The sequence below is a fragment of the Streptomyces sp. VRA16 Mangrove soil genome (assembly GCF_017377775.1).
Classification (GTDB): Bacteria; Actinomycetota; Actinomycetes; order Streptomycetales; family Streptomycetaceae; genus Streptomyces.
This window is the reverse complement of record NZ_JAFVLN010000011.1, coordinates 111433-167093: the sequence shown is the minus strand read 5'-3', so window position 1 is coordinate 167093 and position 55661 is coordinate 111433. Positions and strand designations below refer to the sequence as shown.

General features: G+C 67.8%; 64 protein-coding genes and 1 tRNA gene (2 of these 65 only partly in view). 7 read left to right on the top strand and 58 right to left on the bottom strand.

Going from position 1 to position 55661, the window contains the following annotated elements; translation table 11 throughout:
• The 3 genes from glmM to rplM all read right to left on the bottom strand — a co-directional run.
• Positions 1–436: the start of a phosphoglucosamine mutase gene (gene glmM, locus J3486_RS27850; RefSeq protein WP_207825003.1), read on the bottom strand. 923 nt of this gene lie to the left of the window's left edge; only the first 436 of its 1359 coding nucleotides appear in the window; its start codon is at positions 434–436; its stop codon lies off the left edge, out of view.
• Positions 437–538: 102 nt separating this feature from the next.
• Positions 539–1060 carry a 30S ribosomal protein S9 gene (gene rpsI, locus J3486_RS27845; RefSeq protein WP_018528376.1) on the bottom strand — a complete coding sequence of 174 codons (522 nt, stop codon included), beginning with the start codon at positions 1058–1060 and terminating at the stop codon, positions 539–541.
• A 43-nt stretch (positions 1061–1103) separates the two neighbouring features.
• Positions 1104–1547 (bottom strand): 50S ribosomal protein L13, encoded by a 444-nt coding sequence (gene rplM / locus J3486_RS27840; RefSeq protein WP_207825001.1) that lies wholly within the window; start codon positions 1545–1547, stop codon positions 1104–1106.
• Positions 1548–1791: 244 nt separating this feature from the next.
• On the opposite strand from rplM, the gene J3486_RS27835 reads away from it, so the two are divergent.
• Entirely contained in the window at positions 1792–2646 is an 855-nt protein-coding gene (locus tag J3486_RS27835; protein ID WP_207824999.1) for a hypothetical protein, read from the top strand.
• On the opposite strand, the gene J3486_RS27830 is transcribed toward J3486_RS27835, so the two are convergent.
• The 37 genes from J3486_RS27830 to rpsJ all read right to left on the bottom strand — a co-directional run bounded on the left by J3486_RS27830 (position 2597) and on the right by rpsJ (position 27543).
• A complete protein-coding gene (locus J3486_RS27830) occupies positions 2597–3166 on the bottom strand; it encodes a GtrA family protein (RefSeq protein ID WP_207824989.1) in 570 nt (189 codons plus the stop codon). The genes J3486_RS27835 and J3486_RS27830 overlap by 50 nt on opposite strands.
• Positions 3163–3939 (bottom strand): polyprenol monophosphomannose synthase, encoded by a 777-nt coding sequence (locus tag J3486_RS27825; RefSeq protein WP_207824987.1) that lies wholly within the window; start codon positions 3937–3939, stop codon positions 3163–3165. Before J3486_RS27825 ends, J3486_RS27830 begins: the two co-directional genes overlap by 4 nt.
• A gap of 70 nt (positions 3940–4009) precedes the next feature.
• Complete coding sequence (locus tag J3486_RS27820; RefSeq protein WP_307804961.1) at positions 4010–5602, bottom strand: glycosyltransferase family 39 protein; 1593 nt, start codon at positions 5600–5602, stop codon at positions 4010–4012.
• A gap of 8 nt (positions 5603–5610) precedes the next feature.
• Positions 5611–7428 carry a glycosyltransferase family 39 protein gene (locus J3486_RS27815; RefSeq protein ID WP_307804960.1) on the bottom strand — a complete coding sequence of 606 codons (1818 nt, stop codon included), beginning with the start codon at positions 7426–7428 and terminating at the stop codon, positions 5611–5613.
• Positions 7425–8441: a glycoside hydrolase family 26 protein gene (locus J3486_RS27810; RefSeq protein WP_207824983.1), complete on the bottom strand. Its 1017-nt coding sequence runs from the start codon at positions 8439–8441 to the stop codon at positions 7425–7427. Before J3486_RS27810 ends, J3486_RS27815 begins: the two co-directional genes overlap by 4 nt.
• Positions 8438–10027 (bottom strand): glycosyltransferase family 2 protein, encoded by a 1590-nt coding sequence (locus J3486_RS27805; protein WP_207824981.1) that lies wholly within the window; start codon positions 10025–10027, stop codon positions 8438–8440. The genes J3486_RS27810 and J3486_RS27805 overlap by 4 nt, the downstream gene beginning before the upstream one ends.
• 188 nt (positions 10028–10215) lie before the next feature.
• Positions 10216–11070 carry a tRNA pseudouridine(38-40) synthase TruA gene (truA, locus tag J3486_RS27800; RefSeq protein WP_207824979.1) on the bottom strand — a complete coding sequence of 285 codons (855 nt, stop codon included), beginning with the start codon at positions 11068–11070 and terminating at the stop codon, positions 10216–10218.
• 104 nt (positions 11071–11174) lie between these two features.
• The gene (gene rplQ, locus J3486_RS27795) at positions 11175–11675 is read right to left on the bottom strand and encodes a 50S ribosomal protein L17 (protein ID WP_207824977.1); all 501 of its coding nucleotides are present in this window, start codon (positions 11673–11675) and stop codon (positions 11175–11177) included.
• A 165-nt stretch (positions 11676–11840) separates the two neighbouring features.
• On the bottom strand, positions 11841–12863 hold the full coding sequence (locus J3486_RS27790) for a DNA-directed RNA polymerase subunit alpha (protein WP_161182732.1): 1023 nt from the start codon (positions 12861–12863) through the stop codon (positions 11841–11843).
• A gap of 130 nt (positions 12864–12993) precedes the next feature.
• Positions 12994–13398 carry a 30S ribosomal protein S11 gene (gene rpsK / locus J3486_RS27785; protein WP_003948617.1) on the bottom strand — a complete coding sequence of 135 codons (405 nt, stop codon included), beginning with the start codon at positions 13396–13398 and terminating at the stop codon, positions 12994–12996.
• Between the two features lie 65 nt (positions 13399–13463).
• Positions 13464–13844, bottom strand: a complete 381-nt coding sequence (gene rpsM, locus J3486_RS27780; RefSeq protein ID WP_207824975.1) for a 30S ribosomal protein S13 — start codon at positions 13842–13844, stop codon at positions 13464–13466.
• Positions 13845–14056: 212 nt separating this feature from the next.
• Positions 14057–14170: a 50S ribosomal protein L36 gene (gene rpmJ / locus J3486_RS27775; protein ID WP_003974245.1), complete on the bottom strand. Its 114-nt coding sequence runs from the start codon at positions 14168–14170 to the stop codon at positions 14057–14059.
• 59 nt (positions 14171–14229) lie between these two features.
• Complete coding sequence (gene infA / locus J3486_RS27770; RefSeq protein WP_003948620.1) at positions 14230–14451, bottom strand: translation initiation factor IF-1; 222 nt, start codon at positions 14449–14451, stop codon at positions 14230–14232.
• Positions 14452–14643: 192 nt separating this feature from the next.
• Complete coding sequence (map, locus tag J3486_RS27765; protein WP_207824972.1) at positions 14644–15480, bottom strand: type I methionyl aminopeptidase; 837 nt, start codon at positions 15478–15480, stop codon at positions 14644–14646.
• Between the two features lie 108 nt (positions 15481–15588).
• Positions 15589–16236 (bottom strand): adenylate kinase, encoded by a 648-nt coding sequence (locus J3486_RS27760; RefSeq protein ID WP_207824970.1) that lies wholly within the window; start codon positions 16234–16236, stop codon positions 15589–15591.
• Positions 16236–17549: a preprotein translocase subunit SecY gene (gene secY, locus J3486_RS27755; RefSeq protein WP_207824968.1), complete on the bottom strand. Its 1314-nt coding sequence runs from the start codon at positions 17547–17549 to the stop codon at positions 16236–16238. The genes J3486_RS27760 and secY overlap by 1 nt, the downstream gene beginning before the upstream one ends.
• 222 nt (positions 17550–17771) lie before the next feature.
• A complete protein-coding gene (gene rplO / locus J3486_RS27750; RefSeq protein WP_111663854.1) occupies positions 17772–18227 on the bottom strand; it encodes a 50S ribosomal protein L15 in 456 nt (151 codons plus the stop codon).
• A gap of 2 nt (positions 18228–18229) precedes the next feature.
• Positions 18230–18409 (bottom strand): 50S ribosomal protein L30, encoded by a 180-nt coding sequence (gene rpmD / locus J3486_RS27745; protein WP_052580766.1) that lies wholly within the window; start codon positions 18407–18409, stop codon positions 18230–18232.
• A complete protein-coding gene (rpsE, locus tag J3486_RS27740) occupies positions 18409–19014 on the bottom strand; it encodes a 30S ribosomal protein S5 (protein ID WP_207824967.1) in 606 nt (201 codons plus the stop codon). The genes rpmD and rpsE overlap by 1 nt, the downstream gene beginning before the upstream one ends.
• Positions 19015–19055: 41 nt before the next feature.
• Positions 19056–19439: a 50S ribosomal protein L18 gene (rplR, locus tag J3486_RS27735; RefSeq protein ID WP_207824965.1), complete on the bottom strand. Its 384-nt coding sequence runs from the start codon at positions 19437–19439 to the stop codon at positions 19056–19058.
• 3 nt (positions 19440–19442) lie between these two features.
• A complete protein-coding gene (rplF, locus tag J3486_RS27730) occupies positions 19443–19982 on the bottom strand; it encodes a 50S ribosomal protein L6 (RefSeq protein ID WP_207824963.1) in 540 nt (179 codons plus the stop codon).
• 25 nt (positions 19983–20007) lie between these two features.
• Entirely contained in the window at positions 20008–20406 is a 399-nt protein-coding gene (gene rpsH, locus J3486_RS27725) for a 30S ribosomal protein S8 (RefSeq protein WP_018528360.1), read from the bottom strand.
• A 211-nt stretch (positions 20407–20617) separates the two neighbouring features.
• Positions 20618–20803: a type Z 30S ribosomal protein S14 gene (locus J3486_RS27720; protein ID WP_003956452.1), complete on the bottom strand. Its 186-nt coding sequence runs from the start codon at positions 20801–20803 to the stop codon at positions 20618–20620.
• Positions 20804–20808: 5 nt separating this feature from the next.
• Positions 20809–21366 (bottom strand): 50S ribosomal protein L5, encoded by a 558-nt coding sequence (gene rplE / locus J3486_RS27715; protein WP_207824962.1) that lies wholly within the window; start codon positions 21364–21366, stop codon positions 20809–20811.
• A complete protein-coding gene (gene rplX / locus J3486_RS27710) occupies positions 21366–21689 on the bottom strand; it encodes a 50S ribosomal protein L24 (RefSeq protein WP_030685463.1) in 324 nt (107 codons plus the stop codon). The genes rplE and rplX overlap by 1 nt, the downstream gene beginning before the upstream one ends.
• 2 nt (positions 21690–21691) lie before the next feature.
• The gene (gene rplN / locus J3486_RS27705; protein WP_003998823.1) at positions 21692–22060 is read right to left on the bottom strand and encodes a 50S ribosomal protein L14; all 369 of its coding nucleotides are present in this window, start codon (positions 22058–22060) and stop codon (positions 21692–21694) included.
• Between the two features lie 99 nt (positions 22061–22159).
• Positions 22160–22444: a 30S ribosomal protein S17 gene (gene rpsQ / locus J3486_RS27700; protein WP_111663851.1), complete on the bottom strand. Its 285-nt coding sequence runs from the start codon at positions 22442–22444 to the stop codon at positions 22160–22162.
• The gene (gene rpmC / locus J3486_RS27695; RefSeq protein WP_207824961.1) at positions 22444–22668 is read right to left on the bottom strand and encodes a 50S ribosomal protein L29; all 225 of its coding nucleotides are present in this window, start codon (positions 22666–22668) and stop codon (positions 22444–22446) included. Before rpmC ends, rpsQ begins: the two co-directional genes overlap by 1 nt.
• On the bottom strand, positions 22668–23087 hold the full coding sequence (gene rplP / locus J3486_RS27690) for a 50S ribosomal protein L16 (protein ID WP_059424836.1): 420 nt from the start codon (positions 23085–23087) through the stop codon (positions 22668–22670). The genes rpmC and rplP overlap by 1 nt, the downstream gene beginning before the upstream one ends.
• A 5-nt stretch (positions 23088–23092) precedes the next feature.
• Complete coding sequence (gene rpsC, locus J3486_RS27685; RefSeq protein WP_207824960.1) at positions 23093–23932, bottom strand: 30S ribosomal protein S3; 840 nt, start codon at positions 23930–23932, stop codon at positions 23093–23095.
• Complete coding sequence (gene rplV, locus J3486_RS27680; RefSeq protein WP_030359020.1) at positions 23932–24279, bottom strand: 50S ribosomal protein L22; 348 nt, start codon at positions 24277–24279, stop codon at positions 23932–23934. The genes rpsC and rplV overlap by 1 nt, the downstream gene beginning before the upstream one ends.
• Before the next feature lie 42 nt (positions 24280–24321).
• Positions 24322–24603, bottom strand: a complete 282-nt coding sequence (gene rpsS, locus J3486_RS27675) for a 30S ribosomal protein S19 (RefSeq protein WP_030788278.1) — start codon at positions 24601–24603, stop codon at positions 24322–24324.
• 12 nt (positions 24604–24615) lie between these two features.
• Positions 24616–25452, bottom strand: a complete 837-nt coding sequence (gene rplB / locus J3486_RS27670) for a 50S ribosomal protein L2 (protein WP_111663847.1) — start codon at positions 25450–25452, stop codon at positions 24616–24618.
• A 38-nt stretch (positions 25453–25490) separates the two neighbouring features.
• The gene (rplW, locus tag J3486_RS27665) at positions 25491–25910 is read right to left on the bottom strand and encodes a 50S ribosomal protein L23 (protein ID WP_055564827.1); all 420 of its coding nucleotides are present in this window, start codon (positions 25908–25910) and stop codon (positions 25491–25493) included.
• A complete protein-coding gene (gene rplD / locus J3486_RS27660; protein ID WP_207824959.1) occupies positions 25910–26563 on the bottom strand; it encodes a 50S ribosomal protein L4 in 654 nt (217 codons plus the stop codon). The genes rplW and rplD overlap by 1 nt, the downstream gene beginning before the upstream one ends.
• 8 nt (positions 26564–26571) lie before the next feature.
• Positions 26572–27216: a 50S ribosomal protein L3 gene (rplC, locus tag J3486_RS27655; RefSeq protein ID WP_207824956.1), complete on the bottom strand. Its 645-nt coding sequence runs from the start codon at positions 27214–27216 to the stop codon at positions 26572–26574.
• Positions 27217–27234: 18 nt separating this feature from the next.
• Positions 27235–27543: a 30S ribosomal protein S10 gene (rpsJ, locus tag J3486_RS27650; RefSeq protein ID WP_003948644.1), complete on the bottom strand. Its 309-nt coding sequence runs from the start codon at positions 27541–27543 to the stop codon at positions 27235–27237.
• Between the two features lie 494 nt (positions 27544–28037).
• Here rpsJ and J3486_RS27645 point away from each other — a divergent pair, with 494 nt between their 5' ends.
• Complete coding sequence (locus J3486_RS27645) at positions 28038–28586, top strand: hypothetical protein (RefSeq protein WP_207824954.1); 549 nt, start codon at positions 28038–28040, stop codon at positions 28584–28586.
• 10 nt (positions 28587–28596) lie between these two features.
• On the opposite strand, the gene J3486_RS27640 is transcribed toward J3486_RS27645, so the two are convergent.
• Positions 28597–28806, bottom strand: coding sequence for a DUF397 domain-containing protein (locus J3486_RS27640; protein WP_207824952.1), 210 nt, complete (start codon positions 28804–28806; stop codon positions 28597–28599).
• Positions 28803–29675 (bottom strand): helix-turn-helix transcriptional regulator, encoded by an 873-nt coding sequence (locus tag J3486_RS27635; RefSeq protein WP_307804959.1) that lies wholly within the window; start codon positions 29673–29675, stop codon positions 28803–28805. Before J3486_RS27635 ends, J3486_RS27640 begins: the two co-directional genes overlap by 4 nt.
• 375 nt (positions 29676–30050) lie before the next feature.
• On the opposite strand from J3486_RS27635, the gene J3486_RS27630 reads away from it, so the two are divergent.
• From J3486_RS27630 to J3486_RS27615, 4 genes are all read left to right on the top strand, one after another.
• Positions 30051–30968 (top strand): helix-turn-helix domain-containing protein, encoded by a 918-nt coding sequence (locus J3486_RS27630; RefSeq protein ID WP_207824950.1) that lies wholly within the window; start codon positions 30051–30053, stop codon positions 30966–30968.
• Between the two features lie 90 nt (positions 30969–31058).
• The gene (locus tag J3486_RS27625; RefSeq protein WP_307804958.1) at positions 31059–32558 is read left to right on the top strand and encodes an ADP-ribosylglycohydrolase family protein; all 1500 of its coding nucleotides are present in this window, start codon (positions 31059–31061) and stop codon (positions 32556–32558) included.
• 174 nt (positions 32559–32732) lie between these two features.
• Positions 32733–34772, top strand: coding sequence for a PIG-L family deacetylase (locus tag J3486_RS27620; protein WP_207824948.1), 2040 nt, complete (start codon positions 32733–32735; stop codon positions 34770–34772).
• Positions 34773–34804: 32 nt separating this feature from the next.
• Complete coding sequence (locus J3486_RS27615; RefSeq protein WP_207824946.1) at positions 34805–35125, top strand: hypothetical protein; 321 nt, start codon at positions 34805–34807, stop codon at positions 35123–35125.
• Positions 35126–35232: 107 nt separating this feature from the next.
• Here the strand turns inward: J3486_RS27615 and tuf are convergent, their stop codons facing one another.
• From tuf to J3486_RS27535, 16 genes are all read right to left on the bottom strand, one after another.
• A complete protein-coding gene (tuf, locus tag J3486_RS27610; RefSeq protein WP_207824944.1) occupies positions 35233–36426 on the bottom strand; it encodes an elongation factor Tu in 1194 nt (397 codons plus the stop codon).
• 153 nt (positions 36427–36579) lie between these two features.
• Entirely contained in the window at positions 36580–38709 is a 2130-nt protein-coding gene (gene fusA / locus J3486_RS27605) for an elongation factor G (RefSeq protein WP_207824941.1), read from the bottom strand.
• Between the two features lie 39 nt (positions 38710–38748).
• Positions 38749–39219: a 30S ribosomal protein S7 gene (gene rpsG / locus J3486_RS27600; RefSeq protein WP_111663838.1), complete on the bottom strand. Its 471-nt coding sequence runs from the start codon at positions 39217–39219 to the stop codon at positions 38749–38751.
• A gap of 2 nt (positions 39220–39221) precedes the next feature.
• Positions 39222–39593 carry a 30S ribosomal protein S12 gene (gene rpsL, locus J3486_RS27595; protein WP_003948652.1) on the bottom strand — a complete coding sequence of 124 codons (372 nt, stop codon included), beginning with the start codon at positions 39591–39593 and terminating at the stop codon, positions 39222–39224.
• A gap of 350 nt (positions 39594–39943) precedes the next feature.
• Entirely contained in the window at positions 39944–40492 is a 549-nt protein-coding gene (locus J3486_RS27590; protein ID WP_307804957.1) for a DUF1707 and DUF4190 domain-containing protein, read from the bottom strand.
• A 121-nt stretch (positions 40493–40613) separates the two neighbouring features.
• Positions 40614–44513 carry a DNA-directed RNA polymerase subunit beta' gene (locus J3486_RS27585; protein ID WP_207824940.1) on the bottom strand — a complete coding sequence of 1300 codons (3900 nt, stop codon included), beginning with the start codon at positions 44511–44513 and terminating at the stop codon, positions 40614–40616.
• Positions 44514–44631: 118 nt separating this feature from the next.
• Entirely contained in the window at positions 44632–48117 is a 3486-nt protein-coding gene (gene rpoB, locus J3486_RS27580; RefSeq protein ID WP_207824938.1) for a DNA-directed RNA polymerase subunit beta, read from the bottom strand.
• 570 nt (positions 48118–48687) lie between these two features.
• On the bottom strand, positions 48688–49074 hold the full coding sequence (gene rplL, locus J3486_RS27575) for a 50S ribosomal protein L7/L12 (RefSeq protein WP_207824936.1): 387 nt from the start codon (positions 49072–49074) through the stop codon (positions 48688–48690).
• A 110-nt stretch (positions 49075–49184) separates the two neighbouring features.
• Positions 49185–49715, bottom strand: a complete 531-nt coding sequence (gene rplJ, locus J3486_RS27570; protein WP_207824934.1) for a 50S ribosomal protein L10 — start codon at positions 49713–49715, stop codon at positions 49185–49187.
• Between the two features lie 262 nt (positions 49716–49977).
• A complete protein-coding gene (locus J3486_RS27565) occupies positions 49978–50919 on the bottom strand; it encodes a hypothetical protein (RefSeq protein ID WP_207824932.1) in 942 nt (313 codons plus the stop codon).
• 68 nt (positions 50920–50987) lie between these two features.
• Positions 50988–51686: a hypothetical protein gene (locus J3486_RS27560; RefSeq protein ID WP_207824930.1), complete on the bottom strand. Its 699-nt coding sequence runs from the start codon at positions 51684–51686 to the stop codon at positions 50988–50990.
• 134 nt (positions 51687–51820) lie between these two features.
• Positions 51821–52552: a 50S ribosomal protein L1 gene (gene rplA / locus J3486_RS27555; protein ID WP_207824928.1), complete on the bottom strand. Its 732-nt coding sequence runs from the start codon at positions 52550–52552 to the stop codon at positions 51821–51823.
• An 83-nt stretch (positions 52553–52635) separates the two neighbouring features.
• On the bottom strand, positions 52636–53070 hold the full coding sequence (gene rplK / locus J3486_RS27550) for a 50S ribosomal protein L11 (RefSeq protein ID WP_016645192.1): 435 nt from the start codon (positions 53068–53070) through the stop codon (positions 52636–52638).
• Between the two features lie 446 nt (positions 53071–53516).
• On the bottom strand, positions 53517–54380 hold the full coding sequence (nusG, locus tag J3486_RS27545; RefSeq protein ID WP_207824926.1) for a transcription termination/antitermination protein NusG: 864 nt from the start codon (positions 54378–54380) through the stop codon (positions 53517–53519).
• A gap of 77 nt (positions 54381–54457) precedes the next feature.
• On the bottom strand, positions 54458–54757 hold the full coding sequence (gene secE, locus J3486_RS27540) for a preprotein translocase subunit SecE (RefSeq protein WP_207824924.1): 300 nt from the start codon (positions 54755–54757) through the stop codon (positions 54458–54460).
• A gap of 107 nt (positions 54758–54864) precedes the next feature.
• A tRNA-Trp gene (locus J3486_RS27535) sits at positions 54865–54937 on the bottom strand.
• 202 nt (positions 54938–55139) lie between these two features.
• Here J3486_RS27535 and J3486_RS27530 point away from each other — a divergent pair.
• On the top strand, positions 55140–55661 hold the 5' portion of the coding sequence (locus J3486_RS27530; RefSeq protein WP_207824922.1) for a pyridoxal phosphate-dependent aminotransferase. It continues 717 nt past the right edge of the window; 522 of the gene's 1239 nt are visible here — the first part of the coding sequence; the start codon lies at positions 55140–55142; its stop codon lies beyond the right edge, outside the window.

Below are 55661 nucleotides of genomic sequence, written 5' to 3'. Positions count from 1 at the left end.
GGTCCCAGGGGGCGCCGGTGCGGTGCTCCTCGTAGACCGACTCGATGCGCTCCTCCAGCGTGTCGTCCAGCTTGTGGCCGCCGCGCGCGAGGAACTTGATGCCGTTGTCCGGCATGGCGTTGTGGCTCGCGGAGAGCATCACGCCGAGGTCGGCGTTCAACGCGCCGGTGAGATACGCCACCGCCGGGGTGGGCAGCACACCGACGCGCAGGACGTCGACGCCCGCGCTGGCCAGGCCCGCGACGACCGCGGCCTCCAGGAACTCGCCCGAGGCCCGCGGATCACGGCCGACCACGGCCACGGGACGGTGCCCCTCGAAGCTGCCCGCCTCACCGAGTACGTGCGCCGCGGCCACCGACAGGCCGAGGGCCATCTCGGCGGTGAGGTCCGCATTGGCGACACCGCGCACACCGTCCGTGCCGAAGAGTCGTCCCACTGGTGTCCTCCGAACTGAAAAAAGATGGTCCATAAGCCGAACGCCCCGGCAGCACGCAATGTGCCGCCGGGGCGAACGGGAAAAACAAGCAGGCAGCGAGATTTAGCGCTTGCTGTACTGCGGGGCCTTGCGGGCCTTCTTGAGACCGGCCTTCTTGCGCTCGACCGCACGGTCGTCACGCTTGAGGTAACCGGCCTTCTTGAGCGCCGGACGGTTGTTGTCCACGTCGGCCTCGTTCAGCGCGCGGGCGACACCGAGACGCAGGGCACCGGCCTGGCCGGAGACGCCGCCACCCGAGATGCGGGCGATGACGTCGTAGCGGCCGTCGAGCTCGAGCACCTTGAAGGGCTCGTTGACTTCCTGCTGGTGGACCTTGTTCGGGAAGTAGTCCTCGAGCGTGCGCCCGTTGACCTTCCACTTGCCCGTGCCCGGCACGATGCGGACGCGCGCGATGGCGTTCTTGCGACGGCCCAGGCCGGCGGCCGGCTGCGGGTCACCGAAGCGGGCGGGGTTGGACTCCGAGGTGTACTCGCCCTCGACAGGCGCGTCCGACTCGGTGGTGTAGCTCTCGACGTCGACGATCTCGGTCTCTTCGACCGGCGTCTCGGCAGTGGTCTCGGCCACGATGCTCCTCAGATTCTTTTCTGTCTTAGGGGTGTGGCCGGAACTACTGCGCGACCTGGGTGATCTCGAACGGCACCGGCTGCTGGGCAGCGTGCGGGTGCGTGTCGCCCGAGTAGACCTTCAGCTTCGAGAGCATCTGACGGCCCAGGGTGTTCTTGGGGATCATGCCCTTGATGGCCTTCTCGACGGCCTTCTCCGGGTTCTTCGCCAGCAGCTCGTCGTAACGGACGGAGCGCAGACCACCCGGGAAGCCGGAGTGGCGGTACGCCAGCTTCTGGGTCTTCTTGTTGCCGGACAGGTGAACCTTGTCGGCGTTGATGATGATGACGAAGTCGCCCATGTCCATGTGCGGGGCATAGGTCGGCTTGTGCTTGCCACGGAGGAGGTTCGCGGCAGTGGTGGCCAGACGGCCCAGGACGACGTCCTGCGCGTCAATGACGTGCCACTGGCGAGTCACATCGCCGGGCTTGGGGCTGTACGTACGCACTTAGCAGCCTTCTTCTTCAGTGGATGGGTGCTGAAAATGGCATCACTGAAGCGATCGTGCAGCTGGGGACGACAGTGCCGGGTTCAGCGCCCGTATGCCGCCCACTGGTAACTGCTCCAGGGAACCCGTGTACCGGCGACTCACATGAGAATGAGCGAACCAATACACATAACGACTAGGCACGATACCCGCGACGACCCGGACGGGTCAAAACGCGGTCGGCGCCCCGTCTAAGATGCGCCCCATGAGTTTCGGGCAGGGGGGACCCCAGTGGGGGCCCAGTGGCACGAGTGGCAACGGCGGCGCACCGGACTGGGCCGCGCTCGCCGAGGCCTCGGAGGCGCGGGCGCGCAAGAAGCGCTGGATGCTGATCGGCGGGGCCGTCGTGGCCACGCTCGCCGTCGGCTCGGCGGTCGCCTGGGGCATCGTCTCCGCGAACAAGAGCGGCAACGACGGCAACAAGTCGGCCGACCAGCTGCCGAGCTCCGCCGACATCCCCAGCGCGGAGAAGACGAAGGAGCCGTCCTTCGCCCCGACCTCCGCGCCGCCCCCGCTGGACCCGAACGACTTCATCGACAGCGCGGCCAAGGACACGGCGCCGCTCAGCGCGGACACCCTCTTCCCCGGCAAGACGCTCACCGTCGGCGGCACCGTCTACAAGAAGGGCGCCACGTCCAGCACCCAGGACTGCAAGTCCGTGGGGACCAAGAGCGTGGTGACGGTACTGGCGAAGAACGACTGCACGCGGGTCATCCGGGCCACGTACTTCAAGGGTGGCGACGCCGTCACCGTCGGAGTGGCGGTCTTCGGCACCAAGGCCCAGGCGGCCCGTGCGAAGAGCCAGTACTCCGACGGCGGCATCGTCGCTCTGCCCGGCTCCGGCGTCCCCGCGTTCTGCCGGACGTCGGTCTGCCGCCAGACCGTCAACTCCGTCGGCCGCTACACCTACTTCTCCACCAGCGGCAACACGGACGGCACGAACGCCACGAAGCAGGACAGCGCCCTGTTCGCCCTCGGTGACGCCGCCACGGAGTACACGTTCCAGCAGATCAAGAGGCGCGGCGAGACGCAGGCCTCGGCGGCGGCGACGGCGGGCTGAGCACCCTCAGCATCAGCGTCTCCTCCACCGACTCCACGAAGGCGGCCGTGTCGTAGCCGTGCGCCGGGGCCGCGGCCGCCCGGGGGGCCTTCTGGAAGACCCAGGTGCGGTACGACCAGAAGCGGAACAGGGTCGCGACGCCGATCCCGGTGAACTTGGAGAAGTTGCTCCACAGGGCGTCGTGCAGGCCGAGCCCGTACGTCGCCCCGTAGAGCACCCCGTTCTCGATCAGCAGGCCGACGGCGCTGAAGAAGGCGAACAGGGCCATCTCGCGCCGCCGGCTGACCGCCGACTCCCGGTCCCGGTACGTGAAGTACCGGAACCCGATGTAGTTCCCGACGATCGCGATCGCGGTGGCGGCGACACTGGCGCGCACCGTCTGCAGATCCGTGGCCCAGCGCAGCAGATTGAACGCGGCGAGGTTCACGGCGATGCCGAGCAGCCCGACCACGCCGAACTTGGCGATCTCGGCGTACAGCCTGCTCAGTGCGGACGGGGCGCCCCCGTGCCGCCCGCTCATCGGCGGTATCGGCGGCGCAGCCGCAGCGGGATCATGGCCGACTCGATCTGGGTGCCGAGGCTCATCTTGGAGACGCCCTCGGTCCGCTCCTCGAACCGGATCGGGATCTCGACGACCTGGCAGCCACCGCGTACGGCCTTGAACTTCAGCTCCACCTGGAAGCTATAGCCGGCGCTGTCCAGCGAGTGGACGTCGACGGCCGTGAGCACGTCCGCGCGCCACATCGTGAAGCCGGCGGTGATGTCGGAGATCTGGTGGGTGCCCAGGACGGTGCGCGCGTAGCCGTTGGCGAACTTCGACAGCGCCTTGCGGTGCCAGCCCCATTCCTCGTCGAGCGACCCCCCGGCCACGTACCGGCTGCCGATCACGAGCCCCGCGTCGGCCTCGATCGCGGCCTCCAGCATCCGCGGGAGCGCTTCCGCGGGATGCGAACCGTCGGCGTCCATCTGCACGACGTACGCCGCCCCCTCGGCGAGCGCCGCGCTCATCCCGGCCGCGTACGCCCGTCCGAGCCCGTCCTTCTCCACCCGGTGCAGCACGCTCATCCTGCGCCGCCCGTCGGCGTTGTACTTCTCGGCGAGCTCCTCGGCGATCCGCCCGGTGCCGTCCGGGCTGGAGTCGTCGACGACCTTGAGGTGCAGATCCGGCACCTGCTGCCCGAGCACCAGCTCGGCGGTGCGCGGCAGACTCGCGGCCTCGTTGTAGGTCGGCATCACCACGGTGACGGGGGCGGCGGGTCTCCCCCGACCCTGGCCGCCCGGTGCGTACGTCATGTCTTCCCCTCCCTGCCGGGGGCTCCCCAGCCCCCGGGTCATGCACCCCTCCCCCGCCCGTGCGGCGGCGTCAGGTGTGCACCTTGCGGTCACCCGCGCCGTCGGCGGCGCTGCCGGACGTGCCGCGGGTGCGCTCCATGAGAAGCACCTGGAGGTTCTCCAGCTTCTCGGTCCGCACGACGCGGAAGCTCCGGTCGAGCGCGGTCCTGGTCGGTTTCGGCATCCCCGCGTAGGGGTCGCCGTCGTACGTGCTGCCCACCAGCCACAGCCGCTCGGTGCGGGCCAGGCAGGAGGCCGGCTTGGGGCACTCGGCGGCGCCGAACGAGCCGAGCTGCTGCGGGGTGCGGTACATCAGGACGTCCTTCGGGCGCCCCGCGTCGTCGCGCAGCTCGTAGTCGAGGGCGCGGCGCTCGGCCATCACCCCGTTGAAGACGATGCCGTCGCCCTTCTTCTGCCCCTTGGCGATGATCCGCGCCGCGCCCCGGAAGTCCGGCTCACCGGCCGGCAGCCGGCGGGCGTCACGGATCCCGGGCAGCGCCTGCCAGGCGAGCCCCGCGACGGCCGCGCACGCCAGCACCAGGGCGAGGCCCTTGCGCGCCACCGCCCCCGCACCGGCCCGCGCCCCGGCCACCGGGCCCGCGATCCGGCAGAGCGCGACGGCGGCGAGCAGCACCCACGCGGGCAGCGTGAACAACAGATAGCGGGGCAGGAACAGGTGCAGCTTCGACGCGGTGACGTACGTGGCCAGCGGCGGCAGCACGATCCACACGACGAGCGGCAGCGCCCTGCGGCCCGCGAAGAACAGCCCGAGCGCGGCGAGCGTCATGACGGGCACCGCGACGGGCCAGGCCCCGAAGAGGTTCTTCGGGAAGTCGACGAGGTCCTGGAAAACGGGGTTGTTCCAGGCGATCTGCCCACTCTGCCCCGAACCCTGGATCGCCATCGGGATGACGAAGCACATGCCGAGCGTGGCCGCGGCCGCGTACGCCCAGCCCACGATCCGGTCCCCCGCGCGGCGCGCGATGAGGATCATCACGAGGTGCGGGGCGAGCACGGCGAGCGAGGCGAGATGGCTCCAGCCGACGAGCGGGATGGACAGGGTGTAGCCGACCCAGACCTTGAAGGTGGGCCGGTCCAGGGCCCGTGCGAGGAGCAGCGTCGACAGCAGCACGGCGGCGACCGCGAACGCGTAGGGCCTGATCTCCTGCCCGTACCGCGTCACGCTCGGCAGCACCGCGAAGGCGAGCCCGGCGACGAGCCCGACCCGCGTCGTGAAGAGCCGCCGCCCCAGCAGCCCGAGCAGTCCCGCCGAGAGCGCCATCGCGGCGGCACCCGGGATGCGCAGCGCGGTCGGTGAGTCGCCCGCGACCGCCACCCAGGCGTGCATGCACAGGTAGTACGGGGTGAAGACGACGTCGATGGTGCGGATCAGGACGCTCAGGTCGTGGACCGACAGGGTGGCCGCCCACCAGGTGGCGTGTTCGTCGCGCCACAGCTGCCGCTCGCCGATGCCGCGCAGGATCGGTACGAGCGCGACGAGCGTGGGCAGCACCAGGACGAGGGCCGCGGCGAGCGGCCCGTCGGCGCCGTCGCGGGCCCGGCGACGGTCGGCCCGCCCCCGCGCCTCGGGCTCCGACTCCTCGCCCAGAACGGGCTGTTGCACGCCGACGCTCATTGCTTCACCCAGATCCGGTAGGCCTTGTCGCCGCCCGCCGTGCTGAAGGGGATCACCGCCGCGAGCCGGTAGTGGCTGTTGCCGCGCAGCCCCTTGCGCACCGCCGCGTAGGTGTCGGGGGTGACGAGCCCGTGCAGCACGATCACATCGAACTCCCCGTCACGTACGGCGTGTTCGAAGGCGTCGGGCCCGGAGTACTGCTTTCCGTCCTTGGCCCGGTAGTCGTAGAAGTACGTGTTCTGCCACTGCCCCCAGTCGGTCCGCTCCCGCAGGTAGTAGCCCGGGACCTCCTGCTCCTCCGCGAGGTAGTGGCCCGTGCGGTCGACGAGCGGGCGCAGGGTGGCGATCATCCGCGTCGAGTCGGGCCAGCTGTAGGTCTGCTGGGCCTGCACCATGCCGAACACCAGCGTCAGGACGTAGAGCATGATGCCGAGCTGCGGATGCCGGAAGTGCGGTCCGACCAGGCGGGACAGGCCGAGCCCGGCGAGCGGCGCCGCGAACAGCAGGCCGAAGCCGATGTGCTTGTAGAGGGAGATCTGGGTCTGCAGATGGACCTGGTAGGCGGGTGCGAGCAGCGCGGTACCGGTGAGCACGATGCCGAGTCCGGTGCGCCGCCACCGGCCCGAGGTCGCGCCCGCGATCCACGGCATCTCCCCCATCCGACCGCGCAGCGCGTACGCGACGGTCCCGGCGAGCGCCGCGAGGAAGACCAGGCCGCCCCACTCCGCGCTGCGCCGGAGCAGCGTGAGCGCGGTGTCGGTGCCGTGGGCCCGGTCGGTGGTGGTGGCGCTGACGCCGCCCAGCGGACCGGAGAGCCTGTACCCGGCGGCGAGCAGCGCCCCGCAGCCGAGCGCGAGAACGACGCCGCGCACGAGGGCGCGCAGGCCGCGGTGGCGGTGCGCGGTGAGCACGGCGAGCAGCACGAGCGTGGGCAGATAGAGGCCGGAGGCGTACTTCACGCCGCAGGCGAGCGCGGCCGGGGGCGCGGCGAGCAGCACCGCCGCCGCGTTCATCCGGTCGGTGCGCACGACGAGCCACGCGGCCAGGGCCAGCAGGAACACCGCCATCGCGTCGTACGTGGCCAGGTTGCCCAGCACCGAGGTCGCCATGACGACGGAGAACAGGGCGGCCGCCCCGAGCGCGGCCCGCAGATTGAACAGGCGGCGGGTGAACGAGTAGAGCAGCCCGGTCGCGCCCAGCATGAACAGCAGGCTCATCAGCCGTACCCCGGTCAGCCCGAACCGGTCGTCGACCAGGGCCGCGAGCACCGGGTACAGCTTGGGGTGCCCGGAGAAGTAGCTCGCGAAGTCCACCGGGAGCTTCGTGCCGTGCAGCAGATTGTCCAACTCGTAGTGGCCGGAGGCGATGTACAGCGCCTCGTCCTGGAACGCGGTGCGGTGCAGGCGCAGCGAGAGCCCGGCCTGGATCAGCAGGATGCACAGCAGCACCCCGCGGCCGAGTAACTTGCTGCGCCGGGTGTCCACGGACCAGGCGGACTCGGGCACGGCGGGCAGCGTGTAGGACGGCGCGGGCTCCGGCACGGGTTCGGGCGCGGGCGCGTACGGCTCGTAGTACGGGTCGTACGTCTCGTAGGTCTCCGCGTACGGGTCGTACGTCTCGTGGTACGGGGCCTGCGCCTGCTGCGGCACGTGGACGGCGGGCGCGGGCGGGACGGCGCGGCTGTCCACGTACGCGGGCGCCCCGGGGTAGGCGTACGCGTTCCGCGCCTCGTACCCGTAGACCTCGTGGTACTCGTGGCCGCCCTCGTCGTGGTGGGCGCGGCCCCACGACGTCTGGGACTGTCGCTCGCTCACGGCTTGACCACGTCGAATCCGAAGCGGTCGTCGGCCGCCCGCTCCTTGAAGGTCCGCTGTGCCAGGGGCCCACTGGTGATCCGCCAGTCGGACTCCTTGTCGAAGTTGAACCAGACGAACCCGAGGAAGTCGTCGCGGGCTGCGACCCCCTTGAACAGGTCACGGATGTCGGCGGGCTTGCGCTGCCCGGCCTCCGCGGCGGTCTCGCCGATGAGGAACGGCCGCTTGGTCAGGGCCCGCACCTGGCTCACCGTCGGCCCGTAGAGGGTCTGGAACGTGGCCGGGCCGGCCTTCCCGTAGTAGCCGATGACACCGACCCAGTCGACGTAGCTGTCGCCCGGCCAGTACGGGGCGAGCTTCACCTGCGGCATCGGGTTGACGACGTTCGGGCTCCACACCCAGATGACCTGGGTGGCGCCGACGTCGGCGAAGACGTCGTGGACGTGCCGCCACGCGGCGACGAACTGCTTGGCCGTGGCCTTCTTGGTGCCCCACGGGTACCAGTGGCCGTTCATCTCGTGCGCGAAGCTGAGGGCGACGGGCAGGTTCAGCTCCTTGACGGAGCCGGCGTAGTCCCGCAGGTACGCGTCTTCCTTGCCGGCCGCGATGTCCTTGAGCGACGCCTTGAACGGCTCCCAGGCGATGTACGCGAGCGCGCCGTAGTCCCAGGCGTTCTGCACGAGGCGGGTCTCGTAGCGGTCGCCCCAGGCCGAGTAGAACTCGACGAGGTTCGGCTTCTTGCCCGCGGCCTTCGCGAACGACTCGATGGCACCCATCCTGGCGGGCGCGCCGTCCGCGGCGACCCCCAGGTACTTCTTCTTCGGGTGCAGCAACGGCCTTACGTCGTAGGGCGGTTCGGGCTCGGCGTCGTCGGCGCTCGCGCTCGCCGAGGCGCCCGGTGTGCGGCCCTGGTTGCGGGCGTACTCGTCGCGCCCGGTGTCGGAGAAGGTGCTGCAGGCGCTCACGACGGCGAGTAACGCCACCGCGAGCAGCATCCTGATGGCGGTTCTCATAAGGCGGCGGCTCCCTGACGGCGCGGCTGCACGAGCACCCGGCCGACGACCATGGCGTAGAAGAGGCCGGCGGACAGCATCAGCGCGAAGTCCGGCGGATACAGGGTCAGGACGCGCCAGGCGGCGACGGCGATCCAGGCGACGGCGGTGCCGCCGGTCCAGCCGATCATGCCGACCCAGTAGCGGCGCATGCCGTTCTTCTTGGCGCCCTGCGAGCCGGTCGGCTTCCAGCCCATGGGCCGCCCGCGCAGCACGTCCCACACGGCGAAGACGTGCGACCAGCCGTACATCAGCCGCACCGACCAGGCTTCGAGGCGGTAGGGCGCCCGGTGCCACAGCGGCAGCACCAGGGTCACGTACGCGACGCTCGGCAGCACCCACATCGACGCCTCGGCGCGCAGCAGGTCGGGGCGGAGGATCAGCAGGGCCAGCGGGATCACCGGCAGGAGGAAGGTGGCCAGGGCGGTCTGGAGGTAGTACAGGAACCCGGAGACGTAGCAGAGCCGGGTCTTGAACCTCATCTCCATCTCCCAGAACCGCTTGCTGGTCAGCAGCTCCAGGGACCCCATGCACCAGCGGTACTGCTGGTTGTGGAAGGCACCGGCGGTGTCCGGGCACACCCCCGCCGACAGGGCGACGGGCACATAGCGCAGCTTCCAGCCCAGCGCCCGCAGGTCGAAGCCGGTGTACATGTCCTCGGAGTGCTCGATCAGCGTGATCCCGCCGATCTGGGCGAGGGCGGCGCGCCGGTACACGGCGCACGAGCCGACGCAGATCGAGCCGTCCTTGTCCTCACGGGACGTCTGTACGGAGCGGTAGAACTGCTCCTGCACGGCTCCGGCGCCGCGCTCGATCCAGTTCTGCCGGTCGACGGCGCGGAAGAACTGCGGTGACTGCACGATGCCGACGCGCGGGTCGTCGTCCATGTGCGGCAGCAGCTCGTCGAGCAGGTCGTGGCGGGGCGCGAAGTCGGCGTCGAGGATCAGGATGTGGTCGCCGTACGTCATCTGGAAGGCATGGTGCAGATTGCCGGCCTTCTTGAACCAGCCGCGGTTGGGCCGCACCACGTAGTGGAACCCGAAGTCCCCGGCCATGGCCGCGACTTCACCGTCGTCGGCGTCGTCGAGCACATACACGTGCACGAGGCCGCGATAGGTGTGCGCGAGCCGGCCCACATGCACCCAGGTGTTGTGCAGCACCTCCAGCGGCTCGCCGCACACGGGCAGGAACACGTCGACACTCGGGTGGTGTGCGGGCTGCCAACGGCGCACGAGCCGCTTGTGCCCCTTGATGTCGAAGTCCTTGCTCAGCCCGTCCAGATAGAGCGAGATGAGGTAGTCGGCGACGACGAACGCGAGCAGGGGCATGGTCAGCCAGAACCACGGGCTGGAAGCCGTGAACAGGAACTGGCTCATGGCGAGGCACCCGAAGCTGATCAGCGAACCGAGCGTCAGCATCCACAGGTGACGGTCAGCGTACGAGTACTTCTCGGCGTCGTCCGGAGGCTGCGGCAGCAACCCCTGGTTCCGCGCGACGGGCCCACGCCTGCGACGGTTCGAGGCGTGGGCGGTACCCACAGTGCTCATGCATAACCCCCCGGGCACGGCCGAGCCCGCACGCCCCCCACGTGGTTCGGCCACCCCATGTGAACCCTTGGCCAGACCGCGGCAGCGTAGCCCAGTTACCGGGGTTAATCCCGAACAAACGTGTTACCTGAGGGTTTCGTCTCTTCTCCCCCAACTCGCACAATCATGAAGGGAGTTCGGGCGTCCCCTCAGCAGCAACCAAGCCCGGGAAGGGTCCGCTTGTTGCGCGCCTCCACATTCCGCGCGGCCAGCAACTCGTCGGCCGGATAGCCGACTTCCTCCAGCGTCAGACCGTGCGGCCGCACCACGTGCACCGCGGAGTCCCGCACCCCGGCCGCGAGGACCTTGCCCGGCCAGTCGGCCGTCCGGTGTCCGTCCCCCACGAACAACAGCGCGCCGATCAGCGACCGCACCATGTTGTGGCAGAAGGCATCGGCCCGCACGGTCGCCGTGATGATCCCGTCGTCGCCGCGCACGAGGCTCAGCTGCTGCAATGTGCGGATGGTCGTGGCACCCTCACGCCGCTTGCAGTAGGCGGCGAAGTCGTGCTCGCCGAGCAGCGCCTCGGCCGCCGCGTTCATGGCGTCGACGTCCAACGGCCAGTCGTGCCACAGCACATGACCCCGCAACAGCGGATCGACGCCGCCCGGGTGATCGGTGACGCGGTACGCGTAGCGCCGCCAGATCGCCGAGAACCGGGCGTTGAACCCGCTCGGCGCCTCCTCGGCCCGCCACACCCGCACGTCCTTGGACAGCCGACCGGCGAGCCGCTTCAGCAGCTTCTCGCGGTGCTCGGCCCAGACGCTCTCCGGCAGATCCACATGCGCCACCTGCCCGCGCGCGTGCACCCCCGAGTCGGTGCGCCCGGCCACGGTCAGCTCGTACGTCGTCGAGGACCGCGTCACCGTCCGCAGCGCGTCCTCGATCTCCCCCTGCACGGTCCGCCGGCCGCCGGCCTGCTTGGCCCACCCGGAGAAGTCCTTGCCGTCGTACGACAGATCGAGCCGCACGCGCACGAAGCCGTCGGCCACCTCATCACTCACAACAACCGTTCCTCGCTGAACTGGACGTCAGTAGAAGTCAGTAGAAAGGGAAGAGCGGGCCCACCCCGGAGGGCGGACCCGCTCAACACTCGAGGCACAGGGCCTCAGGCGTCCTTGGACTCCTCAGCAGCGGCCTCGGCCGGCTTGGCGTCCTCGACGACCTCGGCGGCCGGAGCGGCAGCCTCGGCGTCCTTGGCGGCACGCTTGGTGGCGGCCTCGGCCTCACCAGTGGCCTGCTGCGCGACCGTCAGGGCCTCGACCAGCTCGATGACAGCCATGGGCGCGTTGTCGCCACGGCGGTTACCGATCTTGGTGATACGGGTGTAACCACCCGGACGGTTCTCGTAGCGCGGGGCGATCTCGGTGAAGAGCGTGTGGACGACGCTCTTGTCCGTGATGACCTGGAGCACCTGACGGCGGTTGTGAAGGTCGCCCTTCTTCGCCTTGGTGACCAGACGCTCCGCGTACGGGCGCAGACGACGGGCCTTGGCCTCGGTCGTCGTGATCTTGCCGTGCTCGAAAAGGCTCTTCGCGAGGTTCGCGAGGAGGAGCTTCTCGTGCGCGGCGCTGCCGCCCAGACGGGCACCCTTGGCGGGCTTCGGCATGATGTTTCTCCTAGATGTCTGCCCCGGCCGTATCAGGTACCGAGGTCAGTGTCCGAGCAGACAGGATTGTCTGTCGGAGACCCCGCGCCCCGTCAGGGGCGCGGGGAACTGCGCGACCAGCCAGAGCCGGTCGGCAGCCACAATCACACAGCCGGTCCCGAGCGCTTAGTACTGCTCGGTCTCGACGAACCCGGCGTCGGCGTCGTCGTCGGCGCCGAAGGCGTCGGCGGCGGCGGTCGGGTCGAACCCGGGAGGCGAGTCCTTGAGCGCAAGGCCCATGCCGGCGAGCTTGGCCTTGACCTCGTCGATCGACTTCGCACCGAAGTTGCGGATGTCGAGCAGGTCGGCCTCGGAGCGGGCGACGAGCTCACCCACGGAGTGGATGCCCTCGCGCTTGAGGCAGTTGTACGACCGAACGGTGAGCTCGAGCTCCTCGATCGGCAGCGCCAGATCGGCGGCCAGGGCGGCGTCCGTCGGGGACGGACCCATGTCGATGCCCTCGGCGTCGATGTTCAGCTCGCGGGCGAGACCGAACAGCTCGACCAGGGTCTTACCGGCCGACGCCATGGCGTCGCGCGGACGCATGGCCTGCTTCGTCTCGACGTCGACGATCAGCTTGTCGAAGTCGGTGCGCTGCTCGACACGCGTGGCCTCGACCTTGTACGTGACCTTGAGAACCGGCGAGTAGATCGAGTCGACCGGGATACGGCCGATCTCCTGGCCCACCTGCTTGTTCTGCACGGCGGAGACGTAGCCGCGACCGCGCTCGACGGTCAGCTCCATCTCCAGCTTGCCCTTGCCGTTGAGCGTGGCGAGGACGAGGTCGGGGTTGTGCACCTCGACACCGGCCGGGGGCGCGATGTCGGCGGCGGTGACCAGACCGGGACCCTGCTTGCGCAGGTACATGACGACCGGCTCATCGTGCTCGCTGGAAACGACCAGCTGCTTGATGTTGAGGATCATGTCGGTGACGTCTTCCTTGACGCCCGGCACGGTGGTGAACTCGTGCAGGACACCGTCGACGCGGATCGACGTGACCGCCGCACCCGGGATCGACGACAGAAGAGTCCGGCGGAGGGAGTTGCCGAGGGTGTAACCGAAGCCCGGCTCCAGCGGCTCGATCACGAACCGGGAGCGGAACTCGTCGACGACCTCTTCGGTCAACGAGGGACGCTGAGCAATCAGCATTCTGCGAATCCTTCAGTCATGGGCACCCACTATTTGATGCCCGACTAGTACTACAAGGGTACGGGCGGTACGGCTCCTGAGAGCCGCACCGCCCGAAAACCTCAGACCAAACGGCCCGTACTGAAAAAGATCAGACGCGGCGGCGCTTGGGCGGACGGCAGCCGTTGTGCGGCGTGGGCGTCACGTCCTGGATCGAGCCGACCTCAAGACCGGTCGCCTGGAGCGAACGGATGGCGGTCTCACGACCGGAACCCGGGCCCTTGACGAAGACGTCGACCTTGCGCATGCCGTGCTCCTGGGCGCGACGGGCAGCCGACTCGGCGGCCATCTGCGCGGCGAACGGCGTGGACTTGCGGGAGCCCTTGAAGCCGACGTGGCCCGCGGAGGCCCACGAGATCACGTTGCCGGTCGGGTCCGTGATGGACACGATCGTGTTGTTGAACGTGCTCTTGATGTGGGCGTGCCCGTGAGCGACGTTCTTCTTTTCCTTGCGGCGCACCTTCTTGGCAGCGCCCTGACGACCCTTGGGGGGCATGTCGTTCTCCTACAGGGAGGTGGTCGGTCCTACAGCGAAGACCGCTGGTGAGCGTCCGCTGAGGACTACTTCTTGCCCGGCTTCTTCTTACCGGCGATGGCGCGACGCGGGCCCTTGCGGGTACGGGCGTTCGTGCTGGTGCGCTGACCGCGGACCGGCAGACCACGACGGTGGCGCAGACCCTGGTAGCAGCCGATCTCGACCTTGCGGCGGATGTCGGCCTGGATCTCGCGACGGAGGTCACCCTCGGTCTGGAAGTTCTGGTCCACGTACTCGCGGATCTTGACGAGGTCTTCCTCGGTCAGGTCGCGAACGCGGATGTTGCGGTCGACACCGACGGTGTCCAGCGTCTGCTGGGCGCGGGTGCGGCCGATACCGAACACGTACGTGAGGGCAACCTCAACGCGCTTGTCGCGCGGGAGGTCAACACCTTCAAGGCGTGCCATTCAAGGCTCCTGTTGATACTCGGAGGTCTGTAACAGAACCGCTCCCAGCCGCCGTCCCCTGCATTGAAAGGGTTGGTACGGACTGGGTCCCCGGCCTCCGACCGGGGGTGTCGCCACGACGAGACGGACTCATCGCCGGCGGGCCCTGCGTATGTACTCAATGTGCTGCGTCGCGCGAAATCTACGAACGAACTGCAGTGAACGGGTCTGTGTCAGCCCTGGCGCTGCTTGTGGCGCGGGTTGTCGCAGATCACCATGACCCGGCCGTGACGGCGGATCACCCTGCACTTGTCGCAGATCTTCTTGACGCTCGGCTTGACCTTCATGTGGTGAGGTTCTCCGGGTCAGTTGCCGGCGGCCCGCGGAAGCGGGACTTGGGCAAGATCTACTTGTACCGGTAGACGATCCGGCCACGCGTCAGGTCGTACGGAGACAGCTCCACCACGACCCGGTCGTCAGGGAGGATACGGATGTAGTGCATACGCATCTTGCCGCTGATGTGTGCCAGGACCTGGTGGCCGTTCTGGAGCTCGACCTTGAACATGGCGTTCGGAAGAGACTCGACGACAGTGCCCTCGATCTCGATGGCACCTTGCTTCTTGGCCACGCTTCGCCCTTCGAATCGACTACCTTGATCGACTCTTGCTTGGCATGCGGACATGCCGATACACGAGAGCCGACGAGTCAGTCTACGTCAGTACCCCCGGAAAGACGAATCCAGGGATTCTCCCCTACCACAGAGATCATTAAGCAGCACATTCAGCCACCCCGCCGCAGCGGGCGGCCCCCGGCCCCGCGATCAGGCCAGCGGGTCGGGCGCGGCGGTGACGCCCATGGAGGCCAGCTTGGCCTTGCCACCGTCGGGGGACGTGAGCACGAGCGGCCCCTCCTCCGTCAGCGCGACGGAGTGCTCCCAGTGCGAGGACCAGGACCCGTCGGTCGACACCACGGTCCACTCGTCCTCCAGCACCGCGGTCTTCGGCGTCCCCAGCGCCACCATCGGCTCGATGGCGAGGCAGAACCCGGGCACCAGCTTCGGCCCCTTGCCCCGACGCCGCTCGACGTAGTTCAGCAGGTGCGGGTCCATGTGCATCTCGGTGCCGATGCCGTGGCCGCCGTAGTCCTCGACGATCCCGTACTTGCCGCCGCCCGGCTTCGGCTGGCGGCGGATGTACGTCTCGATGGCGCGGGAGACGTCCACGAGCCGGTTACCGGCCTTCATGGCGGCGATCCCGGCCCACATGGACTCCTCGGTCACCCGCGACAGCTCGATCAGCTCGGGCGCGTGCCCGGAGCCGACGAAGCAGGTGTACGCGGCGTCACCGTGCCAGCCGTCGATGATCGCGCCGCAGTCGATCGAGATGATGTCGCCGTCTTCCAGGACGACCTCGTCGCTGGGGATGCCGTGGACCACGACCTCGTTCTTCGAGGTGCAGATGGTGGCGGGGAAGCCGCCGTACCCCAGGAAGTTCGACTTCGCCCCGTGCTCGGCGATGACCTTGCGGGCCACCTCGTCCAGATCCTTGGTGGTGGCGCCGGGCACGGCCGCCTCACGGGTCGCGGCGTGGATCGCCGCGACGACAAGCCCCGCCTCCCGCATCTTGCGAATCTGGTCGGGGGTCTTGATCTGCACCATGGGGGCCTGCGCTCTCCGTCATCCGGTACGTGGTGTACGTACACCAACACTAAGGCCGCGATCCCCCTGACGGGGAACCGCGGCCTCGGCGACGTACAGCGGGAGCGATCAGCGCCCCAGGGCCTCCATGGCCCGCGCCGTCACTTCCTCGACCTTGCCCAGGGCGGAGATCGTCACGACGAGCCCCTGCTCCCGGTAGTAGTCGATGATCGGCTCGGTCTGCGTGTGGTAGACCTCGAGCCGCTTGCGGACGGTCTCTTCCTTGTCGTCGTCGCGCTGGTACAGCTCGCCGCCGCAGACGTCGCAGACGCCCTCGGTCGCGGGCTGCTTGTACACGACATGGAAGACGTGAGCCGATTCGTTACGGCAGATGCGGCGGCCGGCGATGCGCTTGACCACCTCGTCCTCGGGGACCTCCAGGTCCAGGACCGCGTCGAGCTTCACGTCGTCGGCCTTGAGGGCGACGTCGAGCGCCTCGGCCTGCGAGACGTTGCGCGGGAAGCCGTCGAGCAGGAAGCCGTTGACGGCGTCCGGCTGCTCCATGCGGTCCTTGGCCATCCCGATGGTGACCTCGTCCGGGACGAGCTGGCCCGCGTCCATGTAGGACTTGGCCTTCTTGCCCAGCTCCGTGCCCTGGCTGATGTTGGCACGGAAGAGGTCGCCCGTGGAGATGTGCGGGATCGACAGGTTCTTGGCGAGGAACGCGGCCTGCGTTCCCTTGCCAGCACCGGGCGGCCCGACGAGGACGATTCGCATCAGCGGAGGAACCCTTCGTAATTGCGCTGCTGGAGCTGGCTCTCGATCTGCTTCACCGTCTCCAGACCAACACCCACGATGATCAGGATGCTGGTGCCGCCGAACGGGAAGTTCTGGTTTGCCCCGAAACCAACCAACGCCATCGTCGGTACGAGAGCGATCAGACCCAAGTACAGCGAACCCGGCCAGGTGATCCGGTTGAGCACGTACGAAAGGTACTCAGCGGTCGGTCGGCCAGCCCGGATGCCCGGGATGAAGCCACCATACTTCTTCATGTTGTCCGCGACTTCCTCGGGGTTGAACGAGATCGCCACGTAGAAGAAGGCGAAGAACACGATCAAAAGGAAGTACGTGACGATGTAAATCGGGTGATTTCCCTTGGTCAGGTGGTCGTCGATCCACAGCTTCCACGACGAGTCGCCACCCGCGAACTGGGCGACGAGTGCCGGGATGTAGAGCAGCGACGAGGCGAAGATGACAGGGATCACACCCGCCTGGTTCACCTTGAGCGGGATGTACGTAGACGTACCGCCGTAGGAACGGCGGCCGATCATGCGCTTCGCGTACTGCACCGGGATACGGCGCTGGGCCTGCTCGACGAAGACCACCAGGCCGACCATGACCAGGCCGACGAGGATGACGGTGCCGAACTCGATCCAGCCGTCGGCCAGCGAACCCTGCTTCTTGATGGACCACAGGGCGGACGGGAAGGTGGCGGCGATCGAGATGAACATCAGGATCGACATGCCGTTGCCGATGCCGCGGTCGGTGATGAGCTCACCGAGCCACATCATCACGCAGGTACCGGCGGTCATCGTGATCACCATCGTGATGGTGATGAAGATGGACTGGTCCGGAACGATCTGGCTGGCGGCCGAGCAGCCCTGGAAGAGGGCGCCGGTGCGGGCGGTGGCCACGAGGCCGGTGCCCTGAAGGATGGCGAGCGCCACGGTCAGGTAGCGGGTGTACTGGGTGATCTTCGCGGTACCGGCCTGACCCTCCTTCTTGAGGGCCTCCAGACGCGGGATCACCACGGTGAGCAGCTGCAGAATGATGCTCGCGGTGATGTACGGCATGATGCCGAGCGCGAAGACCGTGATCTGGAGCAGCGCGCCACCGCTGAACATGTTGACCAGACCGAACAGGCCGGTACTGGAACTGGCCTGGTCCATGCACGTCTGGACGCTCGTGTAATCCACCCCGGGGATCGGGATGTGGGCCCCGAGCCGGTAGATCACGACGATGCCCAGCGTGAAGAGCAGCTTCTTGCGCAGGTCGGGCGTCTTGAACGCCCGGGCGAACGCGGTGAGCACGGTGCCTCCTGCGACCCCCGCGCGCGTGCGTCAGAGGTGACGGTCTTGAGGATTCGACGAATACGTAACGGTCAAGACCCGGGATTGGTGCCGGGGGCACGCAGATCCCGGAAATTAACAGCGGAGGCCACCTTACCGGCGTACCTGCCCCCCTAGGAACGACCAACCGGGGATACCCCATTTGTGGGGTATCCCCGGTCGGGATCGTTCACGTCACTGCGCTCAGACGAGCTCGGTGACCGTACCGCCGGCGGCGGTGATCTTCTCCTTGGCGGAGCCGGAGACGGCGTCGACCGTCACCTGCAGCGCCACGGTGATCTCGCCCTGGCCCAGGACCTTGACGAGGCTGTTCTTGCGGACAGCGCCCTTCTCCACCAGACCCTCGACGGTGACTTCGCCACCCTCGGGGTACAGCGAGGCGAGCTTGTCCAGGTTCACGACCTGGAACTCGACCTTGAAGGGGTTCTTGAAGCCCTTGAGCTTCGGAAGACGCATGTGGAGGGGCATCTGGCCACCCTCGAAGCGCTCCGGAACCTGGTAGCGGGCCTTGGTGCCCTTGGTACCGCGACCTGCCGTCTTACCCTTCGACGCCTCACCACGACCGACACGGGTCTTGGCGGTCTTGGCGCCGGGGGCCGGACGGAGGTTGTGGATCTTGAGCGGGTTGTTCTCCGCCATGATCAGACCTCCTCAACCGTCACGAGGTGGCGGACGGTGTGCACCATGCCGCGGAACTCGGGGCGGTCCTCCTTGACGACCTGCGTGTTGATGCCCTTGAGACCAAGGGAACGCAGGGTGTCACGGTGGTTCTGCTTGCTGCCGATGTACGACTTGACCTGCGTGATCTTGAGCTGTGCCATTACGCACCAGCCCCGGCACGCGCACGCAGCAGAGCCGCGGGGGCAACGTCCTCGAGCGGCAGACCACGGCGAGCCGCGATCTCCTCGGGGCGCTGCAGGCCCTTCAGGGCCTCCACGGTCGCGTGCACGATGTTGATCGCGTTGTCGGAGCCGAGCGACTTCGACAGGATGTCGTGAACGCCGGCGCACTCGAGCACGGCGCGCACCGGACCACCGGCGATAACACCGGTACCCGGGGACGCGGGCTTGAGCAGCACGACGCCGGCAGCCTTCTCACCCTGGATCGGGTGCGGGATGGTGCCCTGGATACGGGGGACCTTGAAGAAGTGCTTCTTGGCCTCCTCAACACCCTTGGCGATGGCGGCCGGCACCTCCTTGGCCTTGCCGTAACCGACACCCACGGTGCCGTCACCGTCGCCCACCACGACCAGCGCGGTGAAGCTGAAGCGACGACCACCCTTCACAACCTTGGCGACGCGGTTGATCGCGACAACGCGCTCAACGTACGCGGTCTTCTCGGCGGCGGCGTTGCCACCGTCGCGACCCTTCCGGTCCCGCCGCTCGCCGCCACCGGCACCGCCACCGCGGCGCTGGGGTCCAGCCATTGGAATTACCTCTCTCTGTTTCCGCTAGCTACGGAACCGGCTCAGAACTTCAGGCCGGCTTCGCGGGCGGCGTCCGCCAGGGCGGCGATGCGCCCGGCGTACTGGTTACCACCACGGTCGAACACGACAGCCTCGACACCGGCAGCCTTGGCGCGCTCGGCGACCAGGGCGCCGACCGACTTGGCCTGCGCGGACTTGTCGCCCTCGCCACCGCGGATCGAGCTGTCCAGGGTCGACGCCGACGCGAGGGTGTGACCCTTAACGTCGTCGATGACCTGGGCCACGATGTTGCGGTTCGAGCGCGTCACGACCAGGCGCGGACGCTCAGCCGTACCCGAGATGTGCTTACGGATACGGATGTGACGCCGCTTGATGGCAGCACGCTTGTAAGCGTCGCCCTTAGCAATCTTCTGACCGTATGCCATGGCTTACTTACCCGCCTTTCCGACCTTGCGGCGGATGACTTCGCCTTCGTACTTGACGCCCTTGGCCTTGTACGGGTCGGGCTTGCGCAGCTTGCGGATGTTGGCCGCAACCTCGCCGACCTTCTGCTTGTCGATGCCCTCGACCGAGAACTTGGTCGCCGATTCGACCTTGAACGAGATGCCCTCGGGCGCCTCGACCAGGATCGGGTGGCTGTAGCCGAGCGAGAACTCCAGGTTGGAGCCCTTCGCCAGAACGCGGTAACCGACACCGCTGATCTCGAGCTTCTTCACGTAACCCGTGGTCACGCCGGTGATCATGTTCGCCACCAGCGTGCGGGACAGGCCGTGCAGGGCCTTGTTCTGACGCTCGTCGTTCGGGCGGGTGACGTTGAGAACGCCGTCCTCACCCTTGGCGATCTCGATCGGCGCCGCGACGGTGTGGGTCAGGGTGCCCTTAGAGCCCTTGACCGTGACCGTCTGGCCGTCGATGGTGACGTCCACGCCGGCGGGAACCGTGATGGGGAGCTTGCCAATACGCGACATAGCTGTTTCCTCCTGTTCCCTTCCGCTACCAGACGTAGGCGAGGACTTCCCCACCCACGCCCTTCTTGCCTGCCTGCTGGCCGGTCAGGAGACCGTGCGACGTGGAGATGATCGCCACGCCCAGGCCACCGAGGACCTTCGGCAGGTTGGTGGACTTCGCGTAAACGCGCAGACCCGGCTTGGAGATGCGCTTGATGCCGGCGATCGAACGCTCACGGTTCGGGCCGAACTTCAGCTCGAGGACGAGGTTCTTGCCGACCTCGGCGTCCTCGACCTTCCAGCCGGTGATGAAACCCTCCTGCTGGAGGATCTCGGCGATGTGCGACTTGATCTTGCTGTGCGGCATAGCCACGGTGTCGTGGTACGCCGAGTTCGCGTTCCGCAGACGCGTAAGCATGTCTGCGATCGGATCAGTCATGGTCATGAATTGGCCTTCGGCCTCTCTCGCCGGGGTTTCCTGTATGCGCCATCCCTCTCCCCACACAGGGGCGGGACGGGTGCGGCGCGGGGACCTACGGCGTAGTAAGTCGGTCAGGGCGGCAGAAGCGCCCAACCCTCCTAGCCTAAGCCATGAGAGCAGGGGCCACTGCCGACCCTTTACTTACCGAGAGATCCGGGCAGTCCCAACTAGGGGATTACCAGGAGCTCTTGGTCACGCCCGGCAGCTCGCCACGGTGAGCCATCTCACGAAGGCACACGCGGCAGAGGCCGAACTTGCGGTACACGGAGTGCGGGCGGCCACAGCGCTGGCAGCGGGTGTAGGCACGCACACCGAACTTGGGCTTACGAGCAGCCTTGGCAATCAGAGCCTTCTTCGCCATCTCGCTTACGCCTCCTTGAACGGGAAGCCGAGGTGACGAAGGAGGGCGCGGCCCTCGTCGTCGTTGGTCGCCGTGGTGACCACGGTGATGTCCATACCCCGGACGCGGTCGATCTTGTCCTGGTCGATCTCGTGGAACATGACCTGCTCGGTGAGACCGAAGGTGTAGTTGCCACGGCCGTCGAACTGCTTCGGCGACAGACCACGGAAGTCGCGGATGCGCGGCAGCGCGAGCGACAGGGTGCGGTCCAGGAACTCCCACATGCGGTCGCCACGCAGGGTGACGTGCGCGCCGATGGGCTGACCCTCACGCAGCTTGAACTGCGCGATGGACTTGCGGGCCTTGGTGATGGCCGGCTTCTGACCCGTGATGGTGGTCAGGTCGCGGACAGCACCGTCCATGAGCTTCGAGTCACGCGCAGCGTCACCGACACCCATGTTGACCACGATCTTGACCAGGCCGGGGATCTGCATGACGTTCTCGTACGAGAACTCCTCCTGCAGCTTGCCCTTGATCTCGTCGCGGTACTTCTGCTTCAGACGCGGGGAAGTGGTGGTCGTCATCAGATGTCCTCACCCGTCCGCTTGGCAACGCGGATCTTGTTGCCTTCGTCGTCGAAGCGGTAACCGACGCGCGTGACGACCTTGTTGCCGTCCTTCTCAACGACCAGCTGGACGTTGGAGACGTGGACGGGCGCCTCGGTCGTGACGATGCCACCGGCCTGCGAGCCGGAGGCCGTGGGGCCGGCCTTGGTGTGCTTCTTGACCCGGTTGACACCCTCGACCAGGACGCGCTCCTCGCGCGGGTAAGCGGCAATGACCTTGCCCTGCTTGCCCTTGTCCTTACCGGTGATGACCTGGACCAGGTCGCCCTTCTTGATCTTCATGCTTACAGCACCTCCGGCGCGAGCGAGATGATCTTCATGAACTTCTTCTCGCGCAGCTCACGGCCCACCGGGCCGAAGATACGGGTGCCGCGAGGGTCGCCGTCGTTCTTCAGAATGACGGCGGCGTTCTCGTCGAAGCGGATGTACGAGCCGTCCGGACGGCGGCGCTCCTTGACGGTGCGAACGATGACCGCCTTGACGACGTCACCCTTCTTCACGTTGCCACCGGGGATCGCGTCCTTGACGGTGGCGACGATGACGTCACCGATGCCCGCGTAGCGGCGACCCGAGCCACCGAGAACACGGATGCAAAGGATCTCCTTGGCACCAGTGTTGTCGGCGACGCGAAGTCGCGACTCCTGCTGGATCACGTCTATCTCCTGTTTGTCTGCCGGTTCCCGGCAGGGGTCCTGTTACGGGACCCCTGCCGAGCCTGGCGGAACGAACCCTGAGGGATACCCCTCAGAGAATTACTTGGCCTTCTCGAGGATCTCGACGACGCGCCAGCGCTTGGTCGCCGACAGCGGACGCGTCTCCATCAGGAGGACGCGGTCGCCGACGCCGGCAGCGTTCTGCTCGTCGTGGGCCTTGAGCTTGTTCGTACGGCGGATGACCTTGCCGTACAGGGCGTGCTTGACGCGGTCCTCGACGGCGACGACGACGGTCTTGTCCATCTTGTCGCTGACGACCAGACCCTCACGGGTCTTGCGGAAGCCGCGGGCGGCGGTCTCTTCAGTCACAGTCTTCTCGCTCATCAGGCGTTCTCCACCGTCTCGATGCCGAGCTCACGCTCACGCATCAGGGTGTAGATACGGGCGATGTCCTTGCGGACGGCCTTGAGCCGGCCGTGGTTCTCGAGCTGGCCCGTCGCCGCCTGGAAGCGGAGGTTGAACAGCTCTTCCTTGGCCTCGCGAAGCTTGGCGACAAGCTCCTCGTTGCCCAGCTCGCGCAGCTCGGACGCCTTGGTACCGGTCGACATCACGCTTCACCTGCCTCGCGCTTGACGATCTTGCACTTCATCGGCAGCTTGTGGGCCGCACGAGTCAGCGCCTCACGCGCGATCTTCTCGTTGGGGTACGACAGCTCGAACATCACGCGCCCGGGCTTGACGTTCGCGACCCACCACTCCGGCGAACCCTTACCGGAACCCATGCGGGTCTCGGCAGGCTTCTTCGTGAGGGGGCGGTCCGGGTAGATGTTGATCCAGACCTTGCCGCCACGCTTGATGTGACGGGTCATCGCGATACGCGCGGCCTCGATCTGACGGTTCGTCACGTAGGCCGGGGTGAGCGCCTGGATGCCGTACTCGCCGAACGCAACCTGCGTGCCACCCTTGGACATACCGCTGCGCTTCGGGTGGTGCTGCTTGCGGTGCTTGACCCTACGGGGGATCAGCATTTCGGTCAGGCCTCCGTTCCGGTGCTCTCAGCAGCCGGAGCGGCAGCGGCGGGAGCGTCGGCCTTGGGGGCCTCGGCAGCCGGCGCGGACTGCTGCTGCGGCTTGCGACCGCGGCCGCCACGCTCGCCACCACGGCCACCACGGGCCGGGCGGTCGTTGCCACCACGGGCCGGGCGGTTGCCGGCGCGGGCAGCGGCGTTCTCGGCGCGGACCTCGGCGATGTTCTTGACGTCGCCCTTGTAGATCCAGACCTTCACGCCGATGCGGCCGAAGGTCGTCTTGGCCTCGAAGAAGCCGTAGTCCACGTTGGCGCGGAGCGTGTGCAGGGGCACACGGCCCTCGCGGTAGAACTCCGAACGGGACATCTCGGCACCGCCGAGACGACCGCCACACTGGATCTTGATGCCCTTGGCGCCGGCCTTCATGGCGGACTGCATGCTCTTACGCATGGCCCGACGGAAGGAGACGCGGGAGGACAGCTGCTCCGCAACGGCCTGGGCCACGAGCTGAGCATCGGTCTCGGGGTTCTTGACCTCGAGGATGTTCAGCTGGACCTGCTTGCCCGTGAGCTTCTCGAGGTCACCGCGGATGCGGTCGGCCTCGGCGCCACGGCGGCCGATGACGATGCCGGGACGAGCGGTGTGGATGTCCACCCGCACGCGGTCACGGGTGCGCTCGATCTCAACCTTCGAGATGCCGGCGCGCTCCATGCCGGACGTCATCATCCGACGGATGGCGACGTCTTCCTTGACGTAGTCCTTGTACAGCTTGTCGGCGTACCAACGCGACTTGAAGTCGGTCGTGACACCGAGCCGGAACCCATGCGGGTTAACCTTCTGGCCCATTACCGGGTTCCTTCCTTGCTGCTGACGACCACGGTGATGTGGGAGGTCCGCTTGCGGATCCGGTAGGCACGGCCCTGGGCACGCGGACGGAACCGCTTCAGGGTCGGGCCCTCATCGACGAACGCCTCGCTGATGAACAGCGACGAAGCGTCCGTGTGGTCGTAGTTGTGCGCGGCGTTGGCAATGGCGCTGTCCAGCACCTTGCCGACCGGCACGCTCGCGGCCTGCGGGGCGAAACGCAGGACCGCCTGAGCCTCCGTGGCATCCATGCCACGGATGAGGTCCACCACGCGGCGGGCCTTCATGGGCGTGACGCGGATGTACCGCGCCTGGGCCCTGGCTTCCATGGTTGTCCCTTCGGTGTTAGTCATAGTCGATTCCACCCCGCCTTAGCGGCGCTTCGACTTCCGGTCGTCCTTGACGTGACCCCGGAAGGTGCGCGTCGGCGAGAACTCGCCGAGCTTGTGGCCGACCATCGACTCGGTGACGAACACCGGGATGTGGGTCTTGCCGTTGTGCACCGCGATCGTGTGGCCCAGCATGCTGGGGATGATCATCGAGCGACGGGACCAGGTCTTGATGACGTTCTTGGTACCGGCTTCGTTCTGAGCGTCCACCTTCTTTACGAGGTGGCCGTCAACGAAGGGTCCCTTCTTGAGACTGCGCGGCATCTAAACCCGCTCCTAGCGCTTCTTGTTCGACTTGCGGCGGCGGACGATGTACTTGTTGCTCGCCTTGTTGCGATCACGAGTACGACCCTCCTTCTTGCCCCACGGCGAGACCGGGTGACGACCACCGGAGGTCTTGCCTTCACCACCACCGTGCGGGTGGTCGACCGGGTTCATGACGACACCACGCACGGTCGGGCGGACGCCCTTCCAGCGCATGCGGCCGGCCTTGCCCCAGTTGATGTTCGACTGCTCGGCGTTGCCGACCTCGCCGACGGTGGCGCGGCAGCGCACGTCGACCAGACGGATTTCGCCGGACGGCATACGGAGGTGCGCCATGGCACCTTCCTTCGCCAGCAGCTGCACGGAGGCACCCGCGGAACGGGCGAACTTGGCGCCACCACCGGGACGGAGCTCGATCGCGTGGATCGTGGTACCGACCGGGATGTTGCGCAGCGCCAGGTTGTTGCCGGGCTTGATGTCGGCCGCCGGGCCGTTCTCGACCACGGCACCCTGGGCGAGCCCACGCGGGGCCAGGATGTAGCGCTTCTCGCCGTCCGCGTAGTGCAGGAGCGCGATGCGCGCGGTGCGGTTCGGGTCGTACTCGATGTGAGCGACCTTCGCCGGCACGCCGTCCTTGTCGTGACGACGGAAGTCGATCACGCGGTAGGCGCGCTTGTGTCCGCCACCCTGGTGGCGAACGGTCACGCGACCGGAATTGTTACGGCCGCCCTTGCTGTGCAGGGGGCGGACCAGCGACTTCTCCGGCGTGGACCGCGTGACCTCGACGAAGTCGGCGACGCTGGAGCCACGACGGCCCGGCGTAGTCGGCTTGTACTTGCGGATTCCCATTTCTCAGTCCTCGTCCGATATTCGGACCAGGGTCTCCGTTAGGAGGCCTGGCCGAAGATGTCGATACGGTCGCCCTCAGCAAGGGTCACAATCGCGCGCTTGGTGTCGGCACGCTTGCCGAAACCGGTGCGGGTGCGCTTGCGCTTGCCCTGACGGTTGATCGTGTTGACGCCGGTGACCTTGACCGAGAAGACCGCCTCGACGGCCTGCTTGATCTGGGTCTTGTTGGCGCCGGGGGCCACGATGAACGTGTACTTGCCCTCGTCGAGGAGCGCGTACGACTTCTCGGAGACGACCGGCTTGACGAGAACGTCGCGCGGGTCCGAGAAGGACTTGCTCAGCGGGGTGGGCTCAACGGCGATCTTGCCCTCGGTCGCGATGCGCTTCGCCTTGGCGACGCGCGCGGCCTTCGCAGCCTTCGCAGCCTTGGACGCGATGCTCTGGTGACGGATAGCCATCAGGCTTCGCTCCCTTCGGTGTCATTGGCCTTCGGGCCGGACACGAAGGACTCGAAAGCGGCCTGGGTGAAGACCACGTCGTCCGAGACGAGAACGTCGTACGTGTTCAGCTGGCCCGGCTCCAGGATGTGGACCTGGGGCAGGTTGCGGGCGGAGAGCCACGCGGCCTCGTCGCTGCGGTCGGCGACCAGGAGCAGGTTCTTGCGCTCCGAGATCTTGCCGAACAGCGTCTTGGCGGCCTTGGTGGAGACCTCGCCCTCGACCACGCCGGAGACGACGTGGATGCGAGCGTTGCGGGCCCGGTCGGTGAGGGCGTGACGCAGCGCGGCAGCCTTCATCTTCTTCGGGGTCCGCTGCGAGTAGTCACGCGGCACGGGACCGTGCACGACGCCACCACCGGCGAACTGCGGCGCGCGGGTCGAGCCCTGACGGGCGCGGCCGGTGCCCTTCTGGCGGTACGGCTTCTTGCCACCACCACGGACTTCGCCACGGGTCTTGGTCTTGTGCGTGCCCTGGCGGGCAGCGGCCAGCTGCGCGACTACGACCTGGTGAAGCAGCGGAACGCTGATCTTCTCGACGTCGAAGATCTCCGCGGGGAGCTCGACCGTCCCGGTCTTGTCGCCTGCCGGCGAAAGGATGTCAACAGTGCTCATCGGTTACCTCAGGCCCCCTTGGCCGCAGTGCGGACCAGGACGAGGCCGCCGTTCGGACCGGGAACCGCGCCCTTGATGAGCAGCAGACCCTTCTCCGCGTCAACGGCGTGGACGGTCAGGTTCTGGGTGGTGACCCGCTCGTTGCCCATACGGCCCGCCATGCGGAGGCCCTTGAACACACGGCCGGGGGTGGCGCAGCCACCGATCGAGCCCGGCTTGCGGTGCACGCGGTGGGCACCGTGAGATGCCTTGCCACCGGCGAAGTTGTGACGCTTCATGACACCGGCGAAGCCCTTGCCCTTGCTCTTGCCGGTCACGTCGACCTTCACGCCGGACTCGAAGGTCTCAGCGGTGATCTCCTGGCCGAGGGTGTACTCGGAAGCGTCCGAGGTACGGATCTCGACGAGGTGACGACGGGGAGTGACGTCGGCCTTGGCGAAGTGGCCCTTGAGGGGCTTGTTCACCTTGCGCGGGTCGATCTCGCCGAAGGCGATCTGGACCGACTCGTAGCCGTCCACATCGTTCGTACGGACCTGGGTGACGACGTTCGGGCCGGCCTTGACGACGGTGACCGGAACAACACGGTTGTTCTCGTCCCACACCTGCGTCATGCCGAGCTTCTCGCCCAGGATGCCCTTGATCTGCTTAGCCATTACTCAGATCACCGGCCTTCAGAGCTTGATCTCGATGTCGACACCGGCCGGGAGGTCGAGTCGCATCAGGGAGTCAACGGTCTTCGGCGTCGGGTCGAGAATGTCGATCAGGCGCTTGTGCGTGCGCATCTCGAAGTGCTCGCGCGAGTCCTTGTACTTGTGCGGCGACTTGATGACGCAGTACACGTTCTTCTCGGTGGGGAGCGGCACCGGGCCCGCGACCGACGCACCAGTGCGGGTCACCGTCTCGACGATCTTCTTCGCCGAGGAGTCGATGACCTCGTGGTCGTAGGCCTTGAGCCGGATGCGGATCTTCTGTCCCGCCATGGCTACTTAGTAGTCCTTTGTCTCGTAACGCTCTGGCTCCTGAGGGCCCTGTTTCACACTTCCTCCGACCCACGCGGTCGGGCGTGTCGCGGTCTCGCTCACAGAAATTTCCTTACGGATTTCCCTGCTACAGGAACCGCGGCCCGAGGCCGCAAGGCTGGGGGAAGAAACCCACCAGGCGCCTGGCTGAGCTCCGCGCTGAACTTCCCGGAAGATTCCCGTACGTCCGCCCCAGCGCTGCCGCAAGCGACAGATAGGGCGACGAGTACTGTGGGACTCGCTTCCGGTCCTCCCGGCGGGAGGCGCGCAGCATCGGCACTCAACCGAGCAACCCCGACAGTCTGCCATACGGGGCATGTCCGGGGCCAATCGAGCCGTAGAGAGTACCCCGGGTGTGGCGAAGGTCAAACACAGACCCCGGTGTACGGGGTGCGGGTCGATGCGCCAAGCTACGCGCACCTCATCCCTCACTCAGGAGACACGGGGCGACACACATGGCGACCGACCGTCTGACGGCTCAGCTCTTCCACCGTATGGCACAGGGATTCCCGTTCGAGCTCAGCGTCCAGATGGCGCGCATGAAGAAGCTCGGCCGGCTGGTCACCGTCGCGGAGCTGTACGGCTTCCACTTCCTTGAGGCGCGTCAGCACGTCTTCAGCATCTCGGTCGCCTTCACCCCGGACCCCGATCCGCAGGTCCGCGCCCGTGCGGCCCAGCTCTGGCCGTACGCGCCGTACATACCCGAGCTCTCCCCCGCCCAGCTGAAGCTGGACCATCAGCGAGTCCGCTACGACCTGCTGGGCTGGAAGAGCCTGAAGACGCGCCTGCCCCTCTCGCTGGGCTGCTTCGGCCTCTTGGCCCTCGGCCGCTTCGCCGCCGGGAACGGCCTCTTCTTCGTCGCGGCGGTGATCTGCCTGGTCGCCGTCATCATCGGCGTCCAGCTGCTCCTCGCCCGGCAGGCCCTCACCGCTCTCACGGCCGCGGGCTACCGGCGCGTTCCGTACGCGCCGGGCCGCTTCACTTTCGCGCCGCCGCAGCGGTAGACACGCCTGCTCAGGCCCTGCGGGCGTACGTCACGAAGTCCGCCCACGCCGAGTCGGCAACGGCGAAGCGGGGGCCCCGGGTGTCCTTGGAGTCCCGGACGTGCACCGTGCCGGGGGCTACGGCGATCTCGACGCAGTCGTTGCCGCTGCTGCTGTCGCTGTAGCTGCTCTTGAACCACTCCAGCTCGACGCCGCCTCCGGCGCTGGTCTTGCGGATCATGTTTCTCCCAGCACTTGCTCGATGAAGGCCAGCGACTCTCCGGGCGAGAGAGCCTGAGCCCGGATCATGCCATAGCGCATTTCGAGGATGCGGAGCTGTTTGGGGTCCTCCACGGGGCGTCCGTTGAACGCCCCGTCCGACCGCCCTACAGCCGTACCGTCCGGGAACTTCAGCACCTCGATCCACCCGCCAAGCCCAGGGTGGGTCTCGCAGCGCGTCGGCATCACCTGAAGCGAGACATTGCGCAACTGGCCCACTTCCAGGAGGCGTTCGAGCTGCCGACGCCACTCCATTCTCCCCCCGATGGGCCGTCGCAGCGCCGCTTCCTCCTGCACGAAGCTCACATCGGGGGCCGGTTCCCGCTCGAAGATCGCCCTCCGGGCCATCCGGGCGGCGACCCCGCGCTCGACCTCCTCCAACGGGTAGGCGGGCTGCCTCGACTCCAGCAGCACCCGCGCATGGCCTTCCGTCTGAAGGAGCCCGTGGAGGCCGTTGTTCGCGTACACGCACACTTCTACGGCCTTGGCCTCCAGCTTCGCCAGATCCCGCACCTTCTTCGGGTACCGCACCTCGGCGACCCGCTGCTTGGTGGCCGAGATCATCCCGCCAGCGTCCAGGACCCGGTCCGCAGCGTCCAGATAGCCGGGCTTCGGGATCCGCTTGCCCGACTCGACCTTGTAGACCTGATCCTCGCCGTACCCGATCGCCTCGCCGAACTGGGCTGCGCTCAGGCCGAGTTGCTCGCGCCGCGTCTTGATCTGCTGCCCGACCATGGCAACGATCGCCGCGCCCTGTTCGTCGTCCGGGTCGACGTCCCAGCCCGCGTCGTCGACCCCGCCCGCCGCCCTGCCCTCGCCCGTCGCGTCCACCCACGCCACCTCCGCCGTACCGTGCCGCTCCCCGCCGATCACACATCCGCCGCCCTACCCGCACAGGCCGCCCGGCAGCCCGGACAGCGCCGGACAAAAACGGGGCGGGACCGGCGCCCGGAATCCCGTACACCGGCGCCACGGGCGATCACCCCACAAAGAACGACGGGGAAGAAAGGAACCGGACCAAGCCCCACCCCACCTCCCGCGACGACGGCGACACGGACGGGTGAACTCGCCCAACTCGGCTTGCGCGGAGACCAGTTCGCACCTTTACGCTCACGCCGATACGACAACCGCAGATATGCGACGGCCCCCGCCGGGACGGCAATCCCAGTGCGAGGGCCTGACCACCGAGGAAGTAGGAGCTTCCCGATGGATACGCAGCACCCTAGCGCGCCCGCGTGCGCCGAGTTCCCTGTTGCCCGGAGCGTTGCCGGGAACGTTGCCGGGAACGGCCACCCCACCTCCGGGGTGGTCCACGAGAACGTCCGCATCCCCACCCGCTTCACGGTCGTCAGCAACGACCTCGCCCAGCATCGCGAGCTGTCCGCCACCGCGATCGGGATCTCCGTCCACATCCAGTCGCTGCCCGCCGGTACCCCCGTCGACATCCGCTCGCTCACCGCTCGCTTCCAAGAGGGCCGGGACCGGATCTCCACCGCGCTCAACCAGCTCGAAGCCCACGGCTACCTGCGCCGCGAGCGCCACCGCCTGCCCAACGGCCGCATGGCCACGCGCACCGTCTCCTGCAACCGGCCCGGCGCCGCCAAGGCACCCGACCGCGTACCCGGCACCCCCGCCGCGCCGGAGCCCGGGCCCGCCCCCGCGCAGCAGTCCTCCGCCGCACCCCGACCGCCCCGCGAGAAGAGGCGCCCGCGCCCCCTCCACGTACCGCACCCTTCCCACCCCTCCCCCACCCTGCTCCAGCAGGCCACCGACCTGCTGGCCACCCTCCACCGCCGCGAACCCGCGCTGCTGCTGTCCGCCGAGGACACCGCCCGCCTCGCCCCCGGCGTCGCCGCCTGGCTGGAGCGCGAGGCCACCCCCACCGCCGTGCGCCACGCCCTCACCGGCAACCTCCCCGAACCCGTACGCCACCCCGCCGCCCTCCTCGCCCACCGGCTGACGGCGCTCCTCCCTCCGCCACCGCCGTTCAGGCCCCCGGCCCTGCCCGACCCCACCCGGTACCCGCTGCACAACTGCGACACCTGCGACCACGCCTACCGGGGCCCGGAGCCGGGCGCCTGCCCCTCCTGCGCGGCGGCCGGATCCGTCGGCGCGGACCTGTAGGCGCCCTCTCACGCCCACGCCCACGCCCCACAACGGCGTACGCGATCATGTGCGGGCCAGCATCACGCACGCACGAGGGGGAACACCGACGTGAGCCAGCCACGCTTCGTCCCGCGCCGGCACATCAATCCGCGGTTCGAGGAGGACCTCCAGTTCCAGGAGGTGAGCGGGCCCGCGCGGTACGCCTCCGCGACCGAGCGGACCGTGCACTACCTCGCCGTGGCCGACGGGAAGGGCACCGTCACCGGTTATGTCTGGGCGAACGACGAGGACGACGCCGCGGGCTGGATCCCGCGCCGGGACGCCGGGACGCAGGCGGTCAACGACGGGACCTGGATCCGACGGTTGCGGGACGCCAAGGCGCAGGGCCGCACCCCGCGCAGCGCCCTGCGGCAGATGATCCGCGACGGCGCCGCGCTCTCCGGTGCCCACGTCGTGGCGGGTTCCTACGCCGAGGCTCCGCACGTCGGCGTCCTGCGCGACCTCGCCGACCGGGCGGCCCCGGGACGGGTGGGGCAGGCGGCCCGCGGCGCCCTCTTCGGGCTCGGCATCGGTGACGCGATGGGCCGGCCCCTCGCACCGCTCGACACGCATCAGATGGCCGCGGCCTACGGCGGCTGGCGCGACATGGAACTCCCGTACTGGGAGGGCGAGTCGGTGCGCGTCTCGGATCACACCCAGCTGTCCCTCGCGGTCGCGGAGGCACTCGCCGAGGTCACCGTCAGGGCGCCCCTGAGCGAGGCCGAGCAGCGGCACAGCCTCACCACGCGCGGGGCCCTGCCCGCGCTCCCCTGGGTGACCCCCGGGGCCGTCGCCGCCGCCCTGCGCACCCACCTGGTCCGCTGGCTCGGCTCCCCCGACAACGACCGCTCCCCCGGCCGTACGACCCTGGAGGCGTGCGCGGCACTGAAGGAACCGGTGCCCTGGCAGGCGGCGAGCGCCGTCACCTCCAAGGGCTGTGCCGCCCTGGTGCGGGCCACCGGCGTCGGCCTCGCCCCGCACCTGAGCGGTGAACAGCGGTCGGGGATCGCCCAGCTGCAGGCCGCCCTCACCCACGGCCACCCGACCGCGCTGGCCGCGAGCGACCTCGTGGCGCACGCCGTGGACCTGCTCGCGCACGGCTGCGCACCGGCCGGCCTGCTCGACCGGCTGCGGGCGCACGCGGCGGCGTCCCGGTCCACGTACCGCTCCGACTGGCTCGGCGACCTGGCCGCGCGGGCCGGGGCCGACAGCCCCGCGGCCTTCGCCGCGCAGGGCTGGGACGAGTGCCTGAAGGCGCTGGACACCGTGTCCGACGCACTGCTCGCCAAGGACCCCGACCGGGAGCCCGGCGCCGCCGTCGGCACCGCCTGGACGGCCGAGCAGGCGCTCGCCGCGGCCCTGTACTCCCACCTGGTCACCGACGGCCACGCCCGCCACACCGTGCGCCGCGCCGCCCACTCCTCCGGCGCCTCGGCCGCGGTCGCCGCCCTGGCCGGGGCCTTCGCCGGCGCCCGCCGCGGCAACGCGCACTGGCCGCAGGAGTGGCTCGCGGCCCTGGAGTACCGCGAGCGCATCGACGTACTGGCCACCGCGTGGGACCGGAACTAACCACTCCAAACCGGCTCCGAACACCCGAACTCCTTCCGGGTGAACGGAACATGTACGCGCATGGAACCCAAATCTCCCGGCGACCCTCTATCCAGGCGAACAACCTGAACCACACCTGATCAGAGGCGAGCGCCCCACCGACCGCTGCCTCCACAGCGGACGGAGTGCGCCACCGTGCGGAAGCGACCTGTCATACCAGGGCCCGAAAAGCCCGTTAAGCGAGCATTTTCGCGACGCAATGTGCTGCTGGGCGGCGCCGCCGCCCTCGCCGCCGCCGGTCCGCTCACCGCCTGCTCCCGCCTGGCCCCCGCTCCCCCGCCGCACACCTCCGCCCCCTCCCCCGCCTCGGGCCTGCCCGCCGCCCAGGCGGAGCGCGCCCTGCTGCTCCAGGTCCTCGCCCACCCCGACGACGACCTGTACTTCATGAACCCGGACGCGCAGCGCGCCTTCGCCGCCGGTACGCCCCTGGTCTGCGTCTACGTCACCGCGGGCGAGGCCAACGGGCAGAACAAGACACCCGCCGACCGGCAGCCCGCCCCGAACAAGGCGGCCTACTCCGCCGCCCGCCACCAGGGCCTGCGCCAGTCGTACGCGGCCCAGCTCGGGCTGCCCGTCTTCACCCGCTGGGAGACGAGCGCACTGCGCCTGCGGGGCGGGTTCCAGGTGGAGGTCAACACCCTTCAACACCGCGGCCGCAGCGTCGAGTTGGTCCATCTCGACCTCGCGATGCACACCCCGGCGGGCCACATGGGCATCCCCGCGCTGTGGCGCGACCGCGGTCTGCTGCTGCGCACCCTCGTGCCGGAGGGCTCGCCGGTGCGCCCGGTGCAGACGTACGACTACGACTCCCTGGTCGCCGTCCTGGTCGAGCTCTTCGAGCGGTACCGCCCGACGCTGGTGCACACCCTCGACCCGGACCCCGACATCCAGCTCAGCGACCGGATCACGCAGATCCGCGACAGCGAGCAGCCCGGCTACTCCGACCACGCCGACCACACCGCCGTCGCCTGCTTCAGCTGGGCCGCGCTGATCCAGTGGGCGCAGCGGGCGAAGGGCGGGCCGCCGGCCTTCGCGGTGACCTCCTTCCGCGGCTACTACAACCACCACTGGCCCAAGAACCTCCCGCCGCAGGTGCTCAGACCCAAGGCCGCCCACCTCGTCCCGTACGGCGCGGGCCCCGACTGGGCGTGCGGCAACCCGGCGGGCTGCGGCGACTACAACGTCGGCGGCGACCGCCCGCTGACCAACCGCAAGGGCTGGGTCCGCTCCACCCACTACCGCTACCCGGGCCCCCGGCTCGCCCTCGCCCCGAACGTCGACGGCACGCTGACCGCGTACGGCGTGCTCGGCCTGCGCGCGGTCCGCTACGAGGAGCGGGGCGAAGCAGGCGGCGCGTTCACCGCCCCCGTCGACCTCGGCGGCGGCCCGCTCGCCCCGGTGCTCGGCAGCGCCACCCTCCCCGACGGCCGCCACCTGGTCCTCGGCCTGCGGCTGGCCGCGATCGAGGGCAGGGGCGCGACCGACGCCCGCGAGATCGTGGTCCTGGAACAGCACGGGACCCGGCGCTACGGCTCCTGGACGAGCCTCGGCAACCCGGAGGGCGCCGACGCCGACCGCGGGCGCCGCATCGGCGTCCCGGTGGCGGTCACCGCTCCCGACGGCCGCGTCCACCTCTTCGTCCGCAACGCCGCGCAGGGCGTGAGCACCCGCGTACGGGAGACCGGCGGGGCCTGGTCGCCCTGGCGGGACCTCGGCGGCGGCCAGGTCCAGGACGGGCTCACCGCGGTCGTCGGCGCCGACCGGCAGGTGCATCTGTACGGCCCCGGCCGCGACACCGTCCACCACTGGACACCGAACGGGTACGCCCCGCTCCGCGGTCTGCCCGTGCCCGCCGACGCGGTGGCCGCGGCGGACGGCCGGCTCTACTACCGCGGGCCGGCCTCGGCCCGGCTGCTCAGCCCGGGCGGCCCGGCCGGCAGCGCCCCCGACTTCCCCGGCTTCGGCCCCGTGGCGGCCGCGGGCGGTTATCTGCTCGGCCTCGACACCGACGGCCGCGTCCAGCTCGGCCAGGGCGGCCATCTGACCCGCCCGGCCACCGACCCGGCCACCCTGGCCGGCCCCTCCCTGGTGGTGGACCGGCGCGGCCCCACCGCGGCGGGCCTCTCCCCGGACGCCCGCCCCTGGCTGTGGCGGCCGAGACAGGCGACGGCCTGACCGGGAGCGTGGCCCGACGGCACACTGACCCGATGGCCCCCGACACCGCCCCACCCCTGCCCGACGAGGACCGCGGCTGTCTGCGCGCGGTCCTCGCCGTGCCGATCGGCATCCTCACGCTGCTCTCGGCGTTCTTCTGCTGGACCGCCCTCACCGTCCGCCCCCAGGGCGTCTGGGACGTCGACGCCTACCGCGGCATCGACGTGTCCTGCTTCGTCACGATCGCGCTCTCGACCGCGCTGCTCGGCATGTGGCTGCCGCCGTCCGTGCGCCGCGTCGTCCCCTGGACCTGGGTCGCGCCGGGCGCGCTGCTCGGCGTCGTCGCGGCGGTGCGCTGGGCACTGGCCTCCTGAGGGCACGCAAAAGGGCCCGTACGACCGAAGTCGTACGGGCCCTCTCGAAGCAGCTCGCAGGAGCTACCAGGCATCAAGCCCCGAAGGGACTCGACAAGTAAGCGGACTTACTTGTTGATCTTGATGACCTGGCCGGCGCCGACGGTCCGGCCACCCTCACGGATGGCGAACTTGAGGCCCTCCTCCATGGCGACGGGCTGGATGAGCTCAACGGTCATCTCAGTGTTGTCGCCCGGCATGACCATCTCGGTGCCCTCGGGGAGGGTCACGACGCCGGTCACGTCCGTGGTGCGGAAGTAGAACTGCGGGCGGTAGTTGTTGAAGAACGGGGTGTGACGGCCACCCTCGTCCTTCGACAGGATGTAGGCCTGGGCCTCGAACTCGGTGTGCGGCGTGACCGAACCCGGCTTGATGATGACCTGGCCGCGCTCGACGTCCTCGCGCTTGATGCCACGGAGGAGCAGACCGACGTTCTCACCGGCCTGGCCCTCGTCGAGCAGCTTGCGGAACATCTCGATGCCGGTGACCGTGGTGGTGGTCTTCTCGGTCTTGATGCCGATGATGTCGACGGTCTCGTTGACCTTGAGGACACCACGCTCGATACGACCGGTGACGACGGTGCCACGACCGGTGATCGTGAAGACGTCCTCGATCGGCATGAGGAACGGCTTGTCGACGTCGCGCTCCGGCTCCGGGATCGACTCGTCGACGGCGGCCATCAGGTTCAGGACCGACTGGCCCCACTCCTTGTCGCCCTCGAGCGCCTTGAGCGCCGAGACCTTGACGACCGGAACGTCGTCGCCCGGGAACTCGTACTCGGAGAGGAGCTCACGAACCTCGAGCTCGACGAGCTCCAGGATCTCCTCGTCGTCCACCATGTCGGCCTTGTTCAGGGCGACAACGATGTACGGAACGCCGACCTGGCGGGCCAGGAGCACGTGCTCCTTGGTCTGCGGCATCGGGCCGTCGGTGGCGGCGACCACGAGGATGGCGCCGTCCATCTGCGCGGCACCGGTGATCATGTTCTTGATGTAGTCCGCGTGACCCGGGCAGTCGACGTGGGCGTAGTGACGCGCCTCGGTCTGGTACTCGACGTGCGCGATCGAGATCGTGATACCGCGCTGGCGCTCCTCAGGAGCCTTGTCGATCTGGTCGAACGCGGACGCCTCGTTGATGTCCGGGTACGCGTCGTGCAGCACCTTGGTAATGGCGGCCGTGAGGGTCGTCTTACCGTGGTCAATGTGACCGATGGTGCCGATGTTGACGTGCGGCTTAGTCCGCTCGAACTTCGCCTTCGCCACTGGGTCCTCCTGTGGAGTGGTTCTGTACGCCTTGCTTCATCGGCGCCAGGTGATCTTTGCTGGAAAGCCCGGGCCCGGGGGCATTCAGGAACGTAGGCCCCTGAATGCCCGGTCGGGCTCCGGAGTCAAGCCTAAAGCGTGAACTCGAGTGAGTTACTCGCCCTTGGCCTTCGCGATGATCTCCTCGGCGACGTTCCGCGGAACCTCGGCGTAGGAGTCGAACTGCATCGAGTAGCTCGCGCGACCCGACGTCTTGCTGCGGAGGTCGCCGACGTAGCCGAACATCTCCGACAGCGGAACCAGGCCCTTCACGACGCGGGCACCGGCACGCTCCTCCATGGCCTGGATCTGGCCACGGCGGGAGTTCACGTCACCGATGACCTCGCCCATGTAGTCCTCGGGCGTGGTGACCTCGACGGCCATCATCGGCTCAAGGAGCACGGGACCGGCCTTACGAGCGGCCTCCTTGAACGCCTGCGAACCGGCGATCTTGAAGGCGAGCTCGGAGGAGTCGACCTCGTGGTAGGCACCGTCGAGGAGCGTGACGCGCACACCGGTCATCTCGTAACCGGCGAGGATGCCGAACTGCATGGCCTCCTGGCAACCGGCGTCGACCGAAGGGATGTACTCCTTCGGGATACGACCACCGGTGACCTTGTTCACGAACTCGTACGAGGCGTCGCCACCCTCGATCGGCTCGATCGAGATCTGCACCTTGGCGAACTGGCCGGTACCACCAGTCTGCTTCTTGTGCGTGAAGTCGACCTTGTCGACCGTCTTGCGAATGGTCTCGCGGTACGCGACCTGCGGCTTGCCGACGTTGGCCTCGACCTTGAACTCGCGACGCATACGGTCGACGAGCACGTCCAGGTGAAGCTCGCCCATACCACCGATGATGGTCTGGCCGGTCTCCTCGTCCGAGTGAACCTGGAAGGAGGGGTCCTCCTCCGCGAGACGCTGGATGGCGACACCCAGCTTCTCCTGGTCACCCTTGGACTTGGGCTCGATGGCGACCTGAATGACCGGCGCCGGGAAGTCCATGGACTCCAGGATGACCGGGTTCTTGTCGTCGCACAGCGTCTCACCGGTGGTGGTCTGCTTCAGGCCCATGACGGCGACGATGTCACCGGCGCCCACCGACGCGATCTCCTCACGCTTGTTCGCGTGCATACGGTAGATCTTGCCGATGCGCTCCTTCTTGCCCTTGACGGAGTTCAGCACCGCGGTGCCGGCCTCCAGGCGACCCGAGTAAACCCGGATGAAGGTGAGCTTGCCGAGGTGCGGGTCGCTCGCGATCTTGAACGCGAGGGCCGCGAGCGGCTCCTCCTCGGACGGCTTGCGCTTGACGACGACCTCGGGGTCCTTCACGTCGTGGCCCTCGATGGCCTCGACGTCAAGCGGGGTCGGCAGGTAGCGCACGACCGCGTCGAGCAGGGGCTGAACGCCCTTGTTCTTGAACGCGGTGCCACAGAACACCGGGGTCACCGTGGTGCCCTTGGTGGTCCGGCCGGACTCGATGGTGATACGACGGATCGCGGCGTACAGCTGCTCCGCGGTGGGCTCCTGGCCCTCCAGGTACAGCTCCATGATCTCTTCGTCGTTCTCCGCGACGGCCTCGATCAGCTTGCCGCGGTACTCATCGGCAGCCTCGGTGTGCGTCGCGGGGATCTCGACGGTGTCGTAGGCCTCGCCCTTGGCGGCCTCGGCCGACCAGACGTAAGCCTTCATCGTGACGAGGTCGACGACACCCTGGAAGTCGGCCTCGGCCCCGATGGGGAGCTGCATGACGAGCGGCTGGGCGCCCAGGCGGTCCGAGATCATGTCCACGCAGCGGTGGAACTCGGCGCCGGTACGGTCCAGCTTGTTGACGAAGCAGATGCGCGGCACGCCGTAACGGTCGGCCTGACGCCACACCGTCTCGGACTGCGGCTCAACGCCGGCGACGCCGTCGAACACCGTCACAGCACCATCGAGCACACGCAGGGAGCGCTCCACCTCAACGGTGAAGTCGACGTGCCCGGGGGTGTCGATGATGTTGATCGTGTAGTCGTCGTTCTCGAGCGGCCAGTGACAGGTGGTGGCAGCAGAGGTGATCGTGATGCCACGCTCCTGCTCCTGCTCCATCCAGTCCATCGTGGCAGCGCCGTCGTGGACCTCACCGATCTTGTACGAGACGCCGGTGTAGAACAGGATCCGCTCGGTCGTCGTCGTCTTGCCCGCGTCGATGTGAGCCATGATGCCGATGTTGCGCACCTTGGCCAGGTCAAGTGAAGTGGTAGCCATAAGGCTTCAGTCTTCTCTCGGTCTCGATGTGGGTAGCGACTACCAGCGGTAGTGCGCGAAGGCCTTGTTGGACTCGGCCATCTTGTGCGTGTCCTCGCGCTTCTTCACGGCAGCGCCGAGGCCGTTGGAGGCGTCGAGCAGCTCGTTCATCAGACGCTCGGTCATCGTCTTCTCGCGGCGAGCGCGCGAGTAGCCGACGAGCCAGCGGAGCGCGAGGGTGTTGGCGCGGCCGGGCTTGACCTCAACCGGAACCTGGTAGGTCGCGCCACCGACACGGCGGGACTTAACCTCAAGGGTCGGCTTGATGTTCTCCAGCGCGCGCTTCAGCGTGATGACCGGGTCGTTGCCCGACTTCTCACGCAGACCCTCCATGGCGCCGTAGACGATGCGCTCGGCGGTGGAGCGCTTGCCGTTCAGCAGCACCTTGTTGATGAGGGAGGTCACCAGAGGAGAGCCGTAGACCGGGTCGATGATGACCGGGCGCTTCGGGGCGGGGCCCTTACGAGGCATTCTTACTTCTCCTTCTTGGCGCCGTAGCGGCTGCGGGCCTGCTTGCGGTTCTTGACACCCTGGGTGTCAAGCGAACCGCGGATGATCTTGTAACGAACACCGGGCAGGTCCTTCACACGGCCGCCGCGCACGAGCACGATGGAGTGCTCCTGCAGGTTGTGTCCCTCACCCGGGATGTAGGCCGTGACCTCGATGCCGCTGGTCAGACGCACACGCGCGACCTTACGGAGGGCCGAGTTCGGCTTCTTCGGGGTGGTCGTGAACACACGCGTGCAGACGCCACGGCGCTGGGGCGAACCCTCGAGTGCGGGCGTCTTGTTCTTCTCGACCTTGTCCTGCCGGCCCTTCCGGACCAGCTGCTGGATCGTAGGCACTACTTCTCCGGTTTCTGTGTGCCGAGTAGTAAAGCTAACCTGGAACATTGCCGACCCACGCGGTCGGGTGTGTCGAATACTGCAGACCCCCGCCGAGGAGCGGGAAGCGGCAGATTGCGGTGGCCGTGATCAGAACCGAGCGGACTGATCCGGACTCGCCGTGCGGCTGATGACACGCACACGAGCCCAGGCACACCCCAGGCACAAGGTCTGAGCGTACCTACCTCACGGACTTCGGTCAAAACAAATGCAGTCCACTCCGACACGCCGGACCACCTCGACCGGCGTGCCGCATTCGTCCCGGTAGCCGTGGGTTTCCGGAGCGTGGCCGGATCGACCCCGCCCGAAGATCAGCCGGCGCCCGAGTTCGAGGCCGCCACCAGGGCGATGACCAGGATCAATGACCAGCCGGCGATCCACAGCCAGCCCAGGATGAGCCCGCCGACCGCCATCCCGTCGCCCTGCTCCTGGGTGCGACGGATCTCACCCCGGGCCATGTGCCCGAGAATCACCGCGGGAATGGCGGTGATGCCCCCGCTGAAGAACGTGCCCACCCCACAGGCCAGCGCGCCGATCGCCTTGCCGTTGGTGGGCGGCGGCGGGGCCGGCAGGAACGTCGGCGGCACATGCGCCATGGGCATCGGCATCTGCTGCGGCGTGGGCCCCTGCGGCAGGTCGGCGACCAGCATGGTGAGCTCGCCCACCGTACGGGCCTGATAGGCCCGCTCGACCCGCTTCTCGTACTCCCCCTGCGGCAGCCGTCCCTCGGCGAACCCGGCCCGCAGCACATCCACCGCCCGCTCCCGGTCGGCGTGCGCCGCCAGCATCGAGGGCTGCGTCATCGCGGGCTGATTCTGCTGGGGCGGCCAGGGCGCCGGTTGCCACTGCGGATTCGACACGAGACCAACTCCCCCGGACCGGACACGGCTGTGCCCTCCATCATGCGTCAACGCGCCGCAGGGCGGCCACCCTGACTTTCGTCGGGGTGACCGCCCTGCGGGTCAAGCGGGTACTGCTCGCTTACTGGTTGTACGGACCGTAGTCGTAGTCCTCCAACGGAACGGCCTGGCCGGAGCCGGTGCCGAACGGCGAGTAGTCGATGTCGTCGTAGCCGACGGCCGAGTACATCGCGGCCTTGGCCTCCTCGGTGGGCTCCACCCGGATGTTGCGGTAGCGGGACAGACCCGTACCGGCCGGGATGAGCTTACCGATGATGACGTTCTCCTTGAGGCCGATGAGGCTGTCGGACTTGGCGTTGATCGCCGCATCCGTCAGGACTCGGGTCGTCTCCTGGAAGGAGGCGGCCGACAGCCAGGACTCCGTCGCCAGCGAGGCCTTGGTGATACCCATCAGCTGCGGACGGCCGGAGGCGGGGTGACCGCCCTCGGTGACCACACGACGGTTCTCGGTCTCGAACTTCGAGCGCTCGACGAGCTCGCCCGGCAGCAGCTCCGCGTCGCCGGACTCGATGATCGTCACGCGGCGCAGCATCTGCCGGATGATGATCTCGATGTGCTTGTCGTGGATCGACACGCCCTGCGAGTTGTAGACCTTCTGGACTTCGCCGACCAGGTGGACCTGGACCGCACGCTGACCCAGGATGCGCAGCACGTCGTGCGGGTTGGTGGCACCCACGGTCAGCTTCTGGCCGACCTCGACGTGGTCGCCCTCGCCCACGAGCAGACGGGCACGCTTCGAGATCGGGAACGCCGTCTCGTCGCTGCCGTCGTCCGGGGTGACGACGAGCTTCTTGGTCTTCTCGGTCTCCTCGATGCGGACACGGCCCGCGGCCTCGGAGATCGGGGCGACACCCTTCGGCGTACGAGCCTCGAAGAGCTCGACGACACGGGGCAGACCCTGGGTGATGTCGTCACCGGCCACACCACCGGTGTGGAAGGTACGCATCGTCAGCTGGGTACCGGGCTCACCGATGGACTGGGCGGCGATGATGCCGACCGCCTCACCGATGTCGACCAGCTTGCCGGTCGCCAGCGAGCGGCCGTAGCAGAAGGCACAGGTGCCGACCGCGGACTCGCAGGTGAGGACCGAGCGGGTCTTGACGACCTCGATGCCGTGCGCGACCAGCTGGTCGATGAGCACGTCACCCAGGTCGACGTTGGCCGGCGCGATGACCTTGCCGTCGACGACGACGTCCTCGGCCAGCATGCGGGCGTAGACGCTGGTCTCGACGTCGTCCGTCTTGCGCAGGACGCCGTCGGCGCCGCGCTCGGCGATCGCGAGCTTGAGGCCACGGTCGGTGCCGCAGTCCTCTTCGCGAATGATGACGTCCTGCGAGACGTCCACCAGACGACGGGTCAGGTAACCCGAGTCGGCGGTACGCAGCGCGGTGTCAGCCAGACCCTTACGAGCACCGTGCGTCGAGATGAAGTACTCCAGCACCGACAGGCCCTCACGGAAGGAGGCCTTGATCGGACGCGGGATCGTCTCGTTCTTGGCGTTCGACACCAGACCACGCATACCGGCGATCTGACGCATCTGCATCATGTTTCCTCGGGCACCCGAGTCAACCATCATGAAGATGGGGTTCGTCTTCGGGAAGTTCGCGTTCATCGCCTCGGCAACCTCGTTGGTCGCCTTGGTCCAGATCGCGATGAGCTCCTGAGTGCGCTCTTCCTTCGTGATGAGACCGCGCTCGTACTGCTTCTGGACCTTCTCGTCCTGGGCCTCGTAGCCCGCGACGATCTCCTTCTTCGCCTCGGGAACGACGACGTCGGAGATGGCCACGGTGACACCGGAACGGGTGCCCCAGTAGAAACCGGCCGACTTCAGGTTGTCGAGCGTCGCCGCCACGATGACCTTGGGGTAGCGCTCGGCCAGGTCGTTGACGATCTCGCCGAGCTGCTTCTTGCCCACCGAGTAGTCGACGAACGGGTAGTCCTCGGGCAGCAGCTCGTTGAAGAGCGCGCGGCCCAGCGTCGTACGCAGCCGGAAGCTGTCGCCCGACTGGTACTCCGGCTCGCCCTCCTCGGCGACCGGCGGCGTCCAGCCACGCGGCGGGATGGTGCCCACCGGGAAGCGGATGTCGACCGGCGACTGCAGCGCCAGCTCGCCGGCGTCGAACGCCATGATCGCCTCGGCCGTGGAGCCGAACGCGCGGCCCTCGCCCTTGGTGTCACGCAGTTCACCGTCGGTGGTGAGGAAGAACAGACCCAGGACCATGTCCTGCGTCGGCATCGTCACCGGACGGCCGTCGGCGGGCTTGAGGATGTTGTTCGAGGACAGCATCAGGATGCGGGCCTCGGCCTGCGCCTCCGCGGAGAGCGGCAGGTGGACGGCCATCTGGTCACCGTCGAAGTCCGCGTTGAACGCGGTGCAGACGAGCGGGTGGATCTGGATGGCCTTGCCCTCGACCAGCTGCGGCTCGAAGGCCTGGATGCCGAGGCGGTGCAGGGTGGGAGCACGGTTCAGCAGAACCGGGTGCTCGGCGATGACCTCTTCGAGGACGTCGTACACGACCGTGCGGCCGCGCTCCACCATGCGCTTGGCGCTCTTGATGTTCTGCGCGTGGTTCAGGTCGACCAGGCGCTTCATCACGAACGGCTTGAAGAGCTCCAGCGCCATGGCCTTCGGCAGACCACACTGGTGCAGCTTCAGCTGCGGGCCGACGACGATGACGGAACGCGCGGAGTAGTCCACACGCTTACCGAGCAGGTTCTGACGGAAACGACCCTGCTTGCCCTTCAGCATGTCGCTGAGGGACTTCAGCGGGCGGTTACCGGGACCGGTGACCGGGCGACCACGACGACCGTTGTCGAAGAGGGCGTCAACAGCCTCCTGAAGCATGCGCTTCTCGTTGTTGACGATGATCTCCGGAGCACCCAGGTCGAGCAGGCGCTTCAGACGGTTGTTGCGGTTGATCACACGGCGGTACAGGTCGTTCAGGTCGGAGGTCGCGAAGCGGCCACCGTCCAGCTGCACCATCGGACGCAGGTCCGGCGGGATGACCGGCACGCAGTCGAGCACCATGCCCTTGGGGCTGTTGCTGGTCTGCAGGAACGCGGAGACGACCTTGAGGCGCTTGAGCGCACGGGTCTTCTTCTGGCCCTTGCCGGTACGGATGATCTCGCGGAGGCGCTCGGCCTCCTCCTCGAGGTCGAAGGTCTCCAGGCGCTTCTGCAGCGCCGCGGCACCCATCGAACCGTCGAAGTACGTGCCGAAGCGGTCACGCAGCTCGCGGTAGAGCAGCTCGTCGCCCTCCAGGTCCTGGACCTTGAGGTTCTTGAAGCGGTTCCACACCTCGTCGAGACGGTCGATCTCGCGCTGGGCGCGGTCGCGCAGCTGCTTCATCTCGCGCTCGGCACCTTCGCGCACCTTGCGGCGCACGTCGGCCTTGGCACCCTCGGCCTCGAGCTCGGCCAGGTCGGTCTCGAGCTTCTTGGCGCGGGCCTCGAGGTCCGAGTCGCGACGGTTCTCGACCTGCTGACGCTCGACCTGGACGTGCGCCTCGAGGGAGGGCAGGTCGCGGGTACGGCGCTCCTCGTCCACGTACGTGATCATGTACGCGGCGAAGTAGATGACCTTCTCGAGGTCCTTCGGGGCGAGGTCGAGCAGGTAGCCCAGACGCGACGGAACGCCCTTGAAGTACCAGATGTGCGTGACGGGGGCGGCGAGCTCGATGTGGCCCATCCGCTCACGGCGCACCTTGGCGCGCGTGACCTCGACGCCACAGCGCTCGCAGATGATGCCCTTGAAGCGGACGCGCTTGTACTTGCCGCAGTAGCACTCCCAGTCCCGGGTCGGACCGAAGATCTTCTCGCAGAAGAGTCCGTCCTTTTCGGGCTTGAGGGTGCGGTAGTTGATGGTCTCGGGCTTCTTGACCTCGCCGTGGCTCCACTGACGGATGTCGTCAGCGGTGGCCAGGCCGATCCGGAGCTCGTCGAAGAAGTTGACGTCGAGCACTATGCGTCAATCCCTCTCAGGGTTGTGAGTCTGAAGGTCTGAAACGGGGGTCGAGGGGGGCCGGCCGGGGGTCCTCTCGGTGAGCGTTAAGGAGGGGACCCCTGGCCGACGACTCCCGTCAGACCTCTTCGACGCTGCTCGGCTCGCGCCGGGACAGGTCGATGCCGAGCTCCTCCGCCGCGCGGAAGACGTCCTCGTCGGTGTCGCGCATCTCGATGGACATGCCGTCCGAGGACAGCACCTCCACGTTGAGGCACAGGGACTGCATTTCCTTGATGAGCACCTTGAAGGACTCGGGAATGCCGGGCTCGGGGATGTTCTCGCCCTTGACGATGGCCTCGTAGACCTTCACGCGGCCGGTGACGTCGTCGGACTTGATGGTCAGCAGCTCCTGGAGGGCGTACGCGGCGCCGTATGCCTCAAGCGCCCACACCTCCATCTCACCGAAGCGCTGGCCACCGAACTGGGCCTTACCACCCAGCGGCTGCTGGGTGATCATCGAGTACGGACCGGTCGAGCGGGCGTGCAGCTTGTCGTCGACCAGGTGGTGGAGCTTGAGGATGTACATGTACCCGACCGAGATCGGGTCCGGGAACGGCTCACCGGAGCGGCCGTCGAACAGCCGCGCCTTGCCGGACGGGAGGACCATGCGGTCGCCGTCGCGGTTCGGCCGGGCGTTCTCCAGCAGACCCGCGAGCTCGTCCTCACGCGCACCGTCGAAGACCGGGGTCGCGACGTTCGTACGCGGCTGGACGTCGTCGGCACCGATCGCCTGGAGGCGCTTGGCCCACTCGTCGCCGAGGCCGGAGACGTCCCAGCCCTGGCTGGCGAGCCAGCCGAGGTGGATCTCCAGGACCTGTCCCGGGTTCATTCGGGACGGGACACCCAGCGGGTTGAGGATGATGTCGACCGGGGTGCCGTCCTCGAGGAAGGGCATGTCCTCGATCGGGTTGATCTTGGAGATGACACCCTTGTTGCCGTGGCGGCCGGCGAGCTTGTCACCGTCGGTGATCTTGCGCTTCTGGGCCACGTAGACCCGCACGAGCTGGTTGACGCCGGGCGGAAGCTCGTCGCCTTCCTCACGGTCGAAGACGCGAACGCCGATGACCTTGCCGATCTCGCCGTGCGGCACCTTCAGGGAGGTGTCACGGACCTCGCGGGCCTTCTCACCGAAGATGGCGCGCAGCAGGCGCTCCTCCGGCGTCAGCTCGGTCTCGCCCTTGGGCGTGACCTTGCCGACGAGGATGTCGCCGGCGACGACGTCCGCACCGATGCGGATGATGCCGCGCTCGTCGAGGTCGGCGAGGACCTCCTCGGAGACGTTCGGGATGTCCCGGGTGATCTCCTCGGGGCCGAGCTTGGTGTCACGGGCGTCGACCTCGTGCTCCTCGATGTGGATCGAGGAGAGGACGTCGTCCTGCACGAGGCGCTGCGACAGGATGATCGCGTCCTCGTAGTTGTGACCCTCCCACGGCATGAAGGCCACGAGCAGGTTCTTGCCGAGGGCCATCTCGCCCTCTTCGGTCGCGGGACCGTCGGCCAGGACCTGCCCGGCGATGATCCGCTGACCCTCGTCCACGACGACCTTCTGGTTGACAGAAGTGCCCTGGTTGGAGCGGGAGAACTTCGACAGGCGGTACGTGGTGTACGTGCCGTCGTCGTTCGTGATGGTGATGTAGTCCGCGGAGACCTCCTGGACCACACCGTCCTTCTCGGCCTTGAGCACGTCGCCGGCGTCGGTGGCGCAGCGGTACTCCATGCCGGTGCCGACGAGCGGCGCCTCGGACTTAATCAGCGGCACGGCCTGACGCATCATGTTCGCGCCCATGAGGGCACGGTTGGCGTCGTCGTGCTCGAGGAACGGGATCATGGCGGTCGCGACCGACACCATCTGGCGCGGCGAGACGTCCATGTAGTCGACGTCCGTGCCGGGCACGTAGTCGACCTCGCCGCCACGACGGCGGACCAGCACGCGGTTCTCGACGAACTGGAACTCGTCGTTGAGCGGCGCGTTGGCCTGCGCGATGACGAAGCGGTCCTCTTCATCGGCGGTCAGGTAGTCGACGTCGTCGGAGACGACACCCTCGACGACCTTGCGGTACGGCGTCTCGATGAAACCGAACGGGTTGATCCGTCCGTACGAGGCGAGCGAACCGATCAGACCGATGTTCGGGCCTTCAGGGGTCTCGATGGGGCACATGCGGCCGTAGTGGGACGGGTGCACGTCTCGGACCTCGAAGCCGGCCCGCTCACGGGAGAGACCACCCGGGCCGAGGGCGTTCAGACGACGCTTGTGCGTCAGCCCCGACAGCGGGTTGTTCTGGTCCATGAACTGGGACAGCTGCGACGTACCGAAGAACTCCTTGATCGACGCCACCACGGGGCGGATGTTGATCAGGGTCTGCGGCGTGATCGCCTCGACGTCCTGGGTGGTCATGCGCTCGCGCACGACGCGCTCCATACGGGCGAGACCCGTACGGACCTGGTTCTGGATGAGCTCACCGACGTTACGGATACGGCGGTTGCCGAAGTGGTCGATGTCGTCGGTCTCAACGATGATCGAACGACCCGACTCGGCGACCGTCTCGGTCTCACCGGCGTGCAGCTTGACCAGGTACTTGATGGTCGCGATGACGTCGTCGGTGGTGAGCACGCCGGCGTCCAGCGGCTCGTCGGCGCCGAGCTTCTTGTTCACCTTGTAGCGGCCGACCTTCGCGAGGTCGTAGCGCTTCGGGTTGAAGTAGAGGTTCTCGAGCAGCGTCTGCGCGGCCTCACGCGTGGGGGGCTCGCCCGGACGCAGCTTGCGGTAGATGTCGAGCAGCGCGTCGTCCTGGCCCTGGGTGTGGTCCTTCTCCAGGGTGGCGCGCATGGACTCGTACTCGCCGAACTCCTCCAGGATCTGCTCGGTCGTCCAACCGAGAGCCTTGAGCAGGACGGTGACGGACTGCTTGCGCTTGCGGTCGATGCGCACACCGACCATGTCGCGCTTGTCGATCTCCATCTCCAGCCAGGCACCCCGGGACGGGATGATCTTGGCGGAGAAGATGTCCTTGTCGGACGTCTTGTCGATGGAGGAGTCGAAGTAGACACCGGGCGAACGGACGAGCTGCGACACCACGACACGCTCGGTGCCGTTGATGACGAAGGTGCCCTTGTTCGTCATGAGCGGGAAGTCGCCCATGAAGACCGTCTGAGACTTGATCTCGCCGGTCTCGTTGTTGGTGAACTCGGCGGTGACGAAGAGCGGGGCGGCGTACGTGAAGTCGCGCTCCTTGCACTCGTCGATCGAGTTCTTCGGAGGCTCGAAGCGGTGATCGCGGAACGTCAGGGACATCGACCCGGAGAAGTCCTCGATCGGGGAGATCTCCTCGAAGATCTCCTCCAGACCCGACTTCGTGGGGACGTCCTGGCCCGACTCCAGAGCCGCCTCGACCCGACTCTGCCAGGCGGTGTTGCCGAGCAGCCAGTCAAAGCTCTCGGTCTGCAGCGCGAGCAGGTTCGGAACCTCGAGGGGCTCCTTGATCTTTGCAAAGGAGATGCGCAGCGGGGCGGTGCTTGCGCCGTTGTTCGTATTCGCGGTCGAGGCGTTGCGCGAGGCGGCCAAGAGGGGGTCCTTCCGAGGGCTCGGACTCACTACGCGCGTACCGGTCCCAAGCCATGCAGAGCGACCAAAAAGCCCAGGTCAGGGCCGATTTGATCTACTGTGCTCAAGCGAGGGCATGCCCCTGGTGACGGGCAGGGAGCAGCTAACAGGCAGCGCAAAGGGACAGTGTAGCCAGAAGGCCCACTGATGTCCAGTGCGGGTTTTTTGAGACCCTCGTTGTTCTCAACCGTTCACCGTCTGCGGCATGCCCTGTGCGCTGAGCGCACACTCTTACTGCCCTCTTCGCCGTCGATCCATGCCTCGGATCCGGATCGTTGTGACGACGCGTCCTGAGAATTGCGCGCTGCGTGCTGTTCGTCAAGGCCCCCTCTTGGCCGAACAGGGGTGGCGCCAGGCACAACGAAGATCACCATACTCTGCGCGACCGACAGTGCAAGGCACCCTCGGCCTGCGAGCCAGACAACGCCGAAGGGCGACCACCCAGTTGGGTGATCGCCCTTCGGTACGTCAGCGTTACAGCTCCCGAGGGAGCAGTTTCACCGAGGAAGAGTCGACAGACTCGAAGAGGTCTTACTTGACCTCGACGGAGGCGCCGGCGCCCTTGAGGGCCTCGGCGGCCTTCTCCGCGGCGTCCTTGGCGACCTTCTCGAGGACCGGCTTCGGGGTGCCGTCGACGAGGTCCTTGGCCTCCTTCAGACCCAGGGAGGTCAGCTCACGCACGACCTTGATGACCTGGATCTTCTTCTCGCCGGCGCCCGTGAGGATGACGTCGAACTCGTCCTGCTCCTCAGCGGCAGCGGCGTCGCCGCCACCCTGGGCCGGACCGGCGGCAACGGCGACGGCCGCGGCGGCGGTGACGTCGAACTTCTCCTCGAAGGCCTTCACGAACTCGGAGAGCTCGATGAGGGTCATCTCCTCGAACTGGGCGAGCAGGTCTTCCTGGCTGAGCTTCGCCATGATGGGCGATCCTTCCACTAAATCGGCTGGTGCCGGTTGTCCATGTAGGCGGGCGTACTGACGGCCCGCTTCGACCGTCGCCTCAGGCGGCGGTCAAGGTGCGAGCCGAGTTACTCGGCACCGCCCTGCTCGTCCTGCTTGGCGCGAAGAGCGTCCACGGTGCGGACGAGCTTCGAGGGAAGCGCCTGGAAGAGCTGAGCAGCCTGGGACTGCTTGCCCTTGAAGGCACCTGCCAGCTTGGAGAGCAGAACCTCGCGGGACTCGAGGTCCGCAAGCTTCTTGATCTCGTCGGCGGACAGCGCCTTGCCGTCAAGGACACCGCCCTTGATGACGAGGTTGGGGTTGTCCTTGGCGAAGTCACGAAGACCCTTCGCCGACTCCACCGGGTCACCGGTGACGAAGGCAACCGCCGTCGGACCGTTGAACAGGTCGTCGAGCGAGGTGATCCCGGCCTCGTTGGCCGCGATCTTGGTCAGCGTGTTCTTCACCACGGCGTACTCGGAGTTCTCACCGAGCGAACGGCGCAGCGTCTTGAGCTGGGCCACGGTGAGACCCCGGTACTCGGTCAGCACGGCGGCGTTCGAGCTGCGGAACTTGTCCGTGAGCTCGGCTACCGCGGCAGCCTTGTCGGGCGTCGGCATAGAGCGTCGGCCTCCTTCCGGGTGATGAGGACCGCTCGCAAGGAGGCTGGGAAAACGAAACGCCCCGGCGCAGGCGCTCGGGGCGTGAGCTCGACCGGAATCACGAGGACTCCAGGAGCACTTCCACAATCACCTGCGCGGGTCGTCCGCAGTACAGCGGATCCTTCGGCCACCGAACCCTCTTACGAGCGCACGGCAACGACCAGCGGTCTTTGGCTTCTCCGGAAGGCTACGCGAAAGGACACACGTCAAGCAAATCCGCTCAGACGTCGCCCCTGCCGGTGCCACCGACACCTCCGGCACCGAGCGTGCCGAGCATCTTCATGAGGTCGAAGGTCTGGCTCGCGGGCGGCACGTCGGCCTTCACCGCGGCCCCGTAGTCCGAGAACTTCTCCGACATCTCGACGGCGCCCTGCGCGCTGTCCATGGTGACGTCCATCCGGACCGGCAGGTCGTCCTTGTCGACCCACAGCTCGGTGTCGTAGTCCTTGATGCCGGCCTTCTTGACGTTCTTGAGGAGCCGGGCGCGCTCGGACTCGGTGAGGACCTTCAAGGAGTCGTTCGACTTCATCATCTCCTCGACCGTCAGCCGCCCCTTGTAGTGCTCCGTCCGTACGCCGTCGAGGGTGGCGGAGCCCAGGTGCTTCAGGTTGGGCGAGTCGAGCAGGACGGCGATCTGCTGCGCCGGGTCCTGGTTCATGCTGTCCAGGCTTCCGGTCATCTGCCGCGTGAGCTGCTCGCTGCCGGACTGCTCGGCGAGGGCGCCGAGATCCAGCTTCATCCAGCGCTTGCCGTCCATCTCCTGGGCGGCGGCCGCTCCCCCGTCGACGTACATCACGTCGTCCTGCCAGATCATGCGGACCGCGTCGGGGGCGTCCGGTTCGGCGGCCTTGAACGTGGAGCCGGTCATCGTCATATCCATGACCGTCGGGTTCCAGCCCATGGTGCCGGACATCTTCATGGTGCCGCCGCCGAGCGCGGACGGGCTCTTCATGGTCAGCGAGACCCTGGCGGACCCGGCCTTCGCGGTCTTCTCGTACGCGGCGGTGAGGGCCCGGGTGACCTGGGACGACGGGCGGTCCGCCGTGGACGCGGAGGCGCCGGCGCTCCGGTCGCCCGCTCCCCCGCCGCACGCCACGGCTCCCGTGCACAGCAGTGCGGTCGCGGCGGCGGCGCCGACCGTGCGTCGTACGACAGCAGTCATCTCGAACCCACCCCTTGGAACGTGTGTACTGATCGCACCGTATCGGACGCGTCGGACAGCCGTCCGGTTCAGCCGGAGCCCGCCGCCGCCTCGGTCACCGTGTCGAAGTTGACGGTGTCGTGCGCGGGCGGCCGCTCGGCCCGGGCGGGGGCGCCGTAGTCGCTGTAGCGGGCGGTGGTGGTGAACTCGCCCTCGCGATAGACGCGTTGGACCATGAGGTGGCGGGCGTCGATCCACACCTCCACATGCTGCCTTCCGGAAGTGCCCTGGTAGCGGGTCGTTTCGATGCCACCCACGGTCGCCCGCCCCGCCTCGTGCACGTCCCGCATGGCCCCGAGCGCCTTGAGGGCGTCCGCCGGAGTGAGGTCGCTGCTGCTGTCGTACGGGTACCGGATCCAGTGCTTGCCGTCCTGGAGACCGGCGAACTCGTCCGTCATCCGGGTGTAGTAGGCGTCTGGCAGATAGCGCGTCTGGGACGGGTCGCCGCCCAGCTCCCGGGTGTCTGCCGCCAGCCTGCCGCCGGTGATCCGCGTCGTCAGGGTGCCCCTGATGCCGTCGGACCAGCCGAGGGCGCCGGAGCTGCGGGAGGAGAGACGGCTTCCGTTGTGCATCGTGGCCTCGATGTGCGCCGAGCCGGCCGCGGCGACCTTCTGGCGGGCCTGACGGAGCGCGTCGACGGCGTCGTCGGCGCCCGGCCCCTTCGCCCCTGCGCAGCCCGCCAGGAGCGCGCCCACGGCGGCCAGCGCCGCGATCCGTCCGTGCTTCATCCGCTCCCCCGGCTCGATGAGCGCGACGCTAGCGCAGCCGCATTCTGAGGAGGGCCGGAAACGAGGAACGGGCCCCGCCTCTCCCGAAGGAGACGCGGGGCCCGTAGCCGACTTCAGCGAGTTCTGGAGAGAACTCAGACCGCGGCCGGGTCCTCCTCGACGAGGAGGTTGCGGGTGCGGTTCGGGTCGACCGGAACGCCGGGGCCCATCGTGGTGGCGATGGCGGCCTTCTTGATGTAGCGACCCTTGGCGGCGGACGGCTTCAGACGAAGGATCTCGTCGAGGGCCGCACCGTAGTTCTCCACCAGCTTGGTGTCGTCGAAGGACACCTTGCCGATGATGAAGTGCAGGTTCGAGTGCTTGTCGACGCGGAACTCGATCTTGCCGCCCTTGATCTCGTTCACGGCCTTGGCCACGTCCGGGGTCACGGTGCCGGTCTTCGGGTTCGGCATCAGGCCACGGGGACCGAGCACGCGGCCCAGGCGGCCGACCTTGCCCATGAGGTCCGGGGTGGCGACAACGGCGTCGAACTCGTTCAGGCGGTTGCCCTTGGAGATCTCGTCGATGAGCTCGTCGGAGCCGACGATGTCGGCGCCCGCGGCCTCCGCGGCCGCAGCACGGTCACCGGTCGCGAAGACCAGGACCCGGGCGGTCTTACCGGTGCCGTGCGGGAGGTTCACGGTGCCACGGACCATCTGGTCGGCCTTGCGCGGGTCAACGCCCAGGCGGAAGGCGACCTCGACGGTGCCGTCGAACTTCGTCGAGGAGGTCTCCTTGGCGAGACGGACGGCCTCGAGCGGGGCGTAGAGCTTGTCCCGGTCGACCTTGGCGTCCGCAGCGCGGAGAGTCTTGCTGCGCTTGCTCACTACTGCTCCTGTGTATGTCTGAGGAGTCGTGGTCCGGGCCGAGCAGGCCCTGCCACGGTGTTCTGCTTACTACGGGGGTGAGGTCAGCCCTCGACCGTGATGCCCATGGAACGGGCGGTGCCGGCGATGATCTTGGACGCGGCGTCCAGGTCATTGGCGTTGAGGTCGGGCATCTTGGTCGTGGCGATCTCGCGGACCTGCGCCTCGGTGATCTTGGCGACCTTGGTCTTGTGCGGCTCGCCCGAGCCCTTCTCGACACCAGCGGCCTTGAGGATCATCTTCGCGGCCGGCGGGGTCTTGGTGATGAAGGTGAAGGAACGGTCCTCGTAGACCGTGATCTCCACCGGGATGACCCAACCGCGCTGCGACTCGGTCGCGGCGTTGTAGGCCTTGCAGAACTCCATGATGTTCACGCCGTGCTGGCCCAGCGCGGGGCCGACCGGCGGAGCCGGGTTGGCAGCGCCGGCCTGGATCTGGAGCTTGATGAGCCCCGTGACCTTCTTCTTCTTGGGAGGCATGTGCTCTCTCTCCGGGTCTTAGTGAGAGTGTTCAGCCGCCATCCCGATCAATGATGATCGATGATCGTCCAGATCATCCGGATGGAGGCATACCGCACAACGATAACGGGTAGCCCCACCAGTTCCGAAATCGAATGCATCAGGGCTGGTCAGCGGCCTTGTCCACGGCCTTGCGCGCAGCCCTGCCGCGGTGCGGCACGTACGGCACCGGCGCAAGCCCGGGCCACCCCGTCACCGCGGGGAACGCGCCGGCCGCCAGGAAGGCCCGCACGCCGCCCGCACGCCCCGCCAGGGACGCCTTCCGGGGGGCGTCCGCCCCGTGACCCCCGCACCGCGGCCGCCGAAGGCGCAGGCCGACAAGGAGCCCGACACGCGGCAAGCGCCCCGCGGAGAGACCGAAAAGGTCTCCGGGGGCGCTTGCCGAAGATGACAGGAAAGGGCTGCGATCAGTTCTTCTGGATCTGGTCGAAGCTGAGCTCGACCGGGGTCTCGCGGCCGAAGATCTCGACGAGGCCCTTGACCTTCTTCGAGTCGGCGTTGATCTCGTTGATCGTGGCCTGCAGCGTGGCGAACGGGCCGTCGGTGACGGTGACCGAGTCGCCCACCTCGAAGTCCAGGACCTCGACGGTGACCTTGCGGGCCGGAGCCGGCTTGCCCTCGGCCTCGGCGGCCTCGCGGGCGGCCTTCTCCTCGGCCTCCGGGGCGAGCATCTTGACGATCTCGTCCAGGGTCAGCGGGTACGGGTCGTAGGCGTTGCCCACGAAGCCGGTGACGCCGGGGGTGTTGCGGACAACGCCCCAGGACTCGTTCGTCAGGTCCATGCGGACGAGCACGTAGCCGGGCAGCTTGTTCTGCCGGACGTTCTTGCGCTCGCCGTTCTTGATCTGGACGATCTCTTCCTCGGGGACCTCGGCCTGGTAGATGAAGTCCTCGACGTTGAGCGAGACGGCACGCTGCTCCAGGTTCGCCTTCACGCGCTTCTCGTAGCCCGCGTAGGTGTGGATGACGTACCACTCGCCGGGCAGGCCGCGCAGCTCGTCGCGGAGAGCGGCGATCGGGTCGACCTGCTCGCGCTCCTCCTCGAGCTCCTCGATGACGGCCTCGACGGTCTCGTCCTCGGCGTCGTCGACGTCGGTCTCGCTGTCGGCGTCCTCGATCTCGAGGGCGGCCTCTTCGGCGGGCTCACCGGCGGCGATGTCGGCAGCCTCGGCCTGGTCCGGCTCCTCGGCGTCCGCCGCCTCGACGATGTCGAGCTCGTCCTCAGCGGACTCGACCGGCTCGATCGCCTCGTTCAGGTTCGGGTCAGACACTGTGGCTGCTTCTTCCTGGATACATGGGGGTGGAACACGCGAAAGGGGCGCCGGACAGGCGCCCTCCGCATTTCGGCTCAGCCGAAGACGTACTTGACGAGGTGGCTGAACCCATAGTCAATCACGGTGACCAGACCGATCATGATGACGACGAACACGATCACGACCGTGGTGTACGTCGAGAGCTGGCCGCGCGTCGGCCAGACGACCTTGCGCAGCTCTGCGATGATCTGCCGGTAGAAGAGCGCGAGACGGCCGAAGGGGCCCTTCTTGCCGCGCTTGCCGCCCTTCTTCTTGCGCTCCTTCTGGTCCTTCTTGGACTCGAGCGCTTCATCCTCGGCATCAGGCATGTCGATGGAGCCCACGGCGTCCGTCACTCGTCCTCACCTGATTCCGGGTCGTGGCCGTGCCGCGCCCGGTTGAGCCGCACGGCGGTGCAATGCAGTACGTACATGCGCACACATCCTGGCGAAGGAGTGTGTAGCAGGGCCGGAGGGACTTGAACCCCCAACCGCTGGTTTTGGAGACCAGTGCTCTACCAATTGAGCTACGACCCTTTGTTTCCCCCAACGTACCGCATCCGCCCGGCTGCACGGAGTGCGGTCGAAAGGAGCGGCCGGTGAAGGCCAACGAGCAGTGAGTGTACGTGCTCCGCGGCCCCCCGTCGAACGAACAGCGTCCGCAAGTTGATCAGTCGGGGATCCGATGGTCTTGGAAACCCGTGTGCCGGGCGGGTTTCGGGTCTGGAACGATGGGGTTATGAGCGCTGCAACTCCTTCGTCCACGTCTCCCACCGAGCGTCGGGTCTCCGCACGCATCGGCTCCATCTCCGAGTCCGCCACCCTCGCCGTCGACGCCAAGGCCAAGGCCCTCAAGGCCGCCGGACGTCCGGTGATCGGCTTCGGCGCCGGTGAGCCCGACTTCCCGACGCCCGACTATGTGGTCGAGGCGGCCGTCGAGGCCTGCAAGAACCCGAAGTTCCACCGCTACACGCCGGCCGGCGGTCTGCCGGAGCTGAAGGCCGCGATCGCCGCCAAGACGCTGCGCGACTCCGGCTACGAGGTCGACGCGTCGCAGATCCTGGTGACCAACGGCGGCAAGCAGGCCATCTACGAGGCGTTCGCCGCGATCCTCGACCCGGGCGACGAGGTCATCGTCCCGGCCCCGTACTGGACGACGTACCCGGAGTCGATCCGTCTCGCCGGCGGTGTCCCGGTGCCGGTGGTGGCCGACGAGACGACCGGTTACCGCGTCTCCGTGGAGCAGCTGGAGGCCGCGCGC

Coding starts and splice junctions, on each gene's coding strand:
- rpsE (WP_207824967.1), bottom strand. CDS start 19,014: ATGGCTGGACCCCAGCGCCGCGGTGGCGGTGCCGGTGGCGGCGAGCGG.
- rplR (WP_207824965.1), bottom strand. CDS start 19,439: ATGGCATACGGTCAGAAGATTGCTAAGGGCGACGCTTACAAGCGTGCT.
- rplW (WP_055564827.1), bottom strand. CDS start 25,910: ATGGCTATCCGTCACCAGAGCATCGCGTCCAAGGCTGCGAAGGCTGCG.
- rpsJ (WP_003948644.1), bottom strand. CDS start 27,543: ATGGCGGGACAGAAGATCCGCATCCGGCTCAAGGCCTACGACCACGAG.
- rplC (WP_207824956.1), bottom strand. CDS start 27,216: ATGGCTAAGCAGATCAAGGGCATCCTGGGCGAGAAGCTCGGCATGACG.
- rpsQ (WP_111663851.1), bottom strand. CDS start 22,444: ATGAGCGAGAAGACTGTGACTGAAGAGACCGCCGCCCGCGGCTTCCGC.
- rpsC (WP_207824960.1), bottom strand. CDS start 23,932: ATGGGCCAGAAGGTTAACCCGCATGGGTTCCGGCTCGGTGTCACGACC.
- J3486_RS27560 (WP_207824930.1), bottom strand. CDS start 51,686: ATGAAGCACGGACGGATCGCGGCGCTGGCCGCCGTGGGCGCGCTCCTG.
- J3486_RS27645 (WP_207824954.1), top strand. CDS start 28,038: ATGGCGACCGACCGTCTGACGGCTCAGCTCTTCCACCGTATGGCACAG.
- J3486_RS27790 (WP_161182732.1), bottom strand. CDS start 12,863: ATGCTGATTGCTCAGCGTCCCTCGTTGACCGAAGAGGTCGTCGACGAG.
- J3486_RS27805 (WP_207824981.1), bottom strand. CDS start 10,027: ATGAGCACTGTGGGTACCGCCCACGCCTCGAACCGTCGCAGGCGTGGG.
- rpmC (WP_207824961.1), bottom strand. CDS start 22,668: ATGTCGACCGGTACCAAGGCGTCCGAGCTGCGCGAGCTGGGCAACGAG.
- J3486_RS27825 (WP_207824987.1), bottom strand. CDS start 3,939: ATGACGTACGCACCGGGCGGCCAGGGTCGGGGGAGACCCGCCGCCCCC.
- rplV (WP_030359020.1), bottom strand. CDS start 24,279: ATGGAAGCCAGGGCCCAGGCGCGGTACATCCGCGTCACGCCCATGAAG.
- J3486_RS27615 (WP_207824946.1), top strand. CDS start 34,805: ATGGCCCCCGACACCGCCCCACCCCTGCCCGACGAGGACCGCGGCTGT.
- J3486_RS27630 (WP_207824950.1), top strand. CDS start 30,051: ATGGATACGCAGCACCCTAGCGCGCCCGCGTGCGCCGAGTTCCCTGTT.
- J3486_RS27640 (WP_207824952.1), bottom strand. CDS start 28,806: ATGATCCGCAAGACCAGCGCCGGAGGCGGCGTCGAGCTGGAGTGGTTC.
- rplE (WP_207824962.1), bottom strand. CDS start 21,366: ATGACGACCACCACTTCCCCGCGTCTGAAGCAGAAGTACCGCGACGAG.
- J3486_RS27810 (WP_207824983.1), bottom strand. CDS start 8,441: ATGAGAACCGCCATCAGGATGCTGCTCGCGGTGGCGTTACTCGCCGTC.
- J3486_RS27835 (WP_207824999.1), top strand. CDS start 1,792: ATGAGTTTCGGGCAGGGGGGACCCCAGTGGGGGCCCAGTGGCACGAGT.
- rplF (WP_207824963.1), bottom strand. CDS start 19,982: ATGTCGCGTATTGGCAAGCTCCCCATCACGGTTCCCGCCGGCGTGGAC.
- rplD (WP_207824959.1), bottom strand. CDS start 26,563: ATGAGCACTGTTGACATCCTTTCGCCGGCAGGCGACAAGACCGGGACG.
- rpsS (WP_030788278.1), bottom strand. CDS start 24,603: ATGCCGCGCAGTCTCAAGAAGGGACCCTTCGTTGACGGCCACCTCGTA.
- rplB (WP_111663847.1), bottom strand. CDS start 25,452: ATGGGAATCCGCAAGTACAAGCCGACTACGCCGGGCCGTCGTGGCTCC.
- rpsH (WP_018528360.1), bottom strand. CDS start 20,406: ATGACCATGACTGATCCGATCGCAGACATGCTTACGCGTCTGCGGAAC.
- rpsK (WP_003948617.1), bottom strand. CDS start 13,398: ATGCCCCCCAAGGGTCGTCAGGGCGCTGCCAAGAAGGTGCGCCGCAAG.
- rpmJ (WP_003974245.1), bottom strand. CDS start 14,170: ATGAAGGTCAAGCCGAGCGTCAAGAAGATCTGCGACAAGTGCAGGGTG.
- rplO (WP_111663854.1), bottom strand. CDS start 18,227: ATGGCGGAGAACAACCCGCTCAAGATCCACAACCTCCGTCCGGCCCCC.
- rplL (WP_207824936.1), bottom strand. CDS start 49,074: ATGGCGAAGCTCAGCCAGGAAGACCTGCTCGCCCAGTTCGAGGAGATG.
- rpmD (WP_052580766.1), bottom strand. CDS start 18,409: ATGGCACAGCTCAAGATCACGCAGGTCAAGTCGTACATCGGCAGCAAG.
- rplX (WP_030685463.1), bottom strand. CDS start 21,689: ATGAAGATCAAGAAGGGCGACCTGGTCCAGGTCATCACCGGTAAGGAC.
- rplJ (WP_207824934.1), bottom strand. CDS start 49,715: ATGCCGACGCCCGACAAGGCTGCCGCGGTAGCCGAGCTCACGGACAAG.
- rpsM (WP_207824975.1), bottom strand. CDS start 13,844: ATGGCACGCCTTGAAGGTGTTGACCTCCCGCGCGACAAGCGCGTTGAG.
- J3486_RS27830 (WP_207824989.1), bottom strand. CDS start 3,166: ATGAGCGGGCGGCACGGGGGCGCCCCGTCCGCACTGAGCAGGCTGTAC.
- rplQ (WP_207824977.1), bottom strand. CDS start 11,675: ATGCCGAAGCCCGCCAAGGGTGCCCGTCTGGGCGGCAGCGCCGCGCAC.
- fusA (WP_207824941.1), bottom strand. CDS start 38,709: ATGGCTACCACTTCACTTGACCTGGCCAAGGTGCGCAACATCGGCATC.
- rplK (WP_016645192.1), bottom strand. CDS start 53,070: ATGCCTCCCAAGAAGAAGAAGGTCACGGGGCTCATCAAGCTCCAGATC.
- rpsG (WP_111663838.1), bottom strand. CDS start 39,219: ATGCCTCGTAAGGGCCCCGCCCCGAAGCGCCCGGTCATCATCGACCCG.
- rplP (WP_059424836.1), bottom strand. CDS start 23,087: ATGCTGATCCCCCGTAGGGTCAAGCACCGCAAGCAGCACCACCCGAAG.
- J3486_RS27565 (WP_207824932.1), bottom strand. CDS start 50,919: ATGACTGCTGTCGTACGACGCACGGTCGGCGCCGCCGCCGCGACCGCA.
- map (WP_207824972.1), bottom strand. CDS start 15,480: ATGGTGCAGATCAAGACCCCCGACCAGATTCGCAAGATGCGGGAGGCG.
- J3486_RS27760 (WP_207824970.1), bottom strand. CDS start 16,236: ATGCGAATCGTCCTCGTCGGGCCGCCCGGTGCTGGCAAGGGAACGCAG.
- J3486_RS27720 (WP_003956452.1), bottom strand. CDS start 20,803: ATGGCGAAGAAGGCTCTGATTGCCAAGGCTGCTCGTAAGCCCAAGTTC.